This window comes from Streptomyces sp. AC627_RSS907 (assembly GCF_019049165.1).
On record NZ_JAGMUE010000007.1, the window covers coordinates 56,322 to 111,806 of the forward strand.

The 55,485-nt window shown below is 72.9% G+C and carries 28 protein-coding genes (1 of these 28 cut by a window edge); 14 read left to right on the forward strand and 14 right to left on the reverse strand.

What is annotated here, in order from left to right:
• From KUM32_RS01770 to KUM32_RS01805, 8 genes are all read right to left on the reverse strand, one after another.
• On the reverse strand, positions 1 to 767 hold the 5' portion of the coding sequence (locus KUM32_RS01770) for an ABC transporter ATP-binding protein (protein WP_217139945.1). 220 nt of this gene lie to the left of the window's left edge; the window shows 767 of its 987 coding nt (coding positions 1-767); the start codon lies at positions 765 to 767; the stop codon falls past the left edge of the window.
• On the reverse strand, positions 764 to 1,669 hold the full coding sequence (locus KUM32_RS01775; RefSeq protein ID WP_217139946.1) for an ABC transporter permease: 906 nt from the start codon (positions 1,667 to 1,669) through the stop codon (positions 764 to 766). Before KUM32_RS01775 ends, KUM32_RS01770 begins: the two co-directional genes overlap by 4 nt.
• Positions 1,670 to 1,674: 5 nt before the next feature.
• Entirely contained in the window at positions 1,675 to 2,643 is a 969-nt protein-coding gene (locus KUM32_RS01780) for an ABC transporter permease (protein ID WP_217139947.1), read from the reverse strand.
• A gap of 38 nt (positions 2,644 to 2,681) precedes the next feature.
• On the reverse strand, positions 2,682 to 4,289 hold the full coding sequence (locus KUM32_RS01785; protein ID WP_217139948.1) for an ABC transporter substrate-binding protein: 1,608 nt from the start codon (positions 4,287 to 4,289) through the stop codon (positions 2,682 to 2,684).
• Positions 4,290 to 4,781: 492 nt separating this feature from the next.
• Complete coding sequence (locus KUM32_RS01790) at positions 4,782 to 5,291, reverse strand: O-acetyl-ADP-ribose deacetylase (protein WP_217139949.1); 510 nt, start codon at positions 5,289 to 5,291, stop codon at positions 4,782 to 4,784.
• Positions 5,288 to 6,697, reverse strand: a complete 1,410-nt coding sequence (locus tag KUM32_RS01795) for an NAD(P)/FAD-dependent oxidoreductase (RefSeq protein WP_217139950.1) — start codon at positions 6,695 to 6,697, stop codon at positions 5,288 to 5,290. Before KUM32_RS01795 ends, KUM32_RS01790 begins: the two co-directional genes overlap by 4 nt.
• A 112-nt stretch (positions 6,698 to 6,809) precedes the next feature.
• Positions 6,810 to 7,655 carry an inositol monophosphatase family protein gene (locus KUM32_RS01800; RefSeq protein ID WP_217139951.1) on the reverse strand — a complete coding sequence of 282 codons (846 nt, stop codon included), beginning with the start codon at positions 7,653 to 7,655 and terminating at the stop codon, positions 6,810 to 6,812.
• A gap of 85 nt (positions 7,656 to 7,740) precedes the next feature.
• Positions 7,741 to 9,576, reverse strand: a complete 1,836-nt coding sequence (locus tag KUM32_RS01805) for a gamma-glutamyltransferase family protein (RefSeq protein ID WP_217139952.1) — start codon at positions 9,574 to 9,576, stop codon at positions 7,741 to 7,743.
• A gap of 41 nt (positions 9,577 to 9,617) precedes the next feature.
• On the opposite strand from KUM32_RS01805, the gene KUM32_RS01810 reads away from it, so the two are divergent.
• The gene (locus tag KUM32_RS01810) at positions 9,618 to 9,809 is read left to right on the forward strand and encodes a hypothetical protein (RefSeq protein ID WP_217139953.1); all 192 of its coding nucleotides are present in this window, start codon (positions 9,618 to 9,620) and stop codon (positions 9,807 to 9,809) included.
• Positions 9,810 to 9,894: 85 nt separating this feature from the next.
• On the opposite strand, the gene KUM32_RS01815 is transcribed toward KUM32_RS01810, so the two are convergent.
• The gene (locus KUM32_RS01815; protein ID WP_217139954.1) at positions 9,895 to 11,451 is read right to left on the reverse strand and encodes an AMP-binding protein; all 1,557 of its coding nucleotides are present in this window, start codon (positions 11,449 to 11,451) and stop codon (positions 9,895 to 9,897) included.
• Between the two features lie 199 nt (positions 11,452 to 11,650).
• Here KUM32_RS01815 and KUM32_RS01820 point away from each other — a divergent pair, with 199 nt between their 5' ends.
• Entirely contained in the window at positions 11,651 to 12,820 is a 1,170-nt protein-coding gene (locus KUM32_RS01820; RefSeq protein ID WP_217139955.1) for a TetR/AcrR family transcriptional regulator, read from the forward strand.
• A 77-nt stretch (positions 12,821 to 12,897) separates the two neighbouring features.
• On the opposite strand, the gene KUM32_RS01825 is transcribed toward KUM32_RS01820, so the two are convergent.
• Positions 12,898 to 14,106 carry an oxygenase MpaB family protein gene (locus tag KUM32_RS01825; protein ID WP_217139956.1) on the reverse strand — a complete coding sequence of 403 codons (1,209 nt, stop codon included), beginning with the start codon at positions 14,104 to 14,106 and terminating at the stop codon, positions 12,898 to 12,900.
• A 263-nt stretch (positions 14,107 to 14,369) separates the two neighbouring features.
• Here KUM32_RS01825 and KUM32_RS01830 point away from each other — a divergent pair, with 263 nt between their 5' ends.
• The 10 genes from KUM32_RS01830 (at position 14,370) to KUM32_RS01875 (ending at position 26,789) form a co-directional block, all read left to right on the forward strand.
• Positions 14,370 to 15,995 carry a succinic semialdehyde dehydrogenase gene (locus KUM32_RS01830; RefSeq protein WP_217139957.1) on the forward strand — a complete coding sequence of 542 codons (1,626 nt, stop codon included), beginning with the start codon at positions 14,370 to 14,372 and terminating at the stop codon, positions 15,993 to 15,995.
• Positions 15,992 to 16,471: a DUF4334 domain-containing protein gene (locus KUM32_RS01835; protein ID WP_217139958.1), complete on the forward strand. Its 480-nt coding sequence runs from the start codon at positions 15,992 to 15,994 to the stop codon at positions 16,469 to 16,471. Before KUM32_RS01830 ends, KUM32_RS01835 begins: the two co-directional genes overlap by 4 nt.
• The gene (locus KUM32_RS01840) at positions 16,468 to 17,520 is read left to right on the forward strand and encodes an alcohol dehydrogenase catalytic domain-containing protein (protein ID WP_217139959.1); all 1,053 of its coding nucleotides are present in this window, start codon (positions 16,468 to 16,470) and stop codon (positions 17,518 to 17,520) included. Before KUM32_RS01835 ends, KUM32_RS01840 begins: the two co-directional genes overlap by 4 nt.
• A gap of 85 nt (positions 17,521 to 17,605) precedes the next feature.
• On the forward strand, positions 17,606 to 18,769 hold the full coding sequence (locus KUM32_RS01845; RefSeq protein ID WP_217139960.1) for an acyl-CoA dehydrogenase family protein: 1,164 nt from the start codon (positions 17,606 to 17,608) through the stop codon (positions 18,767 to 18,769).
• Between the two features lie 137 nt (positions 18,770 to 18,906).
• Positions 18,907 to 20,115 carry an acetyl-CoA C-acetyltransferase gene (locus KUM32_RS01850; RefSeq protein WP_217139961.1) on the forward strand — a complete coding sequence of 403 codons (1,209 nt, stop codon included), beginning with the start codon at positions 18,907 to 18,909 and terminating at the stop codon, positions 20,113 to 20,115.
• Between the two features lie 36 nt (positions 20,116 to 20,151).
• On the forward strand, positions 20,152 to 22,314 hold the full coding sequence (locus KUM32_RS01855; RefSeq protein ID WP_217139962.1) for a 3-hydroxyacyl-CoA dehydrogenase NAD-binding domain-containing protein: 2,163 nt from the start codon (positions 20,152 to 20,154) through the stop codon (positions 22,312 to 22,314).
• On the forward strand, positions 22,286 to 23,302 hold the full coding sequence (locus KUM32_RS01860; protein ID WP_308408564.1) for a nitronate monooxygenase family protein: 1,017 nt from the start codon (positions 22,286 to 22,288) through the stop codon (positions 23,300 to 23,302). The genes KUM32_RS01855 and KUM32_RS01860 overlap by 29 nt, the downstream gene beginning before the upstream one ends.
• A gap of 230 nt (positions 23,303 to 23,532) precedes the next feature.
• Complete coding sequence (locus KUM32_RS01865; RefSeq protein ID WP_254404890.1) at positions 23,533 to 24,168, forward strand: DUF1963 domain-containing protein; 636 nt, start codon at positions 23,533 to 23,535, stop codon at positions 24,166 to 24,168.
• Positions 24,169 to 24,201: 33 nt separating this feature from the next.
• Positions 24,202 to 24,573 (forward strand): transposase, encoded by a 372-nt coding sequence (locus KUM32_RS01870; RefSeq protein ID WP_217139963.1) that lies wholly within the window; start codon positions 24,202 to 24,204, stop codon positions 24,571 to 24,573.
• On the forward strand, positions 24,513 to 26,789 hold the full coding sequence (locus KUM32_RS01875; protein ID WP_217139964.1) for a helix-turn-helix domain-containing protein: 2,277 nt from the start codon (positions 24,513 to 24,515) through the stop codon (positions 26,787 to 26,789). Before KUM32_RS01870 ends, KUM32_RS01875 begins: the two co-directional genes overlap by 61 nt.
• Here the strand turns inward: KUM32_RS01875 and KUM32_RS01880 are convergent.
• Together KUM32_RS01880 and KUM32_RS01885 are read right to left on the reverse strand one after the other, a co-directional pair.
• A complete protein-coding gene (locus KUM32_RS01880) occupies positions 26,774 to 27,706 on the reverse strand; it encodes an alpha/beta hydrolase (RefSeq protein ID WP_308408565.1) in 933 nt (310 codons plus the stop codon). The two genes, KUM32_RS01875 and KUM32_RS01880, sit on opposite strands and share 16 nt — an antisense overlap.
• Positions 27,707 to 27,790: 84 nt before the next feature.
• On the reverse strand, positions 27,791 to 28,873 hold the full coding sequence (locus tag KUM32_RS01885; RefSeq protein ID WP_308408566.1) for a helix-turn-helix domain-containing protein: 1,083 nt from the start codon (positions 28,871 to 28,873) through the stop codon (positions 27,791 to 27,793).
• Positions 28,874 to 29,202: 329 nt separating this feature from the next.
• Between KUM32_RS01885 and KUM32_RS01890 the strand changes: the two genes are divergently transcribed.
• A complete protein-coding gene (locus KUM32_RS01890; RefSeq protein WP_217139967.1) occupies positions 29,203 to 29,421 on the forward strand; it encodes a hypothetical protein in 219 nt (72 codons plus the stop codon).
• Positions 29,422 to 29,496: 75 nt separating this feature from the next.
• Here KUM32_RS01890 and KUM32_RS01895 read toward each other — a convergent pair whose 3' ends face one another.
• Positions 29,497 to 29,928, reverse strand: a complete 432-nt coding sequence (locus KUM32_RS01895) for a MarR family winged helix-turn-helix transcriptional regulator (RefSeq protein WP_217139968.1) — start codon at positions 29,926 to 29,928, stop codon at positions 29,497 to 29,499.
• 61 nt (positions 29,929 to 29,989) lie between these two features.
• Here KUM32_RS01895 and KUM32_RS01900 point away from each other — a divergent pair, with 61 nt between their 5' ends.
• Entirely contained in the window at positions 29,990 to 30,520 is a 531-nt protein-coding gene (locus KUM32_RS01900; RefSeq protein ID WP_217139969.1) for a hypothetical protein, read from the forward strand.
• 45 nt (positions 30,521 to 30,565) lie between these two features.
• Here the strand turns inward: KUM32_RS01900 and KUM32_RS01905 are convergent, their stop codons facing one another.
• On the reverse strand, positions 30,566 to 55,273 hold the full coding sequence (locus KUM32_RS01905) for a protein-glutamine glutaminase family protein (protein WP_217139970.1): 24,708 nt from the start codon (positions 55,271 to 55,273) through the stop codon (positions 30,566 to 30,568).
• Positions 55,274 to 55,485 lie beyond the last annotated feature (212 nt).

Genomic DNA, 55,485 nt, shown 5'->3' on the forward strand with positions numbered 1-55,485 from the left:
CGGGGGCCAGGGGTGCCGAAGAACTCCGCGGCGTCGGCGACTTCGACGATACGGCCCGCGTACATCACGGCGATCCGGTCGGCGATGCGCTCGGCGGCGGTCAGGTCGTGGGTGATCATCAGCAGGGCGCGGCCTTCGTCGTTCGTCTTGTTGTCGACATGTCGTCGCAGCTCGTCGACGGTACGGTCCACCAGGTCCCGGTCGAGCCCGGTGGTCGGCTCGTCGGCGAGCAGCAGCGGGGCGTCGCCGACGAGGGCGAGGGCGGTGGCGGCGCGCTGGGCGAGGCCGCCGGAGAGTTCGTGCGGGTGATGGTCGAGGTGGTCCACGGGGAACGCGGCGCGCTCGGCGGCGGCCTCCGCGGCCTCGCGCAGGGCCGCGCGGCCCCGGACCCCGGTGAGCTGCGCGACCGTCTCCTCCAACTGCGAGCGGATGGTGCGGACCGGGGTGAGGTGGGCGGCCGGGCTCTGCGGGACGAGGCCGACGAGCCGTCCGCGTACGGTGCGGGCGAAGGTCCGCTCGTCGGCGGCGAGCAGGTCCAGGTCGCCGAGGAGCGCGACGCCCGCGGTCTGCGCGTTGCCGGGCAGCAGCCCGAGCAGGGCGGAGGCGAGGACGGACTTGCCGCAGCCGCTCTCGCCGATCAGGGCGAGGCACTCTCCGGCCGCCACGTCGAAGTGGGCGTCGGTGACGGCGGCGACGCCGCGCCCGCCCGGCATGCGGAAACGCACCGACAGGCCACGCACCGACAGCACGGGGGCTCGCTCGGTCACAGCATCAGCTCCGATCGGCGACGGGGGTTGATCCGCTCCCGCCAGGCACCCGCGAGTCCGGCCACGGCGAGGGTGGGCACGATGATGAACAGGCCGGGGAAGAGGGTCGGCCACCACTGCCCGGCCAGCAGCGAACCCCGCGCTTCCTGGATCAGGTTGCCGAGGCTCGCGGTGTGGGTGGGCAGCCCCAGCCCGAGGAAGGACAGTGCCGACTCGTGCCACATGGCGTGCGGCACCATCAGTACGGCGGCCAGCGCGGCCTGCGGCAGCACGCCCGGCAGCAGATGCCGTACCGTCACCCGCCACCGGGACGCGCCGCCGGAGACGGCCGCGTCGACGTAGGGGCGCGAGCGCAGCGACAGCACCTCGGCGCGGACGATGCGCGCGGTCGACAGCCAGTGGGTGAGCGCGACGGAGACCACCACCGGCCAGACGCCCGGCCGGAACATCGCGACGATGAAGATGCCCAGCAGCAGGTGGGGCACGGAGGAGATGGTGTCGACGGCGCGCATCACGGCGCGGTCGACCCACCCGCCCAGCGCCCCGGCGGTGGCGCCGACGGCGGTGCCGACGACCGTCGCCGTCAGCGCCGCCGCCACGCCCACGAGCAGGGAGACGCGCAGGCCGTACACGCAGCGCAGCAGCAGGTCCCGGCCGACGTCATCGGTGCCGAACGGGTGCTCCCGGCCCGGCGGCCGCAGCTTCGCGGCGAGGTCGACCGCCTGCTGGTCGAGTTGCACCAGCGGCGGCACGATCAGCACGGCGAGGACCGTCACGGTCAACAGCACGACGGAGGCGCGCAGGCGCAGGGTCCGGGTGGAGCGGCGGTCGTCGCCGTGCGAGCGCCAGGCGGGGCCGGGACGCTGCGGGTGTCGCGTCGTCTCGGCCGCTGTCTCAGCCATGGACATCACATATCACTGTGCTTCACCCTCGGGTCGAACAGTCCGTAGAGGAGGTCGGCGAGCAGGTTGCCGGCGAGTACGGCGGCGGTGGCGAGGGTGGTCAGGGCGGCCAGCAGCGGGAAGTCGACGGCGGTGGCCGCCTCGACGGTGGCCGCGGCGATGCCGGGCCAGCTGAAGACGCTCTCCACCAGCAGGGCTCCGGTGATGAGTTCGGGCACGCGGGAGCCGATCAGGGTGAGCACCGGGAGCAGCCCGGAGCGCAGGGCGTGCCCGAACAGGACGGTGCCCTCGCCGATGCCGCGGGCCCGCGCGCCGCGCACCGGGTCCTCCGCGAGGGCGTCGCCGACGCCTTGGCGCACGTAGAGGGTGAACCAGGGCAGTTGGGAGAACGCGAGCACACCGGCGGGCAGCACGATGTGACGCGCGAGCTGCCCCGGGGTGACCTGTGCGCTGGCGGTGTCGGTCAGGCCGCCGGCCGGCAGGAGGTCCCACTGGAGGGCGAACAGCCACACGGCGAGCAGCGCGATCCAGAAGACCGGCGCCGCCTCCAGGGTGTACGCGAGCGAGGTGACCGCCCGGTCGAGCATCGATCCCGGGCGGCGGGCGGCCAGCACCCCGAGGAGCGTGCCGACCGTGACGGCGACGGCGAAGGCGACGGCGCACAGCAGTGCGGACCAGACGAGGCGTTCGCCGATCACCTGGGTCACCGGCTGGCGCAGCACGCCGGAGTGGCCGAGGTCGCCGGTGAGCGCGGAGGTCAGCCAGTCCCACCAGCGGGCGACGAAGGACCGGTCCGCACCGAGGTTCTCCCGCAGCCGGTCCAGGGTCTCCTGGTCGGCGCCGAGCGCGGCGGTGCCGGCGTACGCCTTGACGGGGTCGAAGGGGGAGGCGGCGGCGATGGCGAAGACGCCGAACGTGACGACGAGGACGGCGGGGACGGCGAACAGGGCCCGCCGTCCGGCCAGGCGTGCCATCGCTCCCCAGGGCAGCCGCCGGGGGGACCGTGACCGGGTCATCGCTTCGGCTGCCAGTCCTCGATGTTCCACCAGGGCCCGCTGGCGAAGCCGTGCTCGTGCGGCTCCAGTTGCGTGGTCAGCCCGTCCCAGCGGTCGGCGAGGACGTAGAGGTGGTCGATGTGGGTGAGGAAGGTGTAGCCGGGGTCGTCGACGAGGGCCTGCTGGATCTCTTCGTAGGCGGCCGCGCGCCTCTTCGGGTCCTGGCTGCGGCGGCCGGTGTCGAGTGCCTCGTCCACCACGGGGTTGTCGTAGTGGGCCATGTTGTTGAAACCGTCGCCGGCGAGTGAGGAGTGCAGCAGGGTGTAGAGGCCGAAGTCCGGGTCGCCGACGCTGCCGAAGCCCGCGAGGACCGCGTCGCGCCCCATGCGCGGCTCGATGACCTCCCAGGTGGCGCCCTCCACCTTCACCTCGATGCCGGCCTTCTTGGCGTCGGAGGCGTAGGCGAGTGCGTGGTCCTGGCGGACCTTGTCGCCGGAGGGGTAGTACAGCGTGAAGGAGGCCCGCTGTCCGTCCTTGGCGCGGACGCCGCCGGCGCCGGGCTTCCAGCCCGCCTCGTCCAGGATCCGGCCGGCCTTGGCGAGGTCGTGCGGGCGCTCGACGGAGCGCCGGTACCAGGGATCGTCCACGGGCAGCGGCCCGTACGCCGGGCGGCCGGCGCCGTCGAGGATCTTGTCGACCATGGCCTGGCGGTCCACGGCGGCGTCCAGGGCCCGCCGGATCGCGCGGTCGCCCGTGACCTCGCCCGCGGTGGGCAGGGTGACGGCCCGGAAGTCGTAGGACCTGGCCTCGTAGGTGCGCCGGCCGTCGTCCTTCGCGAAGGTGGCGGCGAGGTTGGGCGGCAGGACGGCGCCGTCGAGGTCGCCGGAGCGAAGCCGGGTGGCGCGTACGTTGTCGTCGGCGATGACCGCCATGGTGAACGACTTCACCGCGGGCTTGCCGCCCCAGTAGTGCGGGTTGGCCTTGAAGGTGAGCTTCTCGCCCTTGCTCCAGTTCGTGAGGACGTACGGACCGGTACCGACCGGCTTGGTGTTGAAGTCGCCGGTGTTGGGGTCCTGTTCACCCGCGACGTGTTCGGGGACGATGGGCAGCACCGTGCGGGCGGCGAAGGCCGCGTAGGGGTACTTGAGCCGGAAGACGACGGTGTCGTCGCCGTCGGCGCGGACGTCCTCGATGGCGTCGAGTTCACTGCGGGCGGTGTTGTTGGTCTTCGCGTCGAGGACGGTCCGGTACGTGTAGACCACGTCCTGGGCAGTCAGCGGTTCGCCGTCGCTGAACTTCACACCGTCGCGCAGGGTGTACGTGTACGTCCGGCCGCCGTCGGCGATGTCCGGCAGCGCGGTGGCGAGCGCGGGCTTCAGCTTCAGGTCGGTGTCGCGGGCGAGCAGCCCGTCGAAGATCTTGGAGTTCCCGTCCTTGCCGTAGCCGAGCAGCGGGCTGAGGGTGTCCGGCTCGGAACCCACCCCGATCACGACGGACTCGGCCGCCTTGGTGTCCCGGTCCGTTCCGCCGTCCCCGGGCGCGGAGCAGGCGCCGACGCCGACGCCGAACGCCACCGCGGCGGCGGCACTTCGAATCCGACGGCAAGCCGTCCGACGGGTTGTCATGTCTCCCCCACGCTAGTTGTCGATGCGTGGTTATTGCACATCAGTTGCAATTGAAACGTCAAGCCAGGTGGAGGGCCGGGCGGGGCGCTCGGCCGGTGGCGGGGACGAGTTCGGCACACGACGAACGGCGGGCCGCGTCGGCGCGGGACTCCCTGCCATTCATGCTCATGCCACGGGCAGGGGACGTCGGGGGGCGAATACGTGTCGGCGAGCGGTGTGGACCTTCAGCCTCTGGAGGAGGACACCCCGGAACGGCTGGGGAACTCACTCTCCCCTGATCGGCCGACTGGGCGCGGGCGGTACGGGACGCGTGTGTCCGGAGCGCTCGCCGGCGGACGGCGCACTGGTGGCCGTCAAGACCCTGTTGGCGGAGAGCGCATGCTCCTCCTCGCCGTCGGCGGGTCCTCCTCGCCGGCGGCGGGCTGCTCGTGATCGTCGCCGTCGCGGTGGCGGTGGCGGTCGTCTCGGGGTAACCCCCGTTCGACGGCCCGGTCAGGCGAGTTGCCGGGCGAACGCCTCGTACGCCCGGTCGTCGAAGAGGACGAACCGCACTTCTTCGACCGCCGTCGGGGTGTTCCGCACCGTCTCCACCGCGATGCGGGCCGCGTCGTCCATCGGCCAGCGGTAGGCGCCGGTGGAGATCGCCGGGAAGGCGACCGTGCGGGCGCCCAGCTCGTCGGCGACGCGCAGCGACTCCCGGTAGCAGGAGACGAGAAGCGACGGATCACCGCCCGACGCCTGGTACACGGGGCCGACCGTGTGGATCACCCAGCGCGCGTCCAGGGCGCCCGCGGTGGTGGCGACCGCCTGGCCGGTGGGCAGGCCCCTGCCGTAGCGCCGGGCGCGCAGCTCGCGGCACTCCTCCAGGATCGCGGGGCCGCCGCGCCGGTGGATGGCGCCGTCGACGCCTCCTCCGCCGAGCAGGGAGGAGTTGGCCGCGTTGACGATGACGTCGGCGCTCTCGCGGGTGATGTCGCCGAGGGAGAGCGTGAGGGTGGTCATGTCTGTCTCAGCCTCCGCCAGACGGCCTTCGCCGCGTTGTGTCCCGACATGCCGTGCACTCCGGGGCCGGGCGGAGTGGCCGACGAGCAGATGAAGACGGCCGGGTGCGGGGTGGCGTACGGGAACAGGGACAGCTTGGGGCGCAGCAGGAGCTGGAGGCCGGAGACCGCGCCGGAGGCGATGTCGCCGCCGACGTAGTTGGCGTTGCGGGCGGCGAGTTCGGGTGGGCCGGCGGTGGCGCGGGCGAGGACGCGGTCGCGGAACCCGGGGGCGAAGCGCTCCAGTTGGCGTTCGATGGCGTCGGTGAGGTCGCCGGTCCAGCCGTTGGGCACGTGGCCGTACGCCCAGAAGACGTGCCGGCCGGCCGGGGCCCGGGTCGGGTCGGCGACGCTGGGCTGCACGGTGATGAGGAACGGTGCGTCGGGCGCGCGGCCCTCGCGGGAGGCCGCGTTCAGCGCGGCGCCGATCTCCGCGCTGTCGGCACCGATCTGCACGGTGCCCGCGGTGCGGGGTTCCCGCGCGGTCCACGGGACCGGGCCGTCCAGCGCGTAGTCGATCTTGAAGACGCCGGGGCCGTACCGGTAGTTCGCGTAGTGGTTCCCGAGTCCGGCGATGCGGGCCAGGGCCGTGGGCGAGGTGTCGAAGACGTACGCCCGCGCGGGCGGCAGGTCGTCGAGGCGTTTGACCTCGTAGTCGGTGTGGACGGCGCCACCGAGGTCCTTCAGGTACGCGGTGAGCGCGTCGGAGATGGCCTGGGAACCGCCGCGGGCCACGGGCCAGCCCCGGGCGTGCGCGGCGAGGGCGAAGACCAGGCCGATGGCTCCGGTGGCGAAGCCGCCGAGCGGTGCCATGACGTGCGCGACGAGGCCGGCGAAGAGGGTCCTGGCCTTCTCGTCGCGGAAGCGGCGCATCAGCCAGGTCGCCGGGGGCAGGCCCACCAGGCCGAAACGGGCCAGCGTGACGGGGTCGCGGGGCAGCGCGGTGAGCGGCAGGGACATGAAGTCACGGGCCAGGGTGTCCCACCGGGGAAGGAAGCGCTCGACCAGCCTGCGGTACGTGCCCGCGTCGCGCGGGCCGAACGACGCGGCCGTCTCGCCGACCGACCGGGCCAGCACGGCGGCCGAGCCGTCGGGGAAGGGATGCGCCATGGGCAGCGCGGCGTGCAGCCACCGCAGTCCGTACCGCTCCAGGGGGAGGGCGCGGAACGCGGGCGAGTTGATGGCGAGCGGGTGCGCGGCGGAGCACGGATCGTGCCGGAAGCCCGGCAGGGTCAGCTCCTCCGTGCGGGCGCCGCCGCCCACGGTCTCCCGGGCCTCGAACACGGCGACCGAGAACCCGCGCCGGGCCAGCTCCACGGCGGCGGTCAGTCCGTTCGGCCCCGCACCCACTACGACCGCATCGAGCATCGACGGCACCTTCGGACCCCTTCGTCAGCCGATGGCCACTGGGGTTCAGGATATGCCCGGGGTCCGACGGCCCGTGGTCGCGGGGCCACGGCCGCCCGGGGCCTGCGGGAGGTCAGGCCTCTCCCGACAGCAGTGCCACCACCCGGCGGGCCGTGGCCGCGTCGCGGGCCGCGGTGAAGGGCAGGTCGTTGTCGCCCGTGATGCGGAAGGGCTCGCCCGTCCGGGTCAGGTGGGTGCCGCCCGCCTCCTCGACCAGGAGGAGTCCCGCCGCGTGGTCCCAGGCGGCCTCCCAGGAGAAAGCCGTGGCGTCGGCCTCGCCGCGGGCGACGGCGAGGTACTCCAGGCCGGCCGAACCGCAGGGGCGCGGTGCCACGCCCGGGGTGCGCAGGCCGAGCAGGGCGCGCTTCTGCTCGTCCGTCGTGTAGTCCGGGTGGGAGGTGGCGACCCGGAGGTCGCGGCCGGGCTCGGGCGGGCCCGCGTACAGCCGCTCACCGTCGAGGAAGGCGCCCCGGCCCCGCACCGCCGTGGCGAGTTGGTCGAGGGCGGGGGCGTACGTCCAGGAGGCGTGCACGACTCCGTGCCGGGCGAGGGCGACCAGCGTGCAGAAGCCCGGGTCGCCGTGCACGAACTGCCGCGTTCCGTCGACGGGGTCGACGATCCAGACCGGCGCCGCGCCGCGTATCGCCTCGTACGACGCGGGGTTGGCGTGCACGGCCTCCTCGCCGACCACGACGGAGCCGGGCAGCAGGGCGACGAGCGCCTCGGTGAGGTACTGCTCTGCCTTGCGGTCGGCGTCCGTCACCAGATCGTGCGGGCCGGACTTCTGGTCGACCTCGTGCGCCGCGAGCCGTCGCCAGCGCGGCATGATCTCCTGTGCGGCCGCCTTGCGGACGGCCTCCTCCACGTCGTCGGCGTGCCGGGCGAGAAACTCGTCGATGGTTTCGTTGTTCTCGATCATGACTCCATGAGAGCACGCCGCACTGACATCCCCCACCCGGGCGGTGTCCTCCGCGTGGAATCGGCACGAACACGAGGTGCGGGGGTCAGCGGCCGACCGCGTACCCCTGCATCCCCCGCGGATTCGCCGCCGCCGACAGCACGCCCGTCTCCGGGTCCCTCGCGACGGCGCACAGCCGGCCCTCCGACCACGCCTCGCCGACCGTCACGTCGTGCCCGCGGCGCCGCAGCTCCCCGACGACCTCCACCGGCGTGCGGGACTCCACGGTGACGCTGCCCGCCCGCATGCCGCGCGGGAAGAAGGAGCCGGGAAAGCTGTCGTTGTGCCAGTTCGGGGCGTCGATCGCGCCCTGGAGGTCGAGGCCGCCGCGCACCTGCGCACGCAGCGCGACCGCCAGGAAGAAGTGCAGTTGCCACTGGTCCTGCTGGTCGCCGCCGGGCGTGCCGAAGGCCATGACGGGCACGCCGTCGCGCAGGGCGATGGAGGGGGTGAGCGTGGTGCGCGGCCGGCGGCCCGGGGTGAGCGAGTTCGGCAGCCCCTGCTCCAGCCAGGTCATCTGCAGCCGGGTGCCGAGCGGGAAGCCCAGCTCGGGCACGACGGGGTTGGACTGGAGCCAGCCGCCGCTGGGCGTGGCCGAGACCATGTTGCCCCACCGGTCCACGATGTCGAGGTGGCAGGTGTCGCCGCGGGTGCCGCCGTCGGGGGCGACCTCCGGTTCGCCCGGCACCGGCGACGTCGGGCCCTTGGCGACCGTCGGCTCGCCGACCCCGAGCGCGTCGAGGCCCTTCCCCTCCACGGCCGCCACGCGCGCGTGGGCGCTGAGCCGCGGGGTGCGCCCGCCCGGACTGCCGGGCCGCAGGTCGAAGGACGCCCTGTCGCCGACGAGCTCGCGCCGCGCCGCGTTGTACTCCGCCGAGAGCAGGTCGCCGAGCGGCACCCGGGCCGCACCGTCCGCGTCGCCGTACCAGGCCTCCCGGTCGGCCATGGCGAGCTTGCAGCCCTCGATCAGCAGGTGGACGTAGTCGGCGGAGCCGTGGGCGGGCAGCTCGGGCGGGAGCAGCGCCAGCTGCTGCAGCAGCACGGGGCCCTGGCTCCACGGGCCCGCCTTGCACACGGTCCAGCCGTTCCAGTCGTAGGTCGCCGGAGCCTCGTAGGACGCGGACCAGCCGGCGAGGTCGGCGGCGGTCAGGGTGCCGGCGTGGCGCTCGCCGCTGGTGTCCATGGTGGGCCGGCCCGCCTGCCGGACCAGGGCCTCGGCGACGAATCCGGTGCGCCACACCTCGCGGGCCGCCTCGATCTCCGCCTCCTGGTCCCCCGCCCCGGCGACCTCGGCGAGCAGCCGCCGCCAGGTGGCCGCGAGGGCGGGGTTGCGGAAGAGCTCTCCGGGGCGGGGCGGACGGCCGCCGGGCAGGTAGACCCCGGCCGAGGACGTCCACTCCGTCTCGAACAGCTCCCGCACGGTCTCGACGGTCTCCGTGAAGCGCTCCACGGGCGCGTGTCCGTGCTCGGCGTAGCCGATGGCGTACTTCAGTACGTCGGCGAGGCGCCTGGTCCCGTGATCGCGCAACAGGAGCATCCAGGCGTCGAAGGCTCCGGGCACGGCGGCGGCGAGCGGCCCGGTGCCGGGGACGAGATCCAGACCGAGGCCCGTGTAGTGCGCGACCGTCGCCCCCGCCGGTGCCACCCCCTGCCCGCACAGCACCCGCACCGCGCCGTCCGCCGGGGCGAGCAGGATCGGCACCTCCCCGGCGGGCCCGTTGAGGTGCGGCTCGACGACGTGCAGCACGAAGGCGCCGGCCACGGCGGCGTCGTAGGCGTTGCCCCCGTCCTCCAGGACCGCCATGGCGCACTGCGAGGCCAGCCAGTGGGTGGAGGACACCATGCCGAAGGTGCCCTGGAGGGTGGGTCGGGTGGTGAACATAGGGCGTCTCACCTCGCTGTTTACGTCTCATGGACCGGCTGATGGGCACTCAGGCCGGGCGCTGGGGTGAATCTGGGGAGTGGGGAGTGTGCGCCGGTGGCCTCACCCGCCGCTCCCCCCGCAGGCTGTCGATCGCCCTACGCCACTGCCCCGGCTTCGCCCCCTTGACCTGCGGCATGATGACGCCCGCTCTGGCCAAGGCGGACATCCAGATCTCGGTGTTCCACGTGTGAGCGGCGATTGCGTCACCGTACTTCGTCGTCAACACGAGACTGAACTCTTTCCGCTCTTTGTCAGCCTCCGGACCGCTCTTCGCGCCTACATCTCCCCGCGGATGAGCTTCCCCTTGACGACCTTTCCCGCGGCGTTACGCGGGAGGTGGGGAACCACCACCAGGTCCTTGGGCATCTTGAAGGAAGCCAGCCGCCCATCGAGGAACTCGGTGAGCTGGGTCAGCGACAGGCTGGCCCCGGGGGCCACCGCGGCGAACGCGACCGGCACCTGCCCCCAGCGCTCGTCGGAGCGACCGACCACCGCGATCTCGAGCACCGATGGATGTTCGGCAATGGCGTTCTCCAGCTCGGCGCAGTAGATGTTCTCACCGCCGCTGATGATCATGTCCTTCTTGCGGTCGACGACCCAGACGAAGCCGTCGTCGTCCTGCTTGACCAAGTCGCCGGAGTGGAACCACCCCCCGTGGAAGGCTTCTGCTGTCTCCCGGGGCTTGTTCCAGTACCCCCGGGTCACCGTGGGGCCGCGGTAGACGATCTCGCCGACCTCACCGGCCGATACGTCGTTCATGGCCGCGTCGACGACCCGGCACTGGATGGTCGGGATCGGCCGGCCCACCGATCCCAGCTTGCGCAGCGAGTCCTCGCCGCGCAGAACGCAGGAGATCGGCGATGTCTCGGTCTGTCCGAACACCGCGACGTTCAACGCCTCGGGGAAGCTCCTGCTCATGGCGCGGAGGGTCGCGTCGCTCGCGGGCGCGGCCCCCCAGCTGATGACACGCAGCTTCAGGTCGCGTTCGCCGATGCCAGGCTCGGCGCAGATCAGGTCCCATTGCTGCGGTACGTTGAAGACGATGGTGGCGCCCTCACGTTCATAGGCGTCGAGCACGGCCTTGGGGTCGAAGGCCCCGAGTGGGTGGATCACCACCGTGCCGCCGACCAGGATGTTCGCGACGATCGAACCCAGCCCCGCGATGTGGAAGAACGGGGCGGTGAGGAAGCCGACATCGGAGTCGTCGAAGATGTCCATCGCCTGGATGCAGGTGATCGCCTGCACCTGCATGTTGCGGTGGGAGAGCATCACCCCCTTCGGCTGCCCCGTAGTTCCCGACGTGTACATGATCAGGGCAGTGGACTCCTCGCTGACGTCCGGGAGCTCCATCGGCGGGTGCCCGGCCAGAAAGCCTTCGTACGTGGCATACCGCCCGCCGCCATCCCCTGGCTCACCGATGACGATCACCGTACCGATGGAGTCGAGCGCCGGGACATCGCGGAGCTTGGGCAGCAGTTGCGCGTCGACCACGATCGCGGACGGTGTGCAGTCGGACAGAATGCAGTCGAGCTCCGCCGGCGCGAGCCGGAAGTTGAGCGGAACCGCCATGGCCCCAAGGCTGTTCGCGGCGAAGACGCTCTCCACGAACCATGGGTGATTCAGGGTGAGCATGGCCACCCTGTCCCCCGTACGCACACCGCGGCCGGCGAGCCCGGCGGCCAGTCGAAGGGAGCGGCCGGAGAGCTGGGCCCAGGTCGTAGTGGCCCCGAGGTACCGCAGGGCGGGCTTGTCGGGCCGCATCATCGCGTGGGTTGCCGCGTGCGCCATCCAGTGGTGACGAAAGGAACCGGCGGGAGCCGTATCCGTGGACATGCCACTCCTTGCACTCGGGGACGCGCGTCATTATGCCTGCGAAGCAGCTACTCAGGAAGATTTTTGTTAATCAAAAATCACCAAGATGTGAATCACGGATCACGTGTGGCCCAGCCCCCTTCCCGGCGCCTTCGGAGCTTGGGGCGCCCTGTGATTGACTTGCACGCATGGCTCAGTCCCCGTACCCCTCACCCCCTCGGTGAGCGCCGATCCGCTCGTGACCGCGCGACCACGCAACCGCAGGCAGCTCATCTCCGAGGCGGCCGGCCGCGTGTTCAGCGAGCGCGGATATCACGCGGCGTCCATGGAGGAGATCGCCGCCGAGGTGGGCATCAGCGCGGCGGCCCTGTACCGGCATTTCCCCAACAAGTACGCGCTGTTCGCCGAGTGCGCGAACACCATGGTGGACCGGCTGGTCGGAGCGCTCGACGGGGTGCCGCCCGAGGCGGACCTGGCAGACTTGCTGCGCGCCGTCACCCGCGTCGCCGTGACCCATCGCGCCTCGGGCGGACTGTACCGGTGGGAGGCCCGCTACCTCGACCACGAGGACCGACGGCTTTTGCGGACGAAGTTCGCGCGTGTGGTGGGAAGGGTGACCGAGGCGGTACGCCGCGAGCATGCGACACCGTCCGCGGAGCTGTGTGCCGTGGCGGCGCTCGGAGTGATCGGGTCCATCACGACGCATCACGTCTCCATCGCCCAGCGCCGGGCCGAGAATGCCCTTCTGTCGTCCGCCCTGAGCGTCGCTGCGGCCGACCCCTCGGCGCCGGGGGTGGACGGACCGCGCTCCGTCGAACCGCCTGCCCGACCGGTGCCACGTACGCGGCGCGCGGAGATCCTGGCCGCCGCCATCCCGTTGTTCGCGAGGGACGGGTTCGCCAAGGTCACCAACGGACAGATCGCGGAGGCGGTCGGGCTGGTTCCGTCCGCGATCTACCGGCACTACCCCACCAAGATGGACATCCTGGTGGCAGCGTGCCTGCAGGCCGCGGAACTGCTCACCCAGGCGGTCGATCGGAGCCTTGAGGGAACCGACGACCCGCACGACGCCCTGGTCGCACTGACGGCCACCTACGTGGCCTACAGCTTCGAGCACACCGCGCTCACCAGCGTCGCCGGGGCCGAGGTCGTCGGCCTGCCAGACGGTCTGCGCCAGCCGCTGATTCGCGCGCAGCGCGACCACATCGCCATGTGGGAGCAGCAACTGCGCAGAGCGCGACCCGAGTTGGACCCACGGCAGGCGCGCCTGCTGGTACACGCGGGGTTCGGCGTCGTGGTCGAGGCCGGGCGCAGACTGCGCTGGCAGGACACCCCGGAGAACCGCAGCTCCGTCACCTCCCTGGTCATCGCCGCCTTCGGCCTGGGATAGCGCCGACCGCCGGTGCGCCGGGCAGGTGTCACCCCGTGGTACGCCGGGACGGCCGCGAGGCGCGGTCTCCCACTGACTCAGGCTCCGGGCCGGTTGGCGGCGGGGAGGGTGATCGGCGTCTGCGTCGGAGAGGTGCCGTTGTTCAGGAACATCATCGCGACGCCGCGTACGAACTGGTCGAACAGGTAGAGGCCGTCCGGGACGACGGGTGAGAGACCTTCTCGGAAGGCGACGTAGGTCGGCCAGGCGACCTTGATCAGACCTCGCGACACCCAGTCGTGCGACAGACCCAGCCAGTCGGCGTACTTGTCACCGATCAGATAGCGGACCATCTCGTTGACGAACCCGTTGGTCAGCCCCAGGGTCGCGTCCTCGAGGTACCCGAGCAACGACTTCGCCAGGCTGATGCCCTCGACCGTCGGCGAAACGACCGGCCACAACATCTGGTTGGCCTGCTTGCCCGCTTCGGCCCAGCTGGCAGGGATGAACTGGCGCTGCACACCGAGCAGATGGAGAGTGACCTGCCAGGCGTGCAGGTCGGCGGCCTCCTCCTTGGCCGACAGCTTGATGCCCCATTTCTTCATGTTGTTGTACGCGACGGTGGCCACTGAGTGGAAGGTGATCAGGATGTCACCGTTGCTGATCGGCTTCGGCTGGTCCGCTGTCTCCATGAAGCGCTTGGAGGTCACCAGCAGGTTGCGGACCACCGAGTGCACCAGGCGCGTCTTGTTGGCGCTCACGATGAAGTTCCCCGAGGGCTGCCAGGCCGTCGGACTGTGCAAGTCGTACCCGAAGGTGAAGGTCTTGGCGGCGCGGTCCTTCATGTCGGCACCGCCGGCCGACCAGTAGACCGCCCTGGCCTCCCGGGGTATCACGGTGCTGAGAATCCCGCTGCCCAGGCTCTCCGATACGAACAGGTAGCTGTTCAGACGCTTGTAGAGCTTCTCGGACGCGGCGAGCAGCTCGGGGTCGGCCCACGAGGGGAGTTGGTTGACCCCCTTCAGGTATTCGGTCAGGTAGCCGGGCATGCCGGAGGGCAGAGCGTCCTTGTTGCGGACCCACGAGCCCCAGGCCCTGTTGACCGAGGGGATCGAGCCGTCGGCGAGGAGCCGCGCCGCGACGTCGTCCGCGTCCGGGTCCCAGACCTGGAACGGGTCGGTGACCGTGTCGGTTCCTGCGATCGAGCCCGCCGAGGACCATGACCAGGCGCTCGGGGCGCTCGTCACGCTCGCGAGGCCAAGTACGGCGCCGATCGACAGGGCACGCCTTCGAGTGAGATCTTCCATTCACTTCACTACCTTCCAGCGGTTGCACGGCACCTCGCAGAAGCGCGCATGACGTCCACTCGGAGCTGATCGCACGGTTGTCCTGCGATGTGATTTCTGATTAACATAACGATGCCTCCAGTCGTCGGCAATACCTGTGCACGCGCTAAAAGACGCTGCCCCCGCCCGGCACCATCGGCGCGCCGTCCCGGACATCGCAGACCGCGATGGCACCGGACCTACCAGACCCACGCACCTGCCAGGCCCCCTCACTAGGAGCCCTCATGAGCACGGAGCAGGACTCGATGCAAGCGCCTTCGCCCCCGGTGGCGACCGACTCGCGACCCCCCTGGGTGACCGACGAACTGATCAGACAGTGGTGCGCGTGGGTGCACCGGGACGAGACCTGCCGGGAGCAGCGCGCCGCAGAACCCCTGACCGCACTTGCGCCGTTCGACCTGTCGCCGGTCGCGCCCGTTCCCTCCTGTGTTCCGCAGGACGTGGAGTCCGCGGCCGCTGCGGCCGCTGCCGCCCAGCGACAGTGGGCGCGAACGCCGGTCGCGCGGCGCACTGAGATCGTGCTCGCCTTTCACGACCTGCTCCTCGACAGGCAGCACCAGGTGCTCGACCTGATCCAGTGGGAGACGGGGAAGGCCCGCTACCACGCCTGGCAGGAGGTGGCGCAGGTGGCGACCCTTGCCCGGCACTACGCGCGCCGCACCGGCCGGTACCTTGCCGCCCACCGGGTGCGGGGGATGATCCCCGCACTGACCAGGGTGAAGCAGTCGCGGGTCCCCAGGGGCGTGGTCGGGATCGTCTCTCCGTGGAACTACCCGCTCTACCTCGGGGTGGGTGACGTGCTCCCGGCGCTGCTCGCCGGGAACGGCGTGGTCTCCAAGGCCGACCCCCAGACGGCACTGACCCTGCTCTGGACGCGAGCCCTGCTGAACGAGGCGGGATTGCCGGCCGGCCTCTGGCGGATCGTTGCCGGTGACGGAGCCGTGGTGGGTACTGCCCTGGTCGACGCGGTCGACTTCGTCTGCTTCACCGGATCGACCGCCACCGGTCGGACCGTCGCCGAACGCGCCGCCCGGCGGCTGATCGGCGCCTCCCTCGAACTCGGGGGGAAGAACCCACTCATCGTGCGCGAGGACGCCGATGTCGCGGCGGCGGCGGCCGGCACGGCCGTGGCCGTGTTCGCGAACACCGGGCAGATGTGCATCCACGTCGAACGCGTCTACGCGCACGAGAAGGTGTACGACGCCTTCCGCGATGAACTGGTCCGCGTGACCGAGTCGCTGCGGCTGGGAAGGTCGTACGACTACGCCTGCGACCTAGGGTCGTTGGTCTCGGCGGCACAACTCGCGGTGGTCGAGGCGCACGTCGAGGACGCCGTCGCCAAGGGGGCCAGGGTGCTCACGGGAGGCCGGGCGCGTCCCGACATCGGGCCGCTGTTCTACGAGCCCACGGTCCTTGAGGACGTCACTCCGGAGATGGACGTCTGCGCCCTGGAGACCTTCGGACCGGTCGTCTCGCTGTACCGGTACGCCACGGACGACGAGGCGCTGAGCCTGGCCAACCGGGGTGCCTATGGCCTGTCCGCGTCGATCTGGTCCAGAAACACCCGCGAGGCCGCCGGGATGGCCGGTCTGATCAGGTCCGGATCGGTCAACATCAACGACGGTGCGGCCGCCGCGGCGGGGAGCATCGAGGCCGAGATGGGCGGCATGGGCGACAGCGGACTCGGCCGCCGGCACGGGGCGGAGGGCATCCGCAAGTACACCCAGACACAGACGGTCGCCGTACAGCGCCTCCTGCCTCTCGGGCCGCCTCCCGGGCAGTCGGCGCAGAGCTTCGTCCGCCGGACCAACGGCCAACTGGCCCTGCTGCGCCGGCTGCGTGTGCGATGAGCGGCGGCACGCCTTCCGTGCGGGAGCGGTGGAACGCCCTGCGGGCCGCGGCGGGTCCGGTCGACCCGGACGCGCTCGATGCCTTGTGGGCCGACCTCGAAACCGTCGACGCCTCGTCGATCCTCGGATCCTGGCGGGGCTTCGCCTTCCCCACCGGCCATCCCGTGGAACGGGTACTCGCCCGCAGCCGGTGGCACGGCAAGCGGTTCGTCGCGCTGGACGACGCCAAACCGTTGATCTGCCGCGCGGAGGACGGTCGTCTCCACTCCGACACCACGTCGGGCCTGGGTGAGGCCAGCCTCTGGAACATCGAGTTCCGTGGCGAGGTGACCGCCACCATGGCGTACGACGGCATGCCGGTGTTCGACCACTTCAAGCGGGTGGACGACACGACTCTCCTGGGCGTGATGAACGGCAAGGCTGCTCCAGTGTCCGACAGCGGTCACCTCTTCTACTTCGGCCTGGAACGCGAATGAGAGTCTCCGCAGTCCTTTCGCGCGGTGCGGCCCCCAGCGAACTCGTCGACGCCGAGCTGGACGACCCGCGGTCCGACGAAGTGATCGTCCGGATCGAGGCGGTCGGCGTGTGCCACACGGATCTCGTCACCCGGCAGCGGCTCGGCGAGCGCCCGGCCGTCCTGGGCCACGAGGGGTGCGGCACCGTTGAACACCTGGGTTCAGCCGTCACGGGGCTCGCGGTCGGGGACCGGGTCGTGGTCTCCTTCGCCTCGTGCGGCGGATGCGACCAGTGCCGGGCCGGCCTTCCGGGGTACTGCGCATGGGCTACCGCCCTCAACGGTTCGGGACGGCGTCTCGACGGTTCGCCGACGATACGCGTACGGGGAGAGCCGGTCTTCGGGTCCTTCTTCGGTCAGTCGTCCTTCGCCACGGCCGCGTTGGCCGACGCCCGCTCCTGCGTTCCCGTCGGTGACGTCTCCCCGGAGGTCGTCGCGCCGCTGGGGTGCGGGTTCCTGACCGGAGCGGGCGCGGTGCTCAATGTCCTGCGCCCCCGGCACGGCGACCGTCTTCTGGTCATCGGCGGCGGCGGCGTGGGCTCGGTCGCGGCCCTCACCGCTCTCTCCGAAGGCGTCGAGGTCGTGGTGGCCGAGCCGGTCCTGGCCCGGCGCACGCTCCCCGAGCGGTGTGGTGCCACCGTCGTCGCCTCGCTGGACGAGCCGATGCCGTCCGTGACTCACGTACTCGACACCACGGGCCGGCCGGAGTCGATCGCCCGCGCGCTCGCCCTGCTCCAGCCGTGTGGTGTGCTCGCCCTGGTCGGACTCGGTCCCGCCGAGGTCTCCCTCGACGTGTGGGCCCTGATGACGCGCGGGCTCCGGATACGCGGCTGCGTGGAGGGCGATGCCGATCCCGCATTGCTCATCCCCGACCTGATTCGGCGATACCAGCGCGGTCTGCTCCCCCTCGACCGCCTGGTGACCACGTACCCGCTGGCCGACCTCGACCGAGCGGTGGCCGACCAACGGGCCGGCCTGACAACCAAGCCGGTGCTTCTGCCCGGCGGCTGACCGCACGTACTTCCACCCCGCCCTTCCACTCCACCCTTCCACTCCACCCTCCCACTCCACCCGAGAGTCTGAAACAGGAGTTCTGATGACCGATGTGACCTCCGCCCAGCGGTCGCTCTACGAGGAGGAGCATGAACTGCTCCGGAAGACCGCCCGCGCCTTCGCCGACAAGCACGCAGCTCCGCACGCCGAGCGCTGGCGGACCGAGGGCAAGGTCGGCCGCGAGCTCTTCGAGGAGGCCGCCCGGGCCGGAATCCTGGGCTTCAACATCCCCGAGGAATACGGCGGCGCGGGTGTCACCGACTACCGCTTCAACGCGGTGATCGGTGAGGAGTTCTCCCGCCACCCCGCGGCGGACGGCCTTGCGGCGGTGACGCTGTCCAACGACATCGTGGTGCCCTACTTCACCGACCTGACCGACGACTGGCAGAAGGCCCGCTGGCTTCCGGGTATCGCCGCCGGAGAGCTCGTCGTCGCGGTGGCGATGACCGAGCCCGGGACCGGCAGCGACCTGGCCGGGATCGCCACCACCGCCGTCCGCGACGGAGACGATTACGTGGTCAACGGCAGCAAGGTCTTCATCTCCAACGGCCAGAACGCCGACCTCGTCGTCACCGCGGTCAGGACCGGTCCGGACCGCCACGGCGGCATCAGCCTGCTGGTGATCGAGGCCGACCGCCCCGGATTCTCACGAGGCCGCAACCTGGAGAAGATCGGACTGCACGCGCAGGACACCAGCGAGCTGTACTTCCAGGACGTGCGGGTGCCCGTCGCCCATCTGCTGGGTGAGGAGGGCGCGGGCTTCAAGTCCCTGCTGCGCAACCTCCCGCAGGAGCGGATCTCGATTGCCGCCAACGCCGTGGCCTCCATCGAGGGAGTGCTGGAGCGGACCCTGGACTACGTCAGGGAACGCAAGGCGTTCGGCCGGCCGATCGGTACCTTCCAGAACACCCGCTTCCAGCTGGCCGAGATGGTCACCACCGCCCGGGTGGGCCGCGTGTACCTGGATGACCTGCTCGCCCGGCACTCGCGCGGCGAACTCACCGCGGTGGACGCGGCATCCGCGAAGTTCTGGGCCACCGAGCACTACGTCGACATCGTCGGGCGCTGTCTGCAACTCCACGGCGCCTACGGCTACATGCTGGAGTACCGCATCGCCCATGACTACCTCGACTCCAGGATCACCACCATCTACGGCGGCACCACCGAGATCATGAAGGAGATCGTCGGCCGCGATCTGGGTCTGTAGGGTCTCCGCGGTTCTCCCCTCGGGTGCTCCGGGGGTCCTCCCCCGCCGAGCTTCCCGGTGTCCCGCGTACCGGTATCCCACTCCTACCGGCATCCCACTCCTTCTGGGCAACGTCCCGCCCCAAGAAAGGGAGCGTCATGTCCGACGCCTGCATCTACGACGCCGTCCGGACGCCACGCGGCAAGAATCGCGGTGGCGCCCTCCACGGCACCAAGCCGGTCGACCTGGTCGTGGGCCTGATCCACGCGGTCCAGGAACGCAACCCCAGCCTCGACCCGGACCACATCGATGACATCGTGCTCGGTGTCGTCTCCCCCGTGGGTGAGCAGGGTGGTGACATCGCCCGCACCGCCTCCATGGTCGCCGGGCTGCCCGACACCGTGGCCGGCGTCCAGGTCAACCGCTTTTGCGCCTCGGGGCTGGAGGCCGTCAACCTCGCGGCCCAGAAGGTCGCCTCCGGTTACGAGAGCCTGGTTCTCGCGGGCGGTGTCGAATCGATGTCCCGGGTCCCGATCGGCTCGGACGGCGGCGCCTACGCACAGGACCCCACCACCGCGTACGACGCGTACTTCGTCCCCCAGGGCATCGGCGCCGACCTGATAGCGACCATCGAGGGCTTCAGCCGCGAGGACGTGGACGCCTACGCCGCCCGCTCGCAGGAACGGGCCGAGATCGCCTGGCGGGAAGGACGGTTCGGCAAGTCGGTCGTGCCCGTGCGCGATCTCAACGGTGTCCTGGTGCTCGACCACGACGAGCACCGCCGGCCCGGTACCACCGTGGAGAGTCTCGCGGCCCTCTCCCCCTCCTTCGCCGCCGCCGGCGCGCAGGCGGGCTTCGACGCGGTCGCGCTGCAGAAGTACCACCACTTGGAGCGGATTCACCACGTCCATCACGCCGGCAACAGTTCGGGCATCGTTGACGGCGCGGCGCTGACTCTGATCGGCAGCCGGGAGATCGGTGAGCGTCTCGGACTCGTCCCCCGCGCCCGGATCGTGGCGACCGCTGTCACCGGTGCGGAGCCCACCATCATGCTCACCGGGCCGACCCCCGCGACCAGGAAGGTTCTGGCGAAGGCCGGATTGACGACCGAGGACATCGACCTGTTCGAGCTCAACGAAGCCTTCGCCGCGGTCGTCATGAAATGGCAACGGGACTTCAAGATCCCCGACGAGAAGGTCAACGTCAACGGCGGAGCCATCGCGCTGGGCCATCCGCTGGGTGCCACCGGGGCCATGATCCTCAGCACCGTACTGGACGAGCTCGAGCGTACCGGCGGACGCCGGGGCCTCGCGACGCTGTGCGTGGGTGCCGGGATGGGCATCGCCACCGTGATCGAACGCCTCTGACGCCTGGACCACCGCCTACCGAATGGGAGCCATGACATGTCCGAATCCGCCATTACCTACGTACGGGACGCTGAAAAGGTCGTCACGCTTCTCCTGGACGACCCTTCCTCATCGGTCAACACCATGAACGACGCCTTCATGGCCGGACTGGAGGAGTTCGTTCCACGGCTGGAGGCCGAGCGGGACGAGATCGCCGGGGTGCTGCTCGTGTCCGCCAAGAAGACGTTCTTCGCGGGGGGTGACCTGAACCGGCTGAGCGCGGGCAGTGCCGACAAGGCGGCCGAAGAGACGGCCTACATCAACCGGATGAAGGGCCTCATGCGCAGGCTGGAGCGCCTGGGCAAGCCGGTCGTCGCGCTTCTGAACGGCACCGCTTTGGGTGGTGGCCTGGAAGTCGCCCTCTGCGCACACCACCGGATCGCCACCGACACGCCCGGCAGCCGCATCGGTCTGCCCGAAGTGAGTCTCGGACTGCTCCCTGGCGGCGGCGGCATCACCCGCACCGTCCGCATGCTGGGCCTGCACAAGGCGCTCTCCGACGTGATCCTGCCCGCTCGGGAGTTCAGCCCCCGGGCAGCTCTGGCGCTGGGACTGATCGACGAGGTGGTCGAGGACGACGGGCAGGCCGAGGCGAAGGCACGGGCTTGGATCGCCGAGCACCCCGAAGCGGTACAGCCGTGGGACGCCAAGGGCTTCGCACTGCCGGGCGGAGACGTGCGGAGCCCGGGAATCTCCGCGTCCCTGCCCGCGTTGGCCGGCCTGCTGCGCAAGCAGACCAAGGGAGCACCGAGCCCCGCGCCGCGGGCCGCCCTGGCCGCCGCCGTCGAGGGGGCCCACCTCGACTTCGACACGGCCTCGCTGGTCGAGACCCGCTACTTGGTCAGCCTGATCACCAGCCAGATCACCAAGAACATGATCAAGGCGTCCTTCTTCGACCTGCGCCGCATCACCTCGGGTGCAAGCCGGCCGGAGGGCTTCAAGCGCTTCACCGCACGCAAGGTCGGGGTCGTCGGCGCGGGAATGATGGGCGCAGGGATCGCCTACGTGAGTGCGAAGGCCGGCCTCGACGTCGTCCTCAAGGACGTCACGACCAGGGCCGCGGAGAAGGGCAAGGACTACGCGCGCGGCCTTGAGGCAAAAGCGGTGACGGCCGGATGGAAGAGCCAGGAGAAGGCCGACGCACTCCTGGGCCGGATCGCAACGACCTCAGAGGCCGCCGACTTCACTGGAGTGGACTTCGTCATCGAAGCGGTCTTCGAGTCGGCACCGCTCAAGCAGCAGGTCTTCCAGCAGATCCAGGACATCGTCACGCACGACGCGGTACTCGGATCCAACACCTCGACCCTGCCCATCACCCTGCTGGCCAAGGGTGTCGCACGGGAACGCGACGTCATCGGCATCCACTTCTTCAGCCCGGTCGACAAGATGCCGCTGGTCGAGATCGTCCGCGGTGAGCACACCAGCGACGAGACTCTGGCCAAGGTCTTCGACTACGTCCTGCAGATCGGCAAGACCCCCATCGTCGTCAATGACTCGCGCGGCTTCTTCACCTCCCGCGTGATCGGTTGCTTCCTCGCCGAAGCTGTCGCCGCCGTGGGCGAGGGAGTCGAACCGGCAAGTGTCGAACAGGCAGCGCTCCAGGCCGGGTACCCGGCGGGCGCACTCCAGCTGCTGGACGAGCTGACGCTGTCGCTGACCCAGAGGATCCGCATCGAGGCACGCACGGCCGAGGAGGCCGAGGGCCGGACGTGGGTGGCCCACCCCTCGGAGGACGTCGTGGACTGGATGCTGGAACAGGGCCGCGTCGGGCGGCGCGAGCGCGCCGGCTGGTACGACTACGACGACTTGGGCAAACGGCTCGGCATCTGGCCCGGGGTCCGCGACCGCTACGGCTCGGGACGGTGCGTGCCGCCGCTCAGGGATCTCCAGGAACGCATGCTCTTCGCCGAGGCCCTCGACGCCATCGACTGCCACGACAGCGGAGTGCTGACCAGCGTGGCCGACGCCAACGTCGGCTCCATCCAGGGCATCGGCTTTCCCGCGTGGACCGGCGGGGTCCTGCAGTACGTCAACCAGTACGAGGGTGGTCTGCCCGGGTTCGTCGCCAGGGCGCGAGAGTTGGCCGCGGCCTACGGCGACCGGTTCCTGCCGCCCGCCTCACTGGTCGAGCGTGCCGAACGCGGTGAGATCTATGAGTGAGGCCGCACCGTCCGTGCCCCGGCTGCGGACGAGGTTCACGGAGCTCCTGGGTATCGAGTACCCCGTCGTACAAGGCGGGATGATGTGGGTGGGCCGGGCGGAACTGGCCGCCGCCGTCTCGGAGGCCGGCGGCCTCGGCATCGTCACCGCGCTCACCCAGCCCAGCCCGGCAGAGCTCGCCCGCGAGATCGAGCGCACCCGCAAGCTCACCGACAAGCCGTTCGGCGTCAACCTCACCATCCTGCCGACGATCACACCACAGCCTTACGACGAGTACCGACGCGCGATCGTCGACTCCGGGGTGACGATCGTCGAGACCGCCGGGTCGAGTCCCGCACCGCACATGGAGTTCTTCACCGAGCACCATGTGCGGGTGATCCACAAGTGCACGAGTGTCCGGCATGCCGTCAAGGCCGAACGGCTGGGCGTGGCGGCGGTCTCGATCGACGGCTTCGAGTGTGCGGGGCATCCCGGCGAGGATGACGTCCCCGGTCTGGTGCTGATTCCCGCGGCCGCCGACGCGCTCACGATCCCGTTGATCGCCTCAGGCGGCTTCTGTGACGGCAGGGGGCTCGCCGCGGCACTCGCGCTCGGCGCGGACGGAGTCAACATGGGCACACGCTTCCTGTGCTCGGCGGAGGCGCCGGTCGCCGAATCGGTCAAGCAGCGGATCGTCGACGCCTCCGAACTCGACACTCGTCTCATCTTCCGGCAACTGCGCAACACCGCCCGGGTGGCCCGCAACGCGGTCAGCGACGAGGTCGTCCGTATCCTGGACGACGGGGGCACCTTCCCCGATGTCCAGCCACTGGTTACCGGTGCACGGGGACGCCTCGTCTTCGAGGACGGTGACCTCGACGCCGGAATCTGGTCCGTCGGCCTCTCTCAGGGGTTGGTGCGCGACGTCGCACCGGCGGGGGACCTCATGCGGCGCATCGTCAGCGAAGCGCGGGAAGTGACTCTGCGCATGACCGAGCGTCTGGCCTGACGGCCGCGTAACCGCCGCCGCATCACGGGCGAGAGAAGCCCGCCCCGCGCCTGGTAGAGCGTTCCAGGCCAGGGTGGCCTGGCCCCCAGCCTCGTCGAACTTCGAGAACGGGGAGTCAGGCCGAGCGACGCCGGCGGGCAGCCGCTCGTGAAGGACCTCATCGCCTCCCGTCCGACGGCCGAGGGACGGAAAATCTTGCACCGGTACCGATGTGATCTAGAGTCCCGGCCATGACGACTCTGATGATCGATGCCGGTCCCTCTGCGCCAGAAGCGCTGGTAACCCGGACAGGCGGAGTGCCCCTGGCTCCGGCCGGCACTGAATGGCCATGTTGCGCCTCATGTGAAGGCCCGATGCAGTTCCTTGCCCAGGTCGTGTTGGACGATGCCGGAGAAGGGGGCGGGGACGGCAGACGAGGAGTCCTTGCCTTGTTCGCATGCCAGAACGACCCGGGCATGTGCGACGAATGGGATCCGAACTCCGGAGGGAACCGGGCCTTGCTCTTCCCCCTGGATGCCCTTGAACCGCTGCCTCAGCCCAAGGGTGTCGAGGAAGCATCGCTCGCGCTCGGCGCGGTTCGGGCCGTCGTCCTGGAGCGTGCGTCCGAGGATGACTACGATGTGGCCCGCGAAGCGTGGGCAGCGAGAAGTGAACACACCGAGTCGTCTGTGCTTGGGCAGCTTGGCGGACGTCCCGCCTGGATTCAGGGAGACGAGACCCCCTCGTGCCCCTCGTGCGCCCGCACGATGCCGTTCGTCGTCCAGCTGGAAGAAGGGCCGGATGACATGAATTTCGGCGGCGCGGGCAGTGCCTACGCGTTTGCCTGCGAGCCGTGTGGCCGAGCGCTGTTCCTGTGGCAGTGCTGAGTCCGACTCGGCGATCGTGACCTTTGGTAGCGAGTGCCTTCGGTTCCGGTCGCGCATCGGGACGCGATCGCGCTCGTCGACTCCTCGGGCAAGACGGTCACGGCGGTCGCCCGGGAGCTCGGCATCAGCTCCGAGTCCCTGCGTGGCTGGTACCGCAGAGCGAAGGCGGACCGGGGCGAGGGCACTCCCGGCGAATTGAGCAGTGCCGAGCGCGAGGAGCTCAAGCGGCTGCGGCGGGAGAACCGCGAGCAGCAGCAGACGATCGAGATCCTGAAAGAAGCGACCGCCTTCTTCGTGAAGGAGAACGACCGGTTCTTCGCTCAGGGGAGAACAAGGGGAGGGTCATGTCCGAGGAGAAGCCGTTCGGCGTCGCCCTGCGTGCTCTGCGTCAGCGGGCGCGCTTGACGATGGAGGAGGTCGCCGAGGCGTCGGGGGTCAGTGTCCGGGCGATCGGTGACATGGAGCGGGGACGCAGCCGGGTTCCGCAGCGCCGTACGGTGGTGGCGCTGGCGGACGGGCTGGCGCTCGACGATCGGGAGCGGGAAGAGCTGCTCGCCACGGCGCGGGCCGCACGCCCGACGCGGGCGGTGGCGGTGTCCGGGACGCTGGTGCCGCCGCGATCGGTGCGGGACTTCACGGGGCGCGGACCCGAACGTGCCCGGCTGCGGAAAGCGGCGGAGCAAGTGGGTACCGGTGGAGGCGTGCCGGTTTCGGTCGTCTCGGGCCCCCCGGGGTGCGGGAAGACGACGCTGGCGCTGAAGACCGTGGCGGACCTGGCGGAGATGTTCCCCGACGGGTGCTTCGTCGTGGACCTGCACGGGGTGGCCGGCCCTGTGGACCCGGCCGAGCCGCTGCTGAAGCTGCTGAAGGCCCTGGGGGTGTCGGATCGCCGGCTGGGGCAGGAGGATGCGGCCGGGCGAGCGGGCCTGCTGAGAGCCTTGCTGGGCGAGCGGCGCTGCCTGGTGGTGCTGGACAACGCGCGCGACGAGGCGCAGGTGCGTCCGTTGCTGCCCGCGGGCGGACGGAGTCTGGTGCTGATCACCAGTCGGAGGCCGCTGACGGGACTGGAGGACGTCGACCGGCTGACGCTGTCGGAGATGACGCAGGACGAGGCGGTCGAGCTGTTGCGCCGCATGCTGGGCACGGACCGGGCGGACGCGGAAGCCGGAGCCGTGGCGCAGGTGGCGCAGTTGTGCGGACGTCTGCCGTTGGCCCTGCGCGTGGCGGGGAACTGGCTGACCGTACGGTCCGGATGGAGCGTCGACCACCTGGTCCGTCGTCTGGCCGACGAGGAGCGTCGGCTGGGCGCCCTGACAGCGGGTGATGTGCGGGTGGAAGCGGCGTTCGAGCTGTCGTACCGGGAGCTGAGCGGGCAGGCCGCACGGATGCTGCGGTTGCTGAGCCTGGTCCCGGGTCCGGACATGACGGCCGCGTACGGCGCCGCGCTGACCGGGACAGGGCTCTACGAGGCCGAGGACGTGATGGAGGAGCTGGTAGAGAGCGGGCTGCTGCAGGCCACCCTCACCGGCCGCTACCAACTGCACGACCTGTTGCGGCTGTTCGCCCACGCACGGCTGTCCAAGGAGGAGGAACCGGGCCGGCGGGAAGCGGCCGAGGACCGGCTGCGTGCCTGGCTGCTGGAGACGGCCGTGGTCGCCGGTCGCTGGTACAAGCCCAAGTACGGGGCACCGCCGCCCTCCTGGCAGGGCCTGGTCGCCCTGGAGAACGCCGAGCAGGCCCGGGCCTGGCTCCAGAGCGAGGCCCCCGCCTGGCGCGCGGCGTTGCACAGCGCCGCAGACAAGGGCGAGTACATCCGGGTCGTGGAGACCGCCGACGCCATGGAGTGGTTCTGCGACCTGTGGGTCTTCTGGGGGCACTGGTCCGAGGTCTACGACCTGTCCAGCCGGGCCGCCGCCGCGCTCGACGACCCCGACACGCAGGCTTTCCACCTCAACATGCAGGCCTGGGCGCTGGTCGAGTGCGACCACAGGTACCACGAAGCCATCGAACGGGCCGAAGAAGGCCTGCGGTGTGCCCGCCGCGCCGGGAATGTTCCCCAGCAGGCCTCGGCCCTGTCGCATGCGGCTGTCGCACACCGCAGACTCGGCGAGGCCCGTGCGGCCGCCGAGAAGTCCCTCGCCTCCATCGACCTGTACGAGCAGGCCGACGACTGCGAGGGCTGGCTGGGCGCCATGGTCACCTACGGTTCCTCCCTGCGCTTCCTCGGCCGTGCCGCGGAAGCGCAGGTCCAGCACCGGCGCATCATGGCCTTCCTCGACGCCCCGGACCGCCCGGTCAGCGGACACGTCGCCGACATGACCCGCGCCCACACGACCTACGCACTCGGTCTTGACCACATCGTCCTGAAGGAGTGGAGCGAGGCCGCCCAGCACCATCGCGACGCCGTGGCCCAGTTCCGGCGTGTCGGCATGCCCCACATGGCGGGCAGCGCGCTCGTCGGGCTGGGTGAAGCCCTGATCGAACTGGGAGAAGGCACCGAGGCCCACTCCTGCCTGAGTCAGGCCCTCGACCTCGGTGACGCGGCCGACAGCGTGGTCTTGAGGAAGGCACGGACGCTCCTGGACTCACTCCCGGACGCGGATGGTCAGCCACGACGCTGATGCAGAGCGACGTGCACGGTGTCGAGAGCCTGGACGAGGGCCGCGCGGGCGGCGTCGCTGTCACACAGCGGGTCGAGCACCATGAAGTCGTGGACGGTGCCGTGGTAGCGCATGGAGACCACCGCCACGCCGGCCGCACGGAGCTTCGCGGCGTAGGCCTCGCCCTCGTCGCGCACCACGTCGGCCTCGCTGGTGACCACCAGCGTCGGGGGGAGCCCGCTGAGCTGCTCCACGGTCGCCCGCAGTGGTGACGCGGTGGCCGCGCTCCGCTGCCGTACGTCGGGCAGGTACTGGTCCCAGAACCAGCGCATGGTCTCGCGGTCGAGAAAGTACCCCTTGGCGAACTCCCGGTACGAGGGGGTGCCGAAGTCGGCGTCGGTGACCGGGCACAGCAGCACCTGCTGCAGCAGGTGCACGTCACCGCGCTCCTTGGCGAGCAGGGTCAGCGCCGCCACCAGGTTGCCGCCGGCCGAGTCGCCCACGGCGGCCATCCGGCTCCCGTCGAGCCCGATCTCCCCGCCCTGCTCGCAGATCCACCTTGCGACCGCGTAGCACTGCTCGACGGCGACCGGGTACCGAGCCTCCGGGGCTCGCTGGTACTCGACGAAGACGACGGCCGCGTCCGTGCCGAGGGCGAAGGCGCGCACCAGGCGCTCGTGGGTGTCGGCGTCACCGAGGACCCAGCCCAGCCCGTGCAGAAAGAGGACGACGGGCATCCTGTCGACGCTGCCGGCGGGCCTGACCACCTGCACGCGCACGTGACCGGTCGGCCCGCCCGGCACTGTGAACCACTGCGTGGAGGTGGCTTCCTCGTCGAGAGGGTCATGGTCGCCCCGCGCCTGGAGACGGGCCAGGTCCCGCCTGGCCTGCTCCGGGTCCGGGGCGTGCGCCGGCCGTGGGCACGTGTACCTGTCCACGAACGCTCGGGTCGGCTGGTCCAGGACCGCACGAGGGTGGGGCACAGGGACGAAGTCGGTCATACGGTCTCCAGCCGAGAGGGCCTAGCGGGAAGAGGCGAGACGATGGTGCGGCGCACCGTGTGCCTGATCGGGACGGGGGAACGTGATCGCGCGGTTGCCGGGCCCGGCCACTCCGGCCGGCGCTGTCCGCGTGTCGGCAGGGAGCCGCCCGATCAGGTCGTGGGCGGTACGCAGCTCGCGCCATTCACGAGGAGAGACGCCGTAGGCGGCACGGAAGGCGCGGCTGAAGTGCGCGGGACTGACGAAGCCCCAGCGTTGAGCCACCGAGGACACGGTGGGGGCCGTCCTGGCACGGCGGGCCAGTTCCCTGCTGCACTCCTCCAGGCGTCGTTGCTGGATGAGCCGGGCGACGGTGATGTCCTCGCCCTCGAACACGCGGTGCAGGTATCGGATGGAGATCCGGAAGGTCCGGGCGATGCTCTCCGGCGACAGAGCCGGGTCGCCCAGGTTCCGGTCGATGTGTTCGCGGATCCGAAGCAGCAGGTGGCTGCGGGCGGTGTCCGGGGCGGCGCCGCCGGGGTGGGCCCGCTCGGTGATCAGGGTGGCGAACAGATCCACGACGTTGCCTGCGAGCCGGTTCGTCACGGCCGCGGGGTATCTGCCGGCCGAGGAGGCGAGGTTCTCCAGGAACGGGAGCAGCATCGCGCCGAAACCGTCCTGTGTGCCGATGGCATCGCCCGTCACCCGACGGATGTCGCTGTCCGGTACTCCCAGTGTCCGGCGAGGGAGTTGGAAGACATGTGCGGAAAACCGCCGCGGATAGTCGAAGGAGTACGGCCGTGTCGTGTCGTACACCACGAGATCCCCTTCGCGTACCTCGGCCCGCCGGCCGTCCTGGACGAAGGTGGCCGTACCGGATATCTGGACTCCCACCGCCATCAGGGCCTCGGACGATCGGGTGATCAGCGCCGGAGTGCGGCCGATTCGTTCCGCGTCGGCCTCCAGGGTGGATACCTGCAGATACCCGAGGTGGTGGGTGGCGATCCGGCCGTCGAACGGGCCGTCGCCCTGCGGGGCGACCGTCATCGGTACCAACGTCCTGCTCACCGCATCGTTCCAGTACGCGACCTTGTCCTCGTCGGGTACGGAAGCGGTCGTCAACACCAGGCTCAATCTGCTCTCCGCTCAGGAAAGATGTCTCAAGGCCGCGAGGGACGGGAACGGACGGCCGCGCTGTCCGCGGACGGCAACGGTCGATGCCCGGCGGGGGGCGGACGCTTCCTCGTACGGGCAGCGACCTCGCTGGAGCGCAACCGTGCCGCTCCGGCGAGGCCCGGTTCCTACCCGCAGGAACAGCCAAACAGTGGACGGCTGACGATCCCAGGCAGAACCGCAGGCAGAAACGCACGAGCGGACGGACGGCGCCGAGGGAGGACGGTGCCGAGGGAGGACGCAGCGGTCCGGCCTCTGTCCCGACGCAAACGGGAGCCTCGGTGAAGCGGCACGATCACCGGCGTCCTGGCAGAGACGGACACCCTCCGACGGTCGATTCCGCCCTGGCCAGTCTCCGCGACGAACTCGAGGAACAGACCGCGGCCGACACCGCGCTGCGTGAGGAACTCCAGGCCGCCGCCCGTACCGCGCAGCAGGCCGAACAACGGCTCCAGCCGTGGCAAGTCGGTCTGTCCCGCCGCATCAGGACCTGGCAGTGATCAGTGCTGTGCCTTGCGCGCCGCATGTCGCGGCGGGTGTGGTGGGGTCTCACCACGTCGGCCGGTAGCGGGCGTTCAGCGACTGTCACCGGACAGCAGTCGCTCGATGATGTCCTTGAGCGCTGACACGTCGCCAGGGTCGAGCCGGTCCAACAGGTGCCGACGGGCCGAGGCCTCCAGAGTGGGCGCCGACGCGTCGATCGCGCGTCGGCCCGCCGGTCGCAGGGTGATCTCCACACCACTCGCGACCTTGGTGCGCGCGACGTAGTCGCGTTTCTCCATTCTGGTCAGGAGGTGCGAGAGCCGTGTCCGGTCCCAGCCCAGGGCCGTGGCGATGGCGTTCTGACGCAGGTCACCGCCAGATTCGTGCAGGCATACCAGGACACTCAGCTCCGGTTCGGAGAGGCCGGATGCCGTGGTCGTGTCGGCGATGACCGCGGCGCGAGTCGTCTCGTACGCGCGCTTCCACAGCAGCCACAGTTCGGTCGCCTGACTCCCTGTTGACATGTCAACACCACCCCTTCTAGTGTTCGACCATACAAGTCCGTCCACTCGTAAGGACTCTGCGATGTTCGACGCTCGACGGCACTATGTCAGCCTGCGCTCGTTAGCGCTTCTCCCTCTCGTGCTGTTCCTTCCGGCCGTGATCGCCTTCTTCGTGGACCCGGACGTGGAGTGGGGGGAATACCTGGGAGTCTTCTTCCACCTTTCCATCCTGTTCCTCGTCTCGCGCCTGGAAGCGGCACCGTGGGCCAAGGCGGCCGGCTACGGATGGGTGGCACTGGACGTGCTCGCCGGCATTCTGATGATCAACGAGATCGAGTACGACACCGCCTGGGCGGTCCGGCTCGGCGGGCACGTCCTTGCCGGTGTCTGGATCGTGTCGAGTTCCCTGGTCAGCCGGGCCTGGCCGGTCAGCGCGGTCGGCGTGATCACGGGTCTCTGGCTTGCCGCGTACTCCTTCGTGGGGAACGTGCTTCCAGAATCATTCCTGCGCCCGGCCGGCATCCTGATCCTGGTCTGGTTCGCCCTCCTGGCGGTCTTTCACCGACCGGCTGAGGACCGGTCGGCGACACCGACGAGTCCAGCACCGGCGTGACGCGTGGGGTGGTCGCCGCCGCGCACCGGCCGCCGTCCGGGGCGGTCACGTGCCGTGCCGGTGTTCCGGGCCGGCCGGCAGCCGTACGGCGGGCAGATCAGCGTCGCCGATGTGCCGCTCCGTCCCGTCGGACTCCGTGACCACCAGACGGACGCCGAGCCGCTGTGCGGCGAGCACCGCCCTGGCCAGCGTGGCGGCCTCGTCCTGGGGGCCGCGCAGCAGCAGACGCAGCCGCTGTGCCTGGTCCAGGCCCAGGTCGCCGGCGGTCATCGTGCCGCCGGACAGGTCGAGTCGTACCCGCTGACCCGCCGTGAGAGCGATGTCCGCCCGCGCCAGGTCGTCCGCCGTGACGGGCCGTGGCGCGTCGAGCAGTCCCAGACGCTGCACGGCCAGGACGGCGTCGTCCTGGGCGGGCCGCTCCCCCAGCCACGCGTCGAAGGTCTCGGGCGTGGTGTCCAGCGCGGCGGCGAGCGCGCGCGCCGGGTCCGGAGCGTTCGCGTCGTCCGTGCCCGGTCCGCGCCACAGGTCGCGGCGGGCGGGGTCGGCGAGGACGTCCTCGGCGGTGACGCGGTCCCACAGCGCCCGGACCATCCGGCCGATGTGTTCGTGGACGCCCGGGTGACCGGCCGCGAAGCGGCCGAGCCGCTGGTCGAAGCGGGCCGCCTCCTCCTGGTGGCGGATGGCCGCCAGGTCCCGGTCCGAGGCGGCGGGTGTCCGGTCCGCCGGGCCGGTGTCCCGTGCCGGAGCGGGGCCGGCGGGCGGGACGCCGGGACGATCGGCGGAACCGTCGGCCGTGGTCGCGGAGGGCGTCCTCCAGCCACCGGAGCGGGAGTCCCAGACGAACCGCAGTTCCCGCGGCGTTGCCCGGCGGTCTCGCGGGAGCGGCCGCACGCGGTGGGCGGTGCCGTCCGGGCCCGTCACCGAGATGTCCGCACCGAGCGCCGCAGCGTACTGGCGTACCAGCAGCAGGGCGGTGGCGTCCCATGTGAACGTGTCGTGTCCCCGGCGGAGCCGGTCCAGCGTGGTCGTGGGCGGGTGCAGGCGTCCGGTCAGCAGCCGTACGACGAACTCGTCGATGGGCACACCGGCCTCGTCGATCGCCTTCAGCATCGCCGGGACAGCGTTCTCACCTCGCATCTTCTTGTCGAAAGCCCCGTTGACCAGTGCGCCCAGCATCGCCGCCGGCCGCACGGCTTCGTCCCCCTCCGTGTCGGCCGCTTGCGCGAGCGCGGCGAAGAACGAACCGGCGGGAGCGGGGACGGTGCCGGCCGGTGACAGGTGCTCGTGTGCGAAGTACCGCAGGTGCCGTGCCACGTACGCCGCGTCCCCGCTGAGCGCGATGCTCTGGGCCGCCAGTCGCAGCAGGCCGGGTGAGATGCCGGCGAACCGGGGCGGTGAGTCACCTCCGGGTAGCGGTGCGGAGACGGCGGTGAGGAGGCGGTTGCTTCCGGGCGGCCCCAGCGTCGCGGGGAGCCGTGCGGCGATCTCGGCGGCCGTGCGTGTGCCGGAGCCGCCCGGGGTGTTGCGCACGGGCCACAGCGGATCGTCGACCGGCGTGCTCAAAGGCTTGCGGGTGAAGAGATCGCGGTGGTCCGTGAGCCGGACTCGTCCACCGAACAGCCGTGCCATCGGATTGTTGGGTGTCGTGTGGTCCTGGGGCAGGTGGTCGCTCTTGTACAGGCCCTTCATCAGACGCGACAGATCGGTGGGGACGGCCGCCCCGACGAAGTCGGTCATGTGGGCGGGACCGCGGGCGGGCAGCGTGTTGTTCTCGGCGTGAAGGGCGCGCAGGGTCTCCGTCCGCTGTGCCGCGGCCGTGTCCCGCGGGTGCGGCAGAGGCAGCGAACGGTCGAGTTCCCAGGCGGTGAGAAGGTTGAGGTGCCGGCTCAGTGCGCTGTACTCGGCCGCCTGGGCGCCGAAGAGGAGTGGCCGCAGCCCGCTCTGGCGGAGCATCGTCGCGGCGGCGTCCAGGAAGAGGTTGGGTTCCGGTGCGTAGGGCAGCAGCGGATGGATGGCGGCCACCCGGTCACGGGCCCGCATGTCACGCTCCACACGCGAGGCGAACTCGGCGCTGAACGTCTCCGGTCCAGACCGTCGCAGCCCGGCCCGCGGCTGCTCGTCGCCGAGGTCCCGGGCAGTGTCCGCGACCAGCCGCCGGACCTCGGCGTCGGACGAGGGCGCCCGGTATCCGCCGGACATCATCAGCGGCCGCGGCGGCACGGGGAAGGGTTCGGAGTCGACGGTGTCCAGGCGTCGCTCGAAGTACTGGAAGACGTGTTCCCCGGAGGGAACCGTGTGGGAGTAGCCGTCGAAGTCCATGACGGAGACGTACGGGTGGAGCCCCTCGGCCATCAGGGAGCGGGCGGCGAAGCGGGTCGCCTCGCTCTCCAGGGTGCGGTTGCGCCAGGTGCCGTACGGCAGGGCCCCGGAGTCCGGCATCCGCACCGGGGTCGGGACGAGCGCCAAGGGATGAGGGAAGACCGTGCCGCTCAGGGCGTCGCGGGCGGCCCGCTCGATCCGGGAGAGGTCGTCGGGGGCACCGTTCACCCCCACCACGACACCGACTCGTCCGTCGAAGCCGGAGAGCCCGTGGGTGAGCGCGCCGAGGAAGTCGCCCAGCGCCCCGAGACCGGTGTGGTGGGTGATGGTGTTGACCAGGAAGGCCAGGCGCCGGGGCGTGTCCTCGATGGAACGCACCCACGTCATGTACTCATCACCGTCCATGGGCCCGTGGCCGGCGTCACGCAGCCGGAGGAACGCGTCGTTGACGACGGCCGCGGGAGCGCCGTCGCGGGTCTCCCCCGGCCACCAGTCGCGCGCCGCGGCCTGGCCGGCGTCGGCGGCGTTGACGTGGGCGGAGTCGGGGTACACGGCGGACGGATCCGTGCGGGGCACGGCAGGCCCCGGCTCCGGCGGTAGGGCCGGCGGCATGGACGGGGAGAACCGCCTGCGACCGGTGAGAGCTCCGTCGTCCGCCTCCAGCAGGTGGACCTCGGTGCCCTCACCGCCCCGTCCGGGGGTGACCGCGACTCGGCCCGCCGGGGCGGACCCCGTGAGTCCGGCGGTCTCGGCGAAGTCGTCCTCCGGGGGTGCCGGCGCCGCCTCCCGGTACGCCGTCGCCAGCCGGTGTTCGGGAGCGGGGTAGGCGGCCGGGGGAGGCGGAACCGTCGCGAGGGCGGGCTCGTGGGTCTCGCTCCTGCCTCCCGGGTGGTGGACGAGGAAGCCGCCGGGGGCGCCGTCGGGTGCTTCGAGCAGGTGCAGCCGGGCTGGTTCGCCGTCGCGCTGCGGAGTGGCGGCGGCGCTCCAGCGGGGCTGGAGGACGGTCAGTCCGGTGGCGTCCGCCAGCCGGCCGCCGACGGCCCCGTCCACCGGCCCGCAGGCCAGCAGCACCAGGAGGGTGCCCCCGGGGACCCGGGCCAGCGCGGACCAGGCCAGGGCGACGCGGGCGAGACCGTCCGCGTCGAGGGCGGTCCGGACGCGGCCGTCGTCGGTGACGGCCTCGATCCCGCCCGGCGTGCCGTGCGCCGCGAGGAAGAACCGCGGCCGGCCGGGGAACGGCATCGGCCGCAGGGTGCCCTGCGGCGTCCCGTCGGCGGACCTGCGCCACTCGACGTAGCTCGTGGCCTCGTTCGCCTCGCGGAGGGCCGGTTCGCGGCGCAGCCGTTCGCCGGCGGTGAAGGACGCCCCGCCCACGGTCCGGCCGGTGCTGTCGGTGACCTCCCGGAAGAGGTCCGCCGCGTACCAGCCGGGGGCCACCGCGGTGGACGAGGACGGTGGGCCGCCGGTCGGGGGCAGCCGGTGTCCCGGGTCGTGCACCGCCCCCTGGGCGAGCAGGCGGGCGGCGGAGCGCAGCTCCATGCGGACGACGACCGGGCGCCGCAGGGCGACCTCGGCCGTGCCGGACGTCCGGGCCGTGCCGGTCCGGCGCGGGACCCGGTGGCGCACCGCCGCCTCCAGCAGTACGTCCACGTCGAAGCGGACCAGGACGGACGGGCCGTTGATCCGGATGCGCGGGGCGTAGCCGGAGGCGGTGGAGAAGTCTCCGTCGGTACGGCCCGCCAGGGTCCGGGTGCCCATGCCTCCGAGGTACGTCTCCGCACCCTGGTACCTGCGCCAGGAGCCGCCGGGGGCGAGCGTCTCCGCGCCGTCGGTGTCCGCCGCCGAGCCGGTGAACGTCGTCTCGGTCAGCCGGGGCAGGCCCGGGCCGTCGCCGGCGGTCGGTTCGAACGTCATCCGGTCACCGACGCCGAGGACCCGGCCGCCGGTGAAGCGGGCGTGCACGGTGACGCCGAGGTCGGCGCCACCGAGCACCTCGTCGACGAAGGCCTCGGGCAGCCGTCCGCCGACGGCGGCGAGCATCGGCAGCGCGGCACCGAGCCACTCGGTGGACAGCGCCCGGTCGAGCAGCAGTGCGGCGGGGGCACCCGTGGTCCGGAAGGCGGGGGACGCGCCCAGCCCGGCGGTCAGCCGCGCCAGGGCATCCCGTACCTCGGGTGCGCCGGCGAACAGGTCGACCTGGGCCTCCAGCGGCAGCGGCGTCCCCGTGGCCCGCCATCGCGCGGCGGCGACGGCCGGGCGGGTGACCGGCCGCCAGCCCTCCGGAGCGGTCGCCCGGTCCGGTCCGGTGCCGGCCAGGGCGCGCAGGTCCGCCTCCGCCATGCGGTGCAGCAGATACCGGTCGTCGTCACCGTCGCGGGGCGCGGCGAGGCCGACCCGGGCGACCGGCGGTGTCCCCGGGGCGGAGCCGGGCGTGTGCAGTTCCAGGTGTACCTCGACGGGGACGGCCACCCGGACCGCCGCGAGGTCCTCGGCCGTCGCCGTCACCATGCCGGTGACGTACTTGTCGCCCCGGCCGTGGGCCGCCGCCGCCGTGCCGCCGATGACGCCGCTCAGGGGGGCCGCGACGGTCCCGGTGCCGGCGTCGGGCCGGTGGGCCGGACCCAGCAGCAGGTTGCCGCCCCGGCTCGTTCCTCTGGTGCGCTGCCGCTGGTGCTTGAAGGTGGCGTTGGTGGTGAGGGACATGCCGCGCCGGTCGGCGGGACGGTCGTGGAACCGGCCGGTGCCCCGGGTGACGGTCAGCCGGACGAGGTGGGCGAGGGTGCCGTCGGGTGCGTACAGCTCGACCGGGACGCCGCCGTCGAGGGCCCCGGTCAGCAGCCCTCGGGAGCCGAGGCGGCCCAGCAGTGTCACGAGCCGGCGGGTGTTGCGGTGCGTGTCCGCGACCAGTTGGCGCGGCAGCACCGCTTCGGCGTGGGCGGTACCGCGCAGCCGGCCGATCTCCTCGCGCAGGGCCGGCAGCAGCCTGAGGAGGTCGGGGGCGTGTTCCGTCACGCCGAAGGGCAGCGGCCCGGTGCCCTCCAGCCGCAGGCCGGCGGCCGGGTCGGCGGCGGGGCGGGCGACCGGACCGGCGGCCGGACCTCCGGTGGGCGTGGGGTCCTCCACGACCGGGGGCAGGGGCACGACGGCATCGGCGGCACTGCCGGTGCCGTCGGCGGTGGTCCGCAGCCGGTCGGTGTCCGGCCGGAGGCCGAGCCGTGCCGCCTGCTCCTCGGTGAGCCAGCCGAGGAAGCCCCCGGGGAACCGCCGGGCGCCGGTGGCGACGCGCGGGGAACCGCCCCGCACCGACACCTCGGCCACCATCAGCAGGTCGACGTCGGCCTGGACCAGCACCATGGGGTCGCCGGCGGCCGTCCAGCCCTGTCGCTCGACGGAGCCCTCGGTGGTGAAGGAGGACTGTCCGGACCGGTTCCACGACCAGCTCCCGCCGAGCCCTCCGAACAGGGTCACCCCGGACGCGACGGACGCGCTGCCGGACGGCAGGAGTGTCGCCGAGACGCTCAGGCCACCGCTCCTGCGGCCGGCCGACCGGTGGGTGCCGGCGTGGGTCCTGGACAGTTGCGGACCGCCGGTCGTCCCGACCACGGTGGGGCCCGAGACGTGGAACCTGGCGCCGACCGCGCCGAGCAGCCCGGCCCATCTGCGCTCGAAGCGCAGCTCGTCCACCAGCAGCACCTGGTCCGGTCCCGGCTGAAGGGTCCTGCCGAGTCCTTCGGTGCCGAACGCGGACTCCACCGCCAGCGCCGGCTCAAGACCACGCACGCCCAGGGCGTCGTCGTGGTCGCCGGTGGCCTCGGTGAGCAGGCTCAGCGCGAGTTCCGGTACGGACCGCCCGGCGCCGTGGTCCTCCATCAGCAGCCACTCGGTCAGCCGGGGCGCACCGTCGGCGGGCGCCGCCCACGCCGGGTCGTACAGGGCGGCGATCCCGTCCGCGGGCGGCACGTCCAGCGCCACCGGCTCGCCCGCCGGACGTAGGGCGGCGCGCTGCTCCCCGCTGAGGGTCAGGGACGCCGGGGTCGTCAGCCGGACCGGGACGGGGGCGGCGGAGAACCGTGCCTCGGTCTCGCGCCGGTCCGCCTCGGGACCGGTGTCCGCCTCGGCACGGGTGTCCAGGACAGAGGTGACCCGCGGGGTGTGGCGGCCGGGCCGGCCGGGGACCGCCAGCCGCCGCCACGCCCGGGACCGCCGGACCGAGGTGATCTCCACGTCGAGGACCAGTCGCGCGTCGAAGACGCTGGTCGGGTTCTGCCCGTCGTTGGCGGTCTCGCCGGAAGCCGTGACCCCGCCCTGGCTCTCCCGGGTGCGGAAGGCGTTCGCCGAGACCGTGCCGACGAGTTGGGCGGGGCCCGGCACGAGCCTGCCCTGGAAACGCCCGCGCAGGCTGCCGCCGGCCCGGCCTGCGGCCCCGGTGTCCGAGCCGTCGCTCGCCGTGTAGCCGAACTTGACCTTCCAGTCGGCGATGTCGCCCCGGTAGACGGGCTCCTCCGCCAGCCGCGCCCTGACCCGGACGACGACCGACTCGGTCGCGTTCCAGTGTCTGCGGCGCAGCAGTACCGGGACCCCCGTCGTCAGCAGGGCGCGCTTGCGGGTCTGGAGGTTGTCGGCGGACAGCGCCGCGGACAGCGCCCGCTCGTTCTCCCGCGCCGCTGCCTCGTCCGCCGAGGCGGTCCACCGGCTCAGGAAGGAGCCGCGCGCGCGGTCGGCGCCGTAGGACGGCAGGAATCCGGCGAGCCGCGGATCGCGGGCGAACCGCTCCTGGACGGCGTCCACCAGTGCGGAGGTGTCGAGGCCGCTCAGCGTCGTGCCGGCGCCCAGGGGTCCCCCGGGCAAGGAGCGTTCGGTCCCCGGGTGCTGGGCGAGAGGTTCGGCGACCGTGCCGTCGGGCAGCGGCAGGCCCAGTTCGGCGGCCTCCTGGGCACGCAGGTAGAACCAGGTCCGGACGTCCGTCCGCGTCGGACCCGGACCGCGCAGCCGAGCCGCGGGGGCGGGGGCGCCGCTGCCCTCCACCTCCACCCGTACCCGCGCCTGGTACAGGACCACGTCACCGGCGATGTCCATGGCGTGCTTCGTCGCCGACCCGGTGGTGGCCGTCAGCGAGCGGCCGGCGCCCAGTTCGACACCCGGCTGGAGGAAGAACCGCGCCTGCGGGCCACCCGCCGTCACGCCCACCCCTATGCCCGGGCCGACCGCGATGTCCCAGGCACGGGAGTCGCTGACACCCGTGGACTGCTCGGTACCGGCCTTGCGCGCCGTGCGCAGCCTCGGCTGCCGGGATGCGGGAGCCGCGGGAGCCGCGTCCCCGGCCGCGGCGGCGGTGTCCGGGGAGACGGTGTCGAGTGCGGCGGGGTGGCCGGGCGGCGTACCGGCGGAGCCGCGGGAAACGGGCGCCAGGGCCGTGATCTCGGCCCGCGCGCGGTACCCGCCGGTGAGGGCGCCGTCCCTGCTCGTCAGGTCGGCGGAGGGCACCCAGCCGGCCAGCAGCCGGGGAAGCTGCCGCAGGAGGCCTTCGGAGGAGGCCGCTTCCATGGCCAGGGTCCGCCCGGGCGCGCCGGGGGCGAGGAGCACCGGGTGGACCTGCGCGGCGATGGCGTCGAGGAGGCCGCCGCCGCCCTCGTACGGCCGTCCGGCGTCGGCCGTCAGCGGCACCATGGAGGAGGCCGCCCGGATGCGGCGGGCGGTGTCCGGCGTGATGGGGGTGAGCGTGAGCGGCCGGGACCGGACCCCGTCCGGCACCAGTTCTTCGGCGGGGACCCGGACGACGGCCGAGCCCTGCCCGCGGAAGGTGCGGGCGGGTCCGGTGCCGGCCCTGGCCACCCGCAGCGACCAGGTCAGGCGCCGCGGTACGTCGACGGTTCCCGGCTGGGTGGCGACGCCGCGGGTGTCCTTGATGTCCTCCTGGCCCGCGGCGGTGGCCGACCTCTGCCCGACCGCGACGTTGGCGTTCAGCGCCGCGCCGGCGAGGAGTCCGGGCTGCGGGGTCGCGAGCAGGAGAGTGCCCGCGCCGCGCACCGTCCAGCCCCGGGTCCGGGTCGAGGCGCGGCGCACCGACGTGGCCGCGGAGTGCTCGCTGACGAGGCGTACGGCGGCGTCGGGCGCCGCGTCCACGGAGATCACGAGGGGGCGGGGCTCGTCCTGCTCGCGGGCGATGCCGAGCGTGACGTCGTACCAGCCGTCGCGGCCGCGTACCTGGAAGGACCGGCCGTGCCCGAGGAACGTCTCGGGTGCGCCCGCCAGTTCGGCCATGATGTCGGCGGGCGATCCCTGCGCGGTGAGCGCGCGGATCTGCTCGTCGACCCAGTCGGTGCCCCGCAGGGCGTGCAGCGTCGACTTGCCGGCGGCGCGCATGCTCTCCAGGTAGGGCGGCAGCCGCCAGTGCTCGGTCATGGCCGGGGCGGCGGTCCGTGGCGGGAGCTGCGCGGGCTGTTCCCCGGCCGCCGGTACTGACGGCGGGGCGGCCGGTGCCGCGGCCTCGGGCTCCACGGCCGGCGGCAGGCTGTCCCCGGCCGGAGCGGCGGTCCGCGGCGGGAGCTGCCCGGGCTGTTCCCCGGCCGCCAGGGCTGACCGCGGGGCGGCCGGTGCCACGGCCTCGGACTCCACGGCCGACGACAGGCTGTCCCCAGCCGGAGCGGCGGTCCAGGGCGGGAGCGGCGCGGGCTGTTCCCCGGCCGCCGGTACTGACGGCGGGGCGGCCGGTGCCGCGGCCTCGGGCTCCGCGGCCGGCGGCAGGCTGTCCCCGGCCGGGGTGGCGGAGGCCGCGAGTCGGGCGCCGATCTCCGCGCGCACGTCCTCGGTCAGCGCGCGGGCGAGGTCGAGGAGCGCCTCCTTGACATCCTCCAGCCACACGTCCCGGTCGGGGCCGTCCTCCAGCTGGGCGGCCTCCTGGACGATCCCGGCGAACGCCTGGTCGCGCAGCAGCAGGCCGGGGAAGCCTGCGGCCGGGTTCGCCAGGCCGTTCTCGACAGCGGCCTCGATCGCCGCCGTCAACGGGTCACCGGCGCCGTCCTCCCGCGGCCCGCCGGTGAGGAACCGGCTGTCCAGCAGCGGCAGGTCGGCGGCGTTCAACCCGGCGGGCAGGGCGGTGGTGCCGGCCGGGGAGCCGGGCGCGTTCCACCCGGATTCCGGATAGGCGGGCGCCGCCTCGGCGTCCCCGGGGTCCGGCTGTTCCGTCTCCACCACTCGGAGGTGGGTGTACGGGCCCCACGGGCCGTCCTCGCGCTCCTCGCGGTGCACCACCGTGAAGGCGGCGGGCGCCGGGAAGCGGGTCTCCCGCCGGGCCGGGCCGGTGTCCGTGGCTGGCATCGGCCGCGCGGTCGACGTCCACGCCTCCACGAGAACCGGGTGGGTGCCGTCCGCCGCGGCGGACGGGGGGCCGGGCAGCTCGGAACCGTCCGCCGGGCCGGCGTACCCCGCGTGCAGGGCGGGCACCCGGAGCTGCCGCACCGGGCCGGGCAGGCCCGTGGTGAGCGCGACCGGCATCCGGGCCGACCATCGCACGGGCCCCTGGACGGGCGGCAGTTCCCGCAGTGCCCGGACGGCCATCGCCCGGTCCGCCGGGGTGAGGGCGGGATCGTCGGCGGCTCGTCCGGCCAGCCTGCCGAGCGCGAGGGCGTGCGCGGCCGCGACGCCCGGCTGCCGCGCGGCGGCGTCGGCCGTCTCGGCGTACAGCAGGTGGTGGGGTGGCGTCGGCGCTTCCTGGCCGTGGGGGGCCAGCACGGCGTCGGCCCACTCGTAGAGGGTCACCGCGTCGCCGAGGGCCACCGCGGCCTCCATGACGTCGGCCCGGGTGTACGGCAGCGAGGCGCGCAGCAGTTCGTGGAGGGAGAGGCGGTTGCCCGGCAGCCACCGGGCCAGTACGGCGGCCCGGAAGGCCGTGCGGTCGGCGGCCGTGACCCCGTCGAGCCCGGCGTGGACGCGGAACACGGTGGTGACGGTCTGCGGCTCCCGTCCGGTGAACGGGACGCCGTACTCGCGCAGGCCGCGGGCGACGTCCCCGTACGGGTCAGCCGGGCGGCCGTCGGACAGGGAGGGCCGGACGCCGTGTCCGGCGGCGGTGCCGAACGCCGAGAGCAGTTCGCCCGGCGTCGCCCCGGAGTCCGGCGCGACGAGCCGGCGCAGCGCCGCGAGGGGCTGTGCGGCGCGGGCGTCCGTGGCGCGGAAGAACAGCGCCGCGGCGGTGTGTTCGTCCCCCGTCGCCGCCGTGTGCCGGCGGTGCAACCGCGCCACGGCGTCCCGGGCCGCCCCGGTGGCGAGCGGTCCGGCCGCCAGGGAGCGGCCCAGAGCGTCCTCGTAGCGGAGGGCCAGGGCCGTCCACCGGTCGGTGGCGTAGAGCGCCCGGAAGTCTCCGACGGGCCCTGCGGGGTCGTCGGCCGGCGGGTGCTCCGGGCCGGGGGTGAAGCGCAGCCACCTCGGCGGCGCGGTGCCGGGTCCGGCGGCGAGCGTGGCCGTGAGGGTGCCGTCGTGGTCCTCGCGCAGGCCCGCGGCGGTGGCCGGCGCGTACACCGTGCGCCCGGTCACGTCGGCGACGGTCTGCCCGGCCGCCGGGACGCCGCCGGGGCTCCGCCCGGTCAGGCATGCCTGGAGGCTGATCTCCGGCGCGTGCCCCGCCGGGAGGCGGTCCAGGAGGTTCCTCAGGTATCCGCCGACGCCCCGGGCGTCGATCCACCGGGCGCCGTACCGGGAACCGACCGGGAAGACCTGCCCGTCACTGTGCGACGCCCAGGTGAAGGTGGCGGCCGGGTCCCACGGCCAGGGGTGCGACCCGTCGCGGACGGTTCCGTCCGCCTCCTCGACGACGTACCCCCGGCTCTCCGGGAGACGGGCGACCACGTCGTACGACCAGTCCCCCGCGTCGAAGGCGCTGACGGCCACCGGCAGACCGGTGCGGGAGTCGGTGACGGGCCGGGTGACGGTCTCCTGGTCCCAGTCGTCCGGCGCCGGCGGGACGGGCACCTCGCGCAGCAGTACGCGGAGGTACTCCCGCCCGTGCTCCGCGTCGGAGGTCAGGCGGGGCCGGCCGACCACGCGGAAGGCGGTCCGGGCCGGGTGGAGGGCGCGCCGGGCGCGGGGATCGCGGGCGAAGGGGGCCACGTCCCGCGCGGAGGAGTTCTCCACCTCGTAGACCACGAGGTGTCCGTCGCCGCCCGCCCGGTCCGGTCCGGCCGCTTCCAGCGCGGCCCTCAGCGTGGTGGCCACCGGGTGCAGTTCGGGGACGGTTACCTCGACGTTCGCCACCAGGGCGTCGGGGTTCGCGGGGCCGGGCCGGTGGGCGGCCCACCAGGCGCGGGTGCCCAGGGCGGGCAGCAGGGTGACGGCCTCGACGGCCATCCAGCGGTGCTCGCCCGCGTCGGGCAGGCCGTCCTCGGCCAGCCGGGCGGCCCGGTCGGCCAGTTGCCCCCGCAGCTCCGCGAGCCGCTCCGGCCGGCCTGCGGCGCCCCTGCGGAGGACCGCGGCGGTCCGGTCGGCCAGGGCGCGGAAGGCCCGGTCGCGCAGGAACAGCAGCGGCAGGCCGTCCGCCGGCCGCCCGGCGTCGACTGCGGCGGCGTCGACGGCGGCCTCGGCCAGGGCGCGCGCGGTCCGTACCCGCCGGCCGGTCTCGTCGGCCCGGTCGGCGGTGGCCGGGGCGGCCAGCAGGGCGGCGTCCGGGCCGCCGGCGAGGTACAGGGCGGGGATGTGTTCCGGCCGCAGGTTGCGCCGGATCAGTTTCATGCTGTGGTGGCGGGCGAGCCACTGCCGCAGCGCCTCCCGCCGCGCGGCGTGCTCGGTGCCCGCGGCGAACGACTCCGCACGGTCGGGTCCGGGTGCCGCGTGGAACTGCTCGTCGCGTGTCCGCCCCACCTCGGCCAGGGCGACGACGGCCGCGACGGCCGCCTCGTGGCCGGTGTGAGCGGGCCAGTCCGTCGCCTCCGCGTACATCGTGCGGTGCGGCAGGGCGAGGTCGCGCCAGGTCCCGGCGACCAGCCGAGCGGGCTCGTCGCGGCCCCTGCGGACCGGGTTGAGCACGGCGTCGGCCCACGCGTACAGCGCCGCCGGGTCCGTGGCCGCGAGGCGGGGCTCCGCCGTGCCCCGCACGCCGGCGCGCCGGGCGGCGGACAGCACCGCGCGCAGCGACAGCCGGCCCCGCGGCAGTAGCCAGGCCGTGACCGCGTCACGGAAGAGGGAGGGCCGCAGGCCGGGCCCGCCGAGCCCGCGGTGGACCCGCATCAGCCGTTCGGCCAGGACGGCCGGGTCCTCGGCCATGACGGCGGAGGGCGCGGAGCCGGTGGACACCGTTGCCCTGCCGTCGGCCGAAGCCGCGTCCGTGCTCCAGGCGACGGCGGCGGTGAAGGCGTGCATCAGCTCGGGCAGCCCGTCCGGGGACGCGGCACCCCTCAGCAGCCGGCGCATCAGCGCGGCGCGTTCCGTGCCCGTGGCCTGCGGGGCACCCGGCAGGAACGCCTCCCTGGCCAGGTCCGCCCCGTGCCGGCCGGCGAGGACGGTGTACAGCCGGGCCACGGCCCGCCCTGCTTCGTCCAGCACCCACGGATCGGCGGCCAGCACCTCGCCCAGGGCCCGCTCGTACCGACGGCTCAGCTCGGCGCCGCGCGGACTGCGGTAGTAGGCGGCGAACCGGGGCTCGGAGGCCGGGTCCGGCACACGTGTCCGGCCTGCCGGCTCACCGGCGCCGCCCTGGGCGGTCGGCGCGTTCCAGCCCTGCTGCGGGTACGCCGGCGGAGCCTGCGGCGTGGCGAGGACGGGCGGGGCGGGACGGGACGGGGCTTCGGCGGACGGTCCCGGACGAGGTCCGGCCCCGGGCCGTTCCGTCTCCTCCGCCTCGACGAGGGTGTACGGGCGGCCGGACGCCGGGTCCCTCAGGGAGCTCGTGCGGACGACCCTGAGCACCGCCTCGTCCGGGTAGCGGGCCCGCACCGGCCGGGGGCCGCGGGAGAACGGCGACACGTCCCGGGCGGAGGACACGGCCACCCGCACCAGTACGGGGGTGTCCGCGTCGGTTTGGGGGGTGGCGGACCACAGTTGCTCACGGGCGGTCTCCTCGTCCAGGGAGACGGCGTGGAACGGCCCCACCGCCACCTCGTCGAACCGGGGACGGCCGGTCTGCGGCAGGGGGAAGTACACGGGGGCGTTCACCGGCGGCAGTACGGCCAAGGCCTCGGTCACCGCGCCGCGGTGTTCGGCCACTTCGCCGAGGAGCTGGTCCGTCCGGCGTTCGGCGATGCTCCGCAGACGGTCCAGGTGGCGCCGGCGGTACGCGGCCCGGTCCGGGTCGGCCGCCGGCCGCTCCCGGTAGGCCTCGGCCACGGCGCGGAACTCCGGGTCCCGGGTCAGCAGCAGCGGATAGGGGGCCTGCCCGTGGAAACCGCGGTGCACGGCGTCACCGATGGCCCGGCGCAGCAGGCTCTTGCGGACCGCTTCGGGCAGGCTCTGGGTGAACCGGTGGTCGAGCAACGCCTCGTCCGGTCCGGCGAAGAGGTACAGGGCGAGCGCGTGCGCGGGCTCCGTGCCCTGGGCCTGCCCGGGACCGTCCGGGAGCGCGCCGGTCAGCCACGCGGTGCGCTCCGCGTACAGGCGCCGGTGCGGCAGCACCGGGGCGGGCGCCGCTGCCCCGGCCCGGCCCGCCGTCCCGTGAGCGGCCCAGCGGTGCGCCGCCCAGGTGTGCAGGTCCGCGGCATCGCTCAGCAGGACGGTCCCGTCGACCACGTCCAGCGCGCCGGCCTCGGCGAAGGCCGTCAGGAGGTCGAGCAGGGCGGGCCGTACGACCTGGCTCGACCGCTGCGCCGGCAGCAGCCAGCCGATGAACGCATCGACCAGCTCGTTCAGCTCGGCGGCCGTCGTCCCCGGTATCTCCCGGTAACTCGCCACCAGCTGGGTGACCGAGTCCAGCCGCGCGAAGTGGGCGCGCAGGCCCCGTTCGCGCAGTCGGCCGGCCTGCGGGCTCGACGGGTCCAGCGGGAGGTCCGAGACGGTGCCCTGGTGGAGGGCGCCGCGGAGCGCGGCCATGATGTGGGCCAGCGTCGCGCCGGAGCCGGGCCGCTGGAGGCCCCGCAGCCGCTCCGCGGCCGCCTCCGTGGTCAGGCCGGACCAGCCTGCGAAGATCCGGTTCAGGACGGCGTCCTCCGATCGCAGCGTGCGCCGCAGGTGCTGCACCGTCCGGGAGAGGGCGAAGCGCGCGGCGGCGGTCACGGTCGCGTCGCGGTTCAGCGACTCGCCCAGCGCGGCCTCGAAGGCGCGGCTGTACTCCTCCCAGACGGGCTCGGCGTAGAGGGCCACGAAGGCGGAGCGGTGGGAGGCCACCGTGCCGTCGGTGTCCGGACGGACGGCCGCGTCGCCCCGTGGCTCGAAGCGGAGCCAGCGCGCCGGCTGCCCGCCGTCTCCCTTGATCAGCACGAGCTTGACCGGCTGCGTACGGTGATCGATGCCTGAGATCACGGTCGGCGCGTACACCGCCGCGACACCGCCGCGGTCGGCGACCGTCTGCCCCAGGGGGTCCGTCCGGGGCTTCATGGCCCCGGCGGAGCACGCGTGGAGCACCAGAGTGGTCCCCGCCGCGGGCAGCCCGTGGTGGTCCAGCAGGGCCTTCAAGTGCTGGCCGACCTCGTTGCCGCCGGCGCGCTTGCGCCCGTACGGGGTGGCGACGAACGCGTGGGACGAGGTGGCGTGCATCGCGTACAGCAGACGAATGGGCGCGTGGTGCCAGGGGACCGGGGTGCCCGCGCCCGTCGGGACGGCCCGGGAGCCCTTGTCCACGACGAAGTACTCCGGCCGGTCCAGGTACTGCCGGAAGCCCGCGGCCCGAACGACTTCCTCGGCGTCGTTCTGATCGGTGAATCCGAGGAGTTCGCCGTGGGGCCCGAGGATGCGTCGGGTGACGAACGGGCGGTTCCAGGTCTCCCCCGCCAGCCGCCGCGGTATTTCCTCCATCCGCACCGACAGGTAGGTGTGGCCCGTCGCGGCGTCGACACGTTCCGTCACGTCCGTCGTCCGGAAGGTGGCCGGCGAGGAGTACAGCGCGGGCTTCGTCGCGGGCTCGGCCGCGAAGGGCGCGATGTCCCGGGCGGTGGACTCGGCCACCTCGTACACCACGGGCATCAGATCGGGCCCGGTGGCCGCCTCCGCCAGCGCGGCACGGACCGCCTCGGACCGGTTGGACGTCGCCAGGTGCAGGGTGGGCGTGCGCAACTCGTCGGTGAGGCTCGCCAAGATGCCCCGACGCCGGGTCCCGCCCCACCACACCCGGTCCATGAGCGGGGGCAGCAGTGCCGCCGCCTCGCGGGCCATGGCCGCGTGGTAGCGCGCCTCGGCCCGCAGGTCGGCCTGTTCGAGCAATTGGGCCGAGCGCGCGAGCAGGGTGTGGCGGTGAGAGGCCGGCACCCAGGAGTCCCCGGCCGTGCCGGGTGCGAAGCCCGGGGCGGCCGTCTTCTCGGCGGCTTCGGCGGCTTCGGTCGCTTCGGCGGCTTCGGCGGCTTCGGCGGCTTCGGCGGCTTCGGCGGCTTCGGCGGCGGAATGGACGTACGCGTCCCGCACCAGCAGTTGCGGCAGCGCGCGCAGCGGTCCCAGGGAGCCGAGCGCCTGCCGCACCACCGTCTCGGCCGTGGTGGCACTGGGCTCGGTGAGCGCCGCCGCCCCGGTCACCGCACGCATCAGGCGGGAGTCGAGCCCGCTCGCCAGGTACAGCGCGGGCAGGTGCGCCGACGTGAGGTTGCTCAGCAGGTCCGGGTCCCGGTGGCGCAGTACCCAGTCACCCACGGCCCGTTCGCGTTCGACGCGGGTTGCCGGCTCCTCCGGCCCGGCGCCGAGCCACACCTGTGAGGGCGCGTGATTCACCGGGTCGAGCGTGCGCGGACGGGTGAGGCCGTCGGCCGACGCGATGCCTTGCGCCGCGCGCAGGGTGACCCGGCCCGGGCGGGACATGAGGAGCGCGTACAGAGCCTGGTGCGGCAGCGGAACCGGACGCCAGGCAGCGGAGGTGGTGGTGGCGAAGTTCAGATGCTCCAGCTGGTCCTGCGGGCCCAGGAAGGCGTCCGCCCAGCCGTACAGGCGGGCCCCGTCCATGTCGTCGAGCCGCGGCTCCGACTCGTCGCGTACGCCCGCCCGGTGGGAGGCGTCGAGTATCTCCGCCAGCGTCCGCTGCGGCAGCCAGGCGGTCAGCGCCTGCCGGAACACCAGCAGTTCGTGGTGTTCCGCGCCCAGTGCCTGGTAGGCCCGCAGCAGCCAGGTGGCCCGTTCGGCCGGGGCCGAGGAGAGCAGCAGGCCGCGCCCCCGTGCCCGTTGGTACGCCGGGGCGTTCGTGGCGTACGGCTGTTCCTGGCGGGGCGTCAGCGGGACGAGTCGGTGGTTGAGCGCGGGTCTGGTCCGCCACAGCCAGCTCAGGGTGTGCCGTTTGCCCGGGTGCGCGTACGCGGCGTTGGCGAAGGCCTCCATCAGACGGGAGGCGGTCGCCCGGCTCGGCGTCATCAGCTCCGCCATCCGCAGCCGGCCCTCTTCCTGGGTGGTCCCCGGGAAGGACAGCCAGTGACGGTCGGCAGGCCGGCCGCCCAGTTCCCGGGCGAGGAACTCGTGCAACCGGGTGACCGAGCGGGACATCACCCCGATCACGTGGGTGTCCGCGTCGTGGACGGCTCTGACCCACTTCTCGTAGTCCATCGCGAGCTCGGACCAGAGCGGGTCACGGTAGAACTCCGCGAACGGGCTGACCGGTGGCGTCGGTGGCACGCTTCGTGCCGGTGGCGGCAGGTCGGGGTAGCCGCGGGCCGGCGCGGGCTCGGCGGCGGCCTGCGGCTGGTTCCAGCCTGCGGTGGGGAACTCCGGTGCGGCTGCCGCCGGATCCACGGGACTCGCCGGGGCCGCAGTGCCCGCCGGATCCGCAGTGTCCGCCGGATCCGCAGTGTCCGCCGGATCCGCAGGAGGTGCCGGGGCCGCAGGAGGTGCCGTCGCGTGCGTGTCCGTCGGGGGCCGCTCGGCGGGGGCCGCTTCGCGGGTGACGGTGACCAGCCGGTAGTGCGGCTGGTGTCTGAGGATCAGCCGTACCCCGCCCAGGTCGGTGACCAGCCGCCCGGCCTCCAGACCGGACAGCCCCGCCCTGAGGTCGGGCTGGGACACCTCGACCCTCAGCGGCAGGTGTCCCGGAGTACTGTGCCCGCTCTCGTTGAGCTCCTCCAGCCGCGCCACCAGTTCGTCGGCCTGGCTCGCGCCGGCCATCTCGTTGTCGGTCAGCACCCAGGCCCGGCTGTGCTCACCCAGCACGTGGTCCAGCACCGCGGCGAGCGAGTCGTCGCCCTCCGCCCGGATCCACGGGCCGGGGTGCGGCACCAGGACGTCCGTGTACGGCACGTGGCGACCGAACTCGGCCAGCGAACCCCGCACCAGCGACACGGTTCCGCCGTCCCCGGCCGTGGCGTCCCGTACATGGCGGCCCAGATAGCCGTGCATCACCGGATCGAAGGCACTGACGTTGCCGCGCAGAGCGAGGGCGTCCTTCAGGAACCGGACGTCCTCGTGACCGGCCCCGCCGTCGATGGCGGCGACCACCGTGTTGCGGGTCTCCTCCAGCGCGTCCGGCAAGGGGGTGAAGTCCTCCACCCCGAGCAGCCGGCGCTGCTGACCGGGGTGCAGCCGGCGGTACCAGGACGACGCGAACACGTCCGCCCAGTCGACCTCCGACGCCTCGCCCTCGTCGTCGTACTCCACCAGCACCGGACGCTCCGACGGCGTGCCGTCCTCGTCCGGGGTGTCCGGGGCGTTCCAGCCCTGCGTCGGGAAAGCGGGGCCGGCGTCCGCCGGGTCCGTCCGGGACCCGCCGCGGGTGCGCCGGTCGCGCTGCCCGCCGGTGCCGTCGGGGCGGGGTCCGCCGACGGTGCCGTACCAGCCGTCCGCGGCGCGGGTCAGCGCGGCGGATCCGTACGCCGACACGGGCTGGGCGCCCACCGGGGCGGTGAGCCGCTCCACCTCCTCGACCTCGACGTAGAGGTGGGGCCGGCGGAACTCCTCGTCGAACCGGCGGTTCTCCCGGCGCAGGACGCGCAGGACCGTGGGACCGGGGTAGCGCACCTCGCGCCGCTGCGGGGCGCGGGAGAAGGGTGACACGTCGGCGGCGGACGACGTGACCACCTTGACCAGCACGGGGTGGCCCGCCGCGGTCCCCGCCGGCCCGGCCGCCAGGGCGGCCAGTACCGGCCGCCGGCCGCGCCGGGCCGGGTGGAACTCCGGGACCGTCAACGTGTCGAACGCCGCCGGGCCGCCGTCGTCCGCGAGGGGCACGTGCAGGGAGAACCAGACGGGGGCGTCGACGGGCGGGAGTTTCGCCAGTGCCTCGGCGGCCATGCCCCGGTGCTCGGGGATCTCGTTCAGGACGGCGTCCGTCCGCTGCCCGGCCGCGTCCAGCAGGCGCTCGCGCAGCCGGTCGGCCCGGGTCCGAGGCAGCCGCCCGGTGTTCCGCCGGGCGTAGTCCGCCAGGTCCCGGAACGCGTCGTCGCGCATCAGCAGCAGCGGGTACGCGGCGTGCCCGTCGAACGCGTCGGCCGCCGCGGCCCGCAGTTCGCCGCGCAGCGCCGCCCGGTTCGCGGCCGTGGACGGGCCGTCGAGGAACCTCTGGTCGAGCAGCCGCTCGTCCTGGCCGCCCAGCAGGTACAGCGCCAGCGCGTGAGCCGGGGTCAGGCCGTGCGGCGGGGACGCCCCGCCGTGGGCCGCCGTCCACGCCTCCGACGCCTCCTGCCGCAGGGACCGGTCGGCCAGGGGCCGGACTCCCTCGTCCGTCGCGGGTTCCGGAAGCGTCTGCCCGGTCGTGCCGAGAGGGTGGTGTCCCTGCGCCGGCGCCGGCCACAGGCCCTGGGGAACCGCCCCGTTCTCGCTCACCCGCGGTGTCAGCCAGCGCCCGCGGTCCAGGTAGGTACGGTGCTGGGGCAGCGTCAGCGCCCCGGCCGCACCGGCCGGCACGCGGCCCGCCGCCGGTACGGCCCATTCCTGGTGCGCCCACTCGTAGAGGTGGGCCTCGTTGCCCAGCCGCAGCAGCTCTTCCTCGAGGGGCCCGCCGCTGACCTCGGCCTCGTGGCCGTCCGCCAGCAGCTCCCGCAGGCCACGGACGGGCCGGTCACCGCGGTGGGTGAGCGGCAGCAGCCAGCCGAGCACGGCCGGGCGCAGATCCAGCAGGTCCTGCTCCAGAACGCCGTCGATCTCGGCGTAGGCGTCGTAGAGCGCGGTGGCGGACACCTCCTGGTCGGCCGGGGCGGCGTCGAGCGCGCGGCCCAGCGCGTGCATGAGTTCCGCGAGCGTGGCACCGGAGCCGGTGTCGCGCAGCCGGCTCATGCGTTCGGCCGCCACATGGCCGGTTCGGACGTCGGAGCCGAAGAACGCGGCGCGAGCACGCTGTGTGCCCCGCTCGTCGACCAGGTGTCCGTAGACCCGCTCGACCGCCTTCCGCGCGGCGTCGACCACCACCGGGTCCTTCGCGAGCAGTCGACCGAGCGCGGTCTCGAACACGGCGGCGTGTGTCCGCCAGCTGTCGTCGGCGGTCAGGGCCGCGAAGCGGTGGGCCTGTCCGGGGAGGACGTCGGCGACGGCGGAGCGGCCGGCGGCGTCCATGTCGGTCAGTGGCCGGGGCCGTGCTTGCTGCCAGGTGGGATGTGGCTGCCCCGGGTTCTCGGTGAGCGCCAGGTCGGCCAGTTCCGTCGTCACAGAAGGGGCGTAGGAGGACTGCCAGGAACCGCGGTCGGTCACCGCCCGGTCGGCGCGCACACCGTCCGGTTGGGCGCGGCCGGCCTCGCAGGCGTTCAGGACCAGGTTGACCGGCCGGCCCGTCACGCCGTGCAGGTCCAGCAGCGCCTTCAGGAGCGCACCGACCTGTTCGGGGCCGGCCGCCTTGACCCCGTAGCGGGACGGCATGGTGAACGCGCGCCCGTTGTGTCTTCCGTGGGTCGAGAAGAGCACCTGCCGGTGGGTGCGGTGCAGCGGGCCCCAGGGGACCGGGTAGGGACCTTCCCGTGTTCCGTCCTGCCGGGCCAACGTGTAGGTGTCCGTGCTGAAGAGAGCCTTGTCGATCCCCCGGGCGGCGTACCATTCGAGCGCCCGGAAGGCGGAGAAACCGACCAGCCTGCCTGACTGGTCCGTGACCGTACGAGTGACGAACTCCCGCTCGTAGTCCTCCCGTTGCAGCGGTCGCTGCATCTCCTTGACCCGTACCAGGGTGTACGGACCGCTGCGGGTGTCCACGCGTCGCTGGGTCTCGACGACCGTGAAGGTGGCCGGTTCGGCGTACAGCGCCGGCCGCTGCCGGGCGTCACGGGCGAAGGGCGCCACATCACGCGCGGTGGACTCCACCACCTCCCACACCGTCGGGACCCCGCCGTTGAGGGCGGTGTCCGTCACGGCGGCCCGCAGTGCGGTCTCCCGGTCGAGGGTCACCGCGTGCAGGGCGGGAACGGCGTGCGGGCCGTCGAGGCTTTCGGTGGGCGCGGTCCAGGCGGTGCCCCACCACGCCCGGGCCAGGACGGGAGGCAGCAGGTCCACCGCTTCCCGGGCCATCGCCCGGTGCTGAAGCAGTTCACCGCCCAGGTCGCGCACCAGCGCGGCGGCCCGGTCGGCGAGCAGATCACGATCCGCCTGCCATGCCGGTCCGGTGGCGGTGCTTCCCGTCCCCGGAGCGGCCTCGGCCCGGCTGACGGCGGCGTCCACCACATCGCGGAAGTGCTCGTCCCGGAGGAACAGCAGGGGGAAGGAGGAGAGGGCGAGAGGGGCGGCGAAAGCCTGCCGTACCACGGAACGGGCCGCCGCGCGCACGGCCGCCCCGCCGGCCGCCCCGCCGGCCGCCCCGCCGGCCACCGCCTGCAGCAGCGTACGGTCGGCCCCGCTCGCCAGGTGCAGCGCGGGCAGGTGCTCGGTACTCACGTTGGCCAGCAAGCCGGGGTCGCGGTGCCGCAGCGACCAGGCACCCATGGCTCGGTCGCGCGCGGTCCCCGCCGTCCGCTGGTCCGCCGACAGAGGCATCGCCGAGGACTTGAACTGGGGGTACTTGCCGGTCAGTTCCCTCGGCCGGGTCAGTTCCACGATCGACGCGAGGTACGCGACGCCCGGAACGCGCGCCGGGGTCAGCCACGAGGTCGCGTTCGCGTACATCCTGTGGTGCGGCAACGGCACGTTGCTCCGTGGAGGGGGCGTGACGGACGACTGTGCCACGCGGCTGCGTTGCCGCGGATCGATCATCGCGTCGGCCCAGGCGTACAGGCGGGCGCCGTCGCTCTTCTCGAACGGCGGCTCGCCCGCTCCCCGGATCCCGGCCCGGTGGGAGGCGGTGAGTATCTCGGCCAGGGACTGGTCACCGATCGGCAGCAGCCACGCCATCAGCGCCTCGCGGAACACCAGGGCGTCCCCGTCGGGGGCCAGGGCACGGTAGACCTGCGTCAGCCACTCCACCTGCTGGGCGGGTGCCTGCGTCAGCAGGATGCCGCGTGCTCTCGCCTGCCGGTACCAGAGGCTGTTCTCGTCGTAGGGCTCCGGCCTGGCCGGCGCGGGCGGCAGCATGCGCGGGTTGTGGGCGGGGCTGACCGTCCACAGCCAGCTCAGGGTGTTCGTCCCGGTGGGGTGGAGGTAGGCGGCGCTGGCGAAGGCCCCCATCAGCTCGGCGGTGCTCGGCTTGCCCCGCGCGAGGCGTTTCGAGAAGTCCTGCACCTGCTCCGTGGTGGCGCCGGGCCGGGCGAGGCGGACTTCCACCGCCCGGGGATCCAGCCCGGCACCCAGCAGGTGGGACCGCAGCCGCTCGACCGCGTCGTGCGCGAAGAGCCGCAGGTCCTGGTCGGCACGGAGCACATCGCCGATCCACCGCTCGTAGTCCCGGGCGTACGCGTGCCAGTCCGGCGAGCGGTAGAAGTCCGGGTAGCTGCGCGAGCGGTCGTCCGGGTCCTCGGCCGGCGCGTTCCACCCTTGGGTGGGGTAGGCCGGCTGCTGCTCCGCGGTCGCGGTCGTGTCGAAGAACGCCGCCTCGGCACCCGGGACGAGGAAGGACAGGTCCGCGCCGGTCAGATCGACGGCGGCGGGGTCGAAGCCCGGGGGGACCGCGTAGCTCAGGTCCGGGAAGCCCCCGAAGAGGTCGAGGGCGAAGGCAGGGTCCAACGGGAAACGCGCCGGGTGGTCGCTCGGCAGCCGCTCGCGCAGTGTCTCGGCGAGGATGCCGTACCGGTCGAGCTTGCCGGTGCGGGCCAGCCACTCGTAGCGGTCGGCCGCCCACCGCGTCGCCTCGGAGGTGGTGGGGTCGGGGCGGGCGGTGAGGCCGTCCCACGTTTCCTGGACGACGAGGCGCTCCAGCGCTTCCCAGCTGTGTTCGGCGAGCATGTCGACACTCAGACGAAATACATGATCAGCCTCCTCCATCGAGCGCCACATGTACTTCTGCGGGAACGGGAACTGCGTGGTGTGCGGTTCCGACAGCACCACGGTCACCCGCCCCACGGGCAAGTCCTCCGCACTCCACCGGTCGGGGTTGACCAGTGCGTCCAGGATGAATCCCCCGTGGATGGACTCCAGCTCTCCGCTGTAACGCTCGACGTGCCGATCGGCCGAGACACCGATGACCGTCAGCCACTGCTCCTCGGTCAGCGGACCGCGTCCGAGTGCCGGGTCGATGACCATCGGCACGACGGACCCGTTCGGCAGCCGGGTGTCGATGACCGGAGCGATGTGATAACCCCAGCTCACCAAACCCGGCGCGGCATGCGTCGCGTGCGCCGCGTGCGGGGTCACGACCGACAGTCCCTCCGCCGACGCAGCCGAGATCTTCCTGACCGGCGCTCCCCACTGCTGCAGTTTGCGCGCCATGATGTGAGCCCGCAGATCACACCCGTCCTCGGGGTGGTTGTGTGGCAGCGGCAGGGTGTCGTACCGGTAGTGGTGGTAGCGCAGGACGGCCATGTCCTGGTACCACTGCGCGACCTGCTGGGGGGTGGCGGGCTCCGTGTGGAGGTCGCCCAGGACATGGGCCAGGTGATCGGCCCGCCCCGGCAGCCGGCCGAGGAGACTGTCGCGCAGGTCGACGCCGTTCAGCTCGCGGAAGGCGTCCGACACGGCCCAGATCTTGGGCAGATCGCGGTCCAGGCCGTCCAGCAGCGCGAGTGCTCCCTCGCCGTCCTGGTGCCGGTCCAGCAAGTCGGTCAGCCGCTGCGCGAAGACGCGTACCTGGGGCAGGTGCGCGGGGTCGGTGAAGGGATCGACGGCGACGGGGGCCATCTCGTCGCCGGTGACGGGGAAGGACGAGGCGAGACCGAGTCCCCGCAGGACCGCCTCGTAGCCGGCGTCGTCCATCCGGCCCTCACCGAGGGCCCGGTGCAGCGCCTGCGCGATCGTCTCCCCCGTGTGCCCCTCGAACGCGGCAGCGAAACCGGCCGACAACTCCGGGCCGGTCGTGGACGCGCGTCGCTGGAACAGGCCCAGCACGCGGCCGGCGTTCACGTGCTGACGGCTCAGCAGACCGGCGAGCTGTGCGGCGAAGGTGTCGTCCAGGGTGGTGACGGACGCGTACGCGCGACGCGTGGCGGCCTCCGAGACGTGCGGGGGGACGACGGCGAACGGGGACGACAGACCGAGTGCCCGCAGCACCGCCTCGTGGCCGCTGCCGACCATCCGGCCCTCGCCGAGCGCCCGGTGCAGCGCCTGCGCGACCGACTCCCCCCTGTGCCTCTCGAACGCCGCCGCGAAACCGGCGGACAGCTCCGGGCCCACCGTGGAGGCGTACCGCCGGAAGACGTCCATCACCTGGTCGGTGTCCACGTGTCGCGCGCCGAGCAGTCCCGCCAGCCGTCCGGCGAGGCCGAGTTCGTAGGTGTCGTCCGGGGTGGTGCCCGTCGGGGTGTTCCAGGACCGCGTCGACGGGTACGAGGGGGCCGGCCTCCCGGAGCTCCGGGGGGCTGAAGTCCCGGCCGGGAAGGGAGCGGGGTCAGGCCGCCGCGAGCCGCCCGAGGGACGGAACTGGCGCCATACGGTCGCCCGGCCGTCGGCGTCGTGCTTCAGGTGGATGCCCGACTCGGCGAAGGTGACCTCGCCGGTGGGGGCGAGCACCGTCAGGCCCGTCATGTCGGCGATGACCTGGGCGTCCGCCAGGGCCGTCGCGGTCCCGGCGGCGGGCCGGTCCGCGCCGGCCGTGCAGGCGAACAGGGTGAGGGTGTCGAAGCCCCGCAGAAGCGCGGGGAAATCGAGCAGCGCCTGTCCCAGCTCGGTGGCGCTGAGCACCACGTCGCGCCCCTCGCCGTCCACCACGTGGAAGCCCCGGTGGTCGTGGTGGAGCCCGAGCTGGAAGGAGCCGGCGAACTTCTCGGGCAGGTCCCGCCAGGCGCCGACCCGCTTGCCGTCCTGGTCCAGCCGCCACTGGTAGAACCGCGTCTGCTCCGACAGTTTGCCGTATACCGGCTGACGGATTTTCAGGTCCTGGGCCGAGAAGGACATGGCTCCGCCCAGACCCGTGCCGTCCGCGCGCAGGATCGGCCGGACCTGTACCGGCGGGTGCGCCCAGTCGCCGCGAGACCGCGTCGTCCGGCGCGAGGGAGCGGGCCGTGCGGACCCTCGGGGCGGCGCGGTGAAGGCCGCCGTCCGGCTTCCGCCACCGGAGCGGTGCCAGGAGGCGGGGGCCGGTGCGGAGGCGGTGGTGGGGGTGGAGG

What these genes read in the sequence shown, in the direction of transcription:
- KUM32_RS01830 (WP_217139957.1), top strand. Translation starts at nt 14,370, where the DNA reads ATGAGCACGGAGCAGGACTCGATGCAAGCGCCTTCGCCCCCGGTGGCG.
- KUM32_RS01835 (WP_217139958.1), top strand. Translation starts at nt 15,992, where the DNA reads ATGAGCGGCGGCACGCCTTCCGTGCGGGAGCGGTGGAACGCCCTGCGG.
- KUM32_RS01855 (WP_217139962.1), top strand. Translation starts at nt 20,152, where the DNA reads ATGTCCGAATCCGCCATTACCTACGTACGGGACGCTGAAAAGGTCGTC.
- KUM32_RS01805 (WP_217139952.1), bottom strand. Translation starts at nt 9,576, where the DNA reads ATGTTCACCACCCGACCCACCCTCCAGGGCACCTTCGGCATGGTGTCC.
- KUM32_RS01810 (WP_217139953.1), top strand. Translation starts at nt 9,618, where the DNA reads ATGGGCACTCAGGCCGGGCGCTGGGGTGAATCTGGGGAGTGGGGAGTG.
- KUM32_RS01875 (WP_217139964.1), top strand. Translation starts at nt 24,513, where the DNA reads ATGTCCGAGGAGAAGCCGTTCGGCGTCGCCCTGCGTGCTCTGCGTCAG.
- KUM32_RS01840 (WP_217139959.1), top strand. Translation starts at nt 16,468, where the DNA reads ATGAGAGTCTCCGCAGTCCTTTCGCGCGGTGCGGCCCCCAGCGAACTC.
- KUM32_RS01905 (WP_217139970.1), bottom strand. Translation starts at nt 55,273, where the DNA reads ATGTCCTTCTCGGCCCAGGACCTGAAAATCCGTCAGCCGGTATACGGC.
- KUM32_RS01895 (WP_217139968.1), bottom strand. Translation starts at nt 29,928, where the DNA reads ATGTCAACAGGGAGTCAGGCGACCGAACTGTGGCTGCTGTGGAAGCGC.
- KUM32_RS01790 (WP_217139949.1), bottom strand. Translation starts at nt 5,291, where the DNA reads ATGACCACCCTCACGCTCTCCCTCGGCGACATCACCCGCGAGAGCGCC.
- KUM32_RS01900 (WP_217139969.1), top strand. Translation starts at nt 29,990, where the DNA reads ATGTTCGACGCTCGACGGCACTATGTCAGCCTGCGCTCGTTAGCGCTT.
- KUM32_RS01815 (WP_217139954.1), bottom strand. Translation starts at nt 11,451, where the DNA reads ATGTCCACGGATACGGCTCCCGCCGGTTCCTTTCGTCACCACTGGATG.
- KUM32_RS01785 (WP_217139948.1), bottom strand. Translation starts at nt 4,289, where the DNA reads ATGACAACCCGTCGGACGGCTTGCCGTCGGATTCGAAGTGCCGCCGCC.
- KUM32_RS01850 (WP_217139961.1), top strand. Translation starts at nt 18,907, where the DNA reads ATGTCCGACGCCTGCATCTACGACGCCGTCCGGACGCCACGCGGCAAG.
- KUM32_RS01825 (WP_217139956.1), bottom strand. Translation starts at nt 14,106, where the DNA reads ATGGAAGATCTCACTCGAAGGCGTGCCCTGTCGATCGGCGCCGTACTT.
- KUM32_RS01845 (WP_217139960.1), top strand. Translation starts at nt 17,606, where the DNA reads ATGACCGATGTGACCTCCGCCCAGCGGTCGCTCTACGAGGAGGAGCAT.
- KUM32_RS01775 (WP_217139946.1), bottom strand. Translation starts at nt 1,669, where the DNA reads ATGGCTGAGACAGCGGCCGAGACGACGCGACACCCGCAGCGTCCCGGC.
- KUM32_RS01865 (WP_254404890.1), top strand. Translation starts at nt 23,533, where the DNA reads ATGACGACTCTGATGATCGATGCCGGTCCCTCTGCGCCAGAAGCGCTG.
- KUM32_RS01795 (WP_217139950.1), bottom strand. Translation starts at nt 6,697, where the DNA reads ATGCTCGATGCGGTCGTAGTGGGTGCGGGGCCGAACGGACTGACCGCC.
- KUM32_RS01780 (WP_217139947.1), bottom strand. Translation starts at nt 2,643, where the DNA reads ATGGCACGCCTGGCCGGACGGCGGGCCCTGTTCGCCGTCCCCGCCGTC.
- KUM32_RS01800 (WP_217139951.1), bottom strand. Translation starts at nt 7,655, where the DNA reads ATGATCGAGAACAACGAAACCATCGACGAGTTTCTCGCCCGGCACGCC.